The sequence below is a fragment of the Cyanobacteria bacterium GSL.Bin1 genome (assembly GCA_009909085.1).
Lineage (GTDB): Bacteria > Cyanobacteriota > Cyanobacteriia > Cyanobacteriales > Rubidibacteraceae > Halothece.
On sequence record JAAANX010000063.1, the window covers coordinates 1 to 56,740 of the forward strand.

59 protein-coding genes and 1 riboswitch (1 of these 60 cut by a window edge) are annotated in these 56,740 nt (G+C 44.4%); of the genes, 34 read left to right on the forward strand and 25 right to left on the reverse strand.

What is annotated here, in order from left to right; all coding sequences use genetic code 11:
* The first annotated feature begins 29 nt into the window (after positions 1–29).
* Complete coding sequence (locus GVY04_07190; protein NBD15924.1) at positions 30–200, forward strand: hypothetical protein; 171 nt, start codon at positions 30–32, stop codon at positions 198–200.
* An 84-nt stretch (positions 201–284) separates the two neighbouring features.
* Here the strand turns inward: GVY04_07190 and GVY04_07195 are convergent, their stop codons facing one another.
* A complete protein-coding gene (locus GVY04_07195; protein NBD15925.1) occupies positions 285–1,028 on the reverse strand; it encodes a hypothetical protein in 744 nt (247 codons plus the stop codon).
* A 387-nt stretch (positions 1,029–1,415) separates the two neighbouring features.
* On the opposite strand from GVY04_07195, the gene GVY04_07200 reads away from it, so the two are divergent.
* The 6 genes from GVY04_07200 to GVY04_07225 all read left to right on the forward strand — a co-directional run bounded on the left by GVY04_07200 (position 1,416) and on the right by GVY04_07225 (position 7,291).
* Complete coding sequence (locus GVY04_07200) at positions 1,416–3,683, forward strand: RNB domain-containing ribonuclease (protein NBD15926.1); 2,268 nt, start codon at positions 1,416–1,418, stop codon at positions 3,681–3,683.
* A gap of 237 nt (positions 3,684–3,920) precedes the next feature.
* On the forward strand, positions 3,921–4,331 hold the full coding sequence (locus tag GVY04_07205; protein ID NBD15927.1) for a TerB family tellurite resistance protein: 411 nt from the start codon (positions 3,921–3,923) through the stop codon (positions 4,329–4,331).
* Positions 4,332–4,363: 32 nt separating this feature from the next.
* Complete coding sequence (locus GVY04_07210) at positions 4,364–5,692, forward strand: four-carbon acid sugar kinase family protein (GenBank protein ID NBD15928.1); 1,329 nt, start codon at positions 4,364–4,366, stop codon at positions 5,690–5,692.
* Positions 5,685–6,023: a DUF4870 domain-containing protein gene (locus GVY04_07215; protein ID NBD15929.1), complete on the forward strand. Its 339-nt coding sequence runs from the start codon at positions 5,685–5,687 to the stop codon at positions 6,021–6,023. Before GVY04_07210 ends, GVY04_07215 begins: the two co-directional genes overlap by 8 nt.
* 20 nt (positions 6,024–6,043) lie before the next feature.
* Complete coding sequence (locus tag GVY04_07220; GenBank protein NBD15930.1) at positions 6,044–6,523, forward strand: Uma2 family endonuclease; 480 nt, start codon at positions 6,044–6,046, stop codon at positions 6,521–6,523.
* 234 nt (positions 6,524–6,757) lie between these two features.
* Positions 6,758–7,291: an NINE protein gene (locus GVY04_07225; GenBank protein NBD15931.1), complete on the forward strand. Its 534-nt coding sequence runs from the start codon at positions 6,758–6,760 to the stop codon at positions 7,289–7,291.
* A 61-nt stretch (positions 7,292–7,352) separates the two neighbouring features.
* On the opposite strand, the gene GVY04_07230 is transcribed toward GVY04_07225, so the two are convergent.
* Positions 7,353–7,559, reverse strand: coding sequence for a high light inducible protein (locus GVY04_07230; GenBank protein ID NBD15932.1), 207 nt, complete (start codon positions 7,557–7,559; stop codon positions 7,353–7,355).
* An 88-nt stretch (positions 7,560–7,647) separates the two neighbouring features.
* Here GVY04_07230 and GVY04_07235 point away from each other — a divergent pair, with 88 nt between their 5' ends.
* A complete protein-coding gene (locus GVY04_07235; GenBank protein NBD15933.1) occupies positions 7,648–8,733 on the forward strand; it encodes a dipeptide epimerase in 1,086 nt (361 codons plus the stop codon).
* Positions 8,690–9,745: a DUF1611 domain-containing protein gene (locus tag GVY04_07240; GenBank protein NBD15934.1), complete on the forward strand. Its 1,056-nt coding sequence runs from the start codon at positions 8,690–8,692 to the stop codon at positions 9,743–9,745. Before GVY04_07235 ends, GVY04_07240 begins: the two co-directional genes overlap by 44 nt.
* Before the next feature lie 20 nt (positions 9,746–9,765).
* Here the strand turns inward: GVY04_07240 and GVY04_07245 are convergent, their stop codons facing one another.
* Together GVY04_07245 and GVY04_07250 are read right to left on the reverse strand one after the other, a co-directional pair.
* Positions 9,766–10,233, reverse strand: a complete 468-nt coding sequence (locus GVY04_07245; protein NBD15935.1) for a hypothetical protein — start codon at positions 10,231–10,233, stop codon at positions 9,766–9,768.
* Between the two features lie 21 nt (positions 10,234–10,254).
* Positions 10,255–10,734: a hypothetical protein gene (locus GVY04_07250; protein NBD15936.1), complete on the reverse strand. Its 480-nt coding sequence runs from the start codon at positions 10,732–10,734 to the stop codon at positions 10,255–10,257.
* Positions 10,735–10,778: 44 nt separating this feature from the next.
* Between GVY04_07250 and GVY04_07255 the strand changes: the two genes are divergently transcribed.
* Both GVY04_07255 and clpP read left to right on the forward strand, forming a co-directional pair.
* Complete coding sequence (locus GVY04_07255; GenBank protein ID NBD15937.1) at positions 10,779–13,100, forward strand: DUF4129 domain-containing protein; 2,322 nt, start codon at positions 10,779–10,781, stop codon at positions 13,098–13,100.
* Positions 13,101–13,222: 122 nt separating this feature from the next.
* Complete coding sequence (gene clpP, locus GVY04_07260) at positions 13,223–13,822, forward strand: ATP-dependent Clp endopeptidase proteolytic subunit ClpP (protein NBD15938.1); 600 nt, start codon at positions 13,223–13,225, stop codon at positions 13,820–13,822.
* Positions 13,823–13,953: 131 nt separating this feature from the next.
* On the opposite strand, the gene GVY04_07265 is transcribed toward clpP, so the two are convergent.
* From GVY04_07265 to GVY04_07275, 3 genes are read right to left on the reverse strand one after another with little or no spacing between them, the layout of a single operon-like run.
* Positions 13,954–14,649, reverse strand: coding sequence for an ATP-binding cassette domain-containing protein (locus GVY04_07265; protein NBD15939.1), 696 nt, complete (start codon positions 14,647–14,649; stop codon positions 13,954–13,956).
* 2 nt (positions 14,650–14,651) lie between these two features.
* The gene (locus GVY04_07270; GenBank protein NBD15940.1) at positions 14,652–15,836 is read right to left on the reverse strand and encodes an FtsX-like permease family protein; all 1,185 of its coding nucleotides are present in this window, start codon (positions 15,834–15,836) and stop codon (positions 14,652–14,654) included.
* Positions 15,837–15,844: 8 nt separating this feature from the next.
* Positions 15,845–17,038, reverse strand: a complete 1,194-nt coding sequence (locus GVY04_07275) for an HlyD family efflux transporter periplasmic adaptor subunit (GenBank protein NBD15941.1) — start codon at positions 17,036–17,038, stop codon at positions 15,845–15,847.
* 210 nt (positions 17,039–17,248) lie between these two features.
* Between GVY04_07275 and GVY04_07280 the strand changes: the two genes are divergently transcribed.
* From GVY04_07280 to pap, 4 genes are all read left to right on the forward strand, one after another.
* Positions 17,249–17,785: a pentapeptide repeat-containing protein gene (locus tag GVY04_07280; protein ID NBD15942.1), complete on the forward strand. Its 537-nt coding sequence runs from the start codon at positions 17,249–17,251 to the stop codon at positions 17,783–17,785.
* A gap of 45 nt (positions 17,786–17,830) precedes the next feature.
* Positions 17,831–18,460, forward strand: coding sequence for a pentapeptide repeat-containing protein (locus GVY04_07285; GenBank protein ID NBD15943.1), 630 nt, complete (start codon positions 17,831–17,833; stop codon positions 18,458–18,460).
* Between the two features lie 147 nt (positions 18,461–18,607).
* Positions 18,608–19,759: a glutamate--cysteine ligase gene (gene gshA / locus GVY04_07290; GenBank protein ID NBD15944.1), complete on the forward strand. Its 1,152-nt coding sequence runs from the start codon at positions 18,608–18,610 to the stop codon at positions 19,757–19,759.
* Positions 19,759–21,234 carry a polyphosphate:AMP phosphotransferase gene (pap, locus tag GVY04_07295; protein NBD15945.1) on the forward strand — a complete coding sequence of 492 codons (1,476 nt, stop codon included), beginning with the start codon at positions 19,759–19,761 and terminating at the stop codon, positions 21,232–21,234. Before gshA ends, pap begins: the two co-directional genes overlap by 1 nt.
* Before the next feature lie 172 nt (positions 21,235–21,406).
* On the opposite strand, the gene GVY04_07300 is transcribed toward pap, so the two are convergent.
* Positions 21,407–21,775: a DUF948 domain-containing protein gene (locus GVY04_07300; protein ID NBD15946.1), complete on the reverse strand. Its 369-nt coding sequence runs from the start codon at positions 21,773–21,775 to the stop codon at positions 21,407–21,409.
* Between the two features lie 62 nt (positions 21,776–21,837).
* Positions 21,838–22,098, reverse strand: coding sequence for a hypothetical protein (locus GVY04_07305; GenBank protein NBD15947.1), 261 nt, complete (start codon positions 22,096–22,098; stop codon positions 21,838–21,840).
* An 84-nt stretch (positions 22,099–22,182) separates the two neighbouring features.
* Here GVY04_07305 and GVY04_07310 point away from each other — a divergent pair, with 84 nt between their 5' ends.
* The 8 genes from GVY04_07310 (at position 22,183) to GVY04_07345 (ending at position 30,926) form a co-directional block, all read left to right on the forward strand.
* Entirely contained in the window at positions 22,183–22,920 is a 738-nt protein-coding gene (locus GVY04_07310) for a phosphoribosylaminoimidazolesuccinocarboxamide synthase (protein ID NBD15948.1), read from the forward strand.
* A 366-nt stretch (positions 22,921–23,286) separates the two neighbouring features.
* Positions 23,287–25,242, forward strand: a complete 1,956-nt coding sequence (locus GVY04_07315) for a BamA/TamA family outer membrane protein (GenBank protein ID NBD15949.1) — start codon at positions 23,287–23,289, stop codon at positions 25,240–25,242.
* 53 nt (positions 25,243–25,295) lie between these two features.
* The gene (locus tag GVY04_07320) at positions 25,296–26,132 is read left to right on the forward strand and encodes a UDP-3-O-acyl-N-acetylglucosamine deacetylase (GenBank protein NBD15950.1); all 837 of its coding nucleotides are present in this window, start codon (positions 25,296–25,298) and stop codon (positions 26,130–26,132) included.
* Positions 26,133–26,360: 228 nt separating this feature from the next.
* Positions 26,361–26,870 carry a 3-hydroxyacyl-ACP dehydratase FabZ gene (gene fabZ / locus GVY04_07325; protein ID NBD15951.1) on the forward strand — a complete coding sequence of 170 codons (510 nt, stop codon included), beginning with the start codon at positions 26,361–26,363 and terminating at the stop codon, positions 26,868–26,870.
* Between the two features lie 11 nt (positions 26,871–26,881).
* Positions 26,882–27,679, forward strand: coding sequence for an acyl-ACP--UDP-N-acetylglucosamine O-acyltransferase (gene lpxA / locus GVY04_07330; GenBank protein NBD15952.1), 798 nt, complete (start codon positions 26,882–26,884; stop codon positions 27,677–27,679).
* Positions 27,680–27,690: 11 nt separating this feature from the next.
* The gene (lpxB, locus tag GVY04_07335) at positions 27,691–28,851 is read left to right on the forward strand and encodes a lipid-A-disaccharide synthase (protein ID NBD15953.1); all 1,161 of its coding nucleotides are present in this window, start codon (positions 27,691–27,693) and stop codon (positions 28,849–28,851) included.
* Between the two features lie 141 nt (positions 28,852–28,992).
* Complete coding sequence (locus tag GVY04_07340; GenBank protein ID NBD15954.1) at positions 28,993–29,991, forward strand: SIS domain-containing protein; 999 nt, start codon at positions 28,993–28,995, stop codon at positions 29,989–29,991.
* Between the two features lie 245 nt (positions 29,992–30,236).
* The gene (locus GVY04_07345; GenBank protein NBD15955.1) at positions 30,237–30,926 is read left to right on the forward strand and encodes a 2-C-methyl-D-erythritol 4-phosphate cytidylyltransferase; all 690 of its coding nucleotides are present in this window, start codon (positions 30,237–30,239) and stop codon (positions 30,924–30,926) included.
* A gap of 38 nt (positions 30,927–30,964) precedes the next feature.
* Here GVY04_07345 and thiC read toward each other — a convergent pair whose 3' ends face one another.
* The 4 genes from thiC to GVY04_07365 form a co-directional block, all read right to left on the reverse strand.
* The gene (gene thiC, locus GVY04_07350; GenBank protein ID NBD15956.1) at positions 30,965–32,341 is read right to left on the reverse strand and encodes a phosphomethylpyrimidine synthase; all 1,377 of its coding nucleotides are present in this window, start codon (positions 32,339–32,341) and stop codon (positions 30,965–30,967) included.
* Between the two features lie 9 nt (positions 32,342–32,350).
* A riboswitch (TPP riboswitch) is annotated at positions 32,351–32,449 on the reverse strand.
* Between the two features lie 49 nt (positions 32,450–32,498).
* A complete protein-coding gene (locus GVY04_07355) occupies positions 32,499–32,639 on the reverse strand; it encodes a hypothetical protein (protein NBD15957.1) in 141 nt (46 codons plus the stop codon).
* A gap of 222 nt (positions 32,640–32,861) precedes the next feature.
* The gene (locus GVY04_07360; protein NBD15958.1) at positions 32,862–33,986 is read right to left on the reverse strand and encodes a quinone-dependent dihydroorotate dehydrogenase; all 1,125 of its coding nucleotides are present in this window, start codon (positions 33,984–33,986) and stop codon (positions 32,862–32,864) included.
* A 63-nt stretch (positions 33,987–34,049) separates the two neighbouring features.
* On the reverse strand, positions 34,050–34,895 hold the full coding sequence (locus GVY04_07365; GenBank protein NBD15959.1) for a M28 family peptidase: 846 nt from the start codon (positions 34,893–34,895) through the stop codon (positions 34,050–34,052).
* 295 nt (positions 34,896–35,190) lie between these two features.
* On the opposite strand from GVY04_07365, the gene GVY04_07370 reads away from it, so the two are divergent.
* Together GVY04_07370 and sodN are read left to right on the forward strand one after the other, a co-directional pair.
* Positions 35,191–35,490: a 2Fe-2S iron-sulfur cluster binding domain-containing protein gene (locus GVY04_07370; protein ID NBD15960.1), complete on the forward strand. Its 300-nt coding sequence runs from the start codon at positions 35,191–35,193 to the stop codon at positions 35,488–35,490.
* Positions 35,491–35,808: 318 nt separating this feature from the next.
* Positions 35,809–36,279 carry a superoxide dismutase, Ni gene (sodN, locus tag GVY04_07375; GenBank protein ID NBD15961.1) on the forward strand — a complete coding sequence of 157 codons (471 nt, stop codon included), beginning with the start codon at positions 35,809–35,811 and terminating at the stop codon, positions 36,277–36,279.
* A gap of 105 nt (positions 36,280–36,384) precedes the next feature.
* Here sodN and GVY04_07380 read toward each other — a convergent pair whose 3' ends face one another.
* On the reverse strand, positions 36,385–37,275 hold the full coding sequence (locus GVY04_07380; protein ID NBD15962.1) for an alpha/beta fold hydrolase: 891 nt from the start codon (positions 37,273–37,275) through the stop codon (positions 36,385–36,387).
* Between the two features lie 39 nt (positions 37,276–37,314).
* Positions 37,315–37,815 carry a hypothetical protein gene (locus GVY04_07385; GenBank protein NBD15963.1) on the reverse strand — a complete coding sequence of 167 codons (501 nt, stop codon included), beginning with the start codon at positions 37,813–37,815 and terminating at the stop codon, positions 37,315–37,317.
* A gap of 127 nt (positions 37,816–37,942) precedes the next feature.
* Between GVY04_07385 and GVY04_07390 the strand changes: the two genes are divergently transcribed.
* On the forward strand, positions 37,943–38,404 hold the full coding sequence (locus tag GVY04_07390) for a D-tyrosyl-tRNA(Tyr) deacylase (GenBank protein NBD15964.1): 462 nt from the start codon (positions 37,943–37,945) through the stop codon (positions 38,402–38,404).
* 4 nt (positions 38,405–38,408) lie between these two features.
* Here GVY04_07390 and GVY04_07395 read toward each other — a convergent pair whose 3' ends face one another.
* Both GVY04_07395 and GVY04_07400 read right to left on the reverse strand, forming a co-directional pair.
* Complete coding sequence (locus tag GVY04_07395) at positions 38,409–39,839, reverse strand: sodium:glutamate symporter (protein ID NBD15965.1); 1,431 nt, start codon at positions 39,837–39,839, stop codon at positions 38,409–38,411.
* Positions 39,840–40,098: 259 nt separating this feature from the next.
* Positions 40,099–40,551 carry an MOSC domain-containing protein gene (locus tag GVY04_07400; GenBank protein ID NBD15966.1) on the reverse strand — a complete coding sequence of 151 codons (453 nt, stop codon included), beginning with the start codon at positions 40,549–40,551 and terminating at the stop codon, positions 40,099–40,101.
* Between the two features lie 68 nt (positions 40,552–40,619).
* Here GVY04_07400 and GVY04_07405 point away from each other — a divergent pair, with 68 nt between their 5' ends.
* Positions 40,620–41,552 carry a DUF4434 domain-containing protein gene (locus tag GVY04_07405; GenBank protein NBD15967.1) on the forward strand — a complete coding sequence of 311 codons (933 nt, stop codon included), beginning with the start codon at positions 40,620–40,622 and terminating at the stop codon, positions 41,550–41,552.
* A 204-nt stretch (positions 41,553–41,756) separates the two neighbouring features.
* A complete protein-coding gene (locus GVY04_07410; protein ID NBD15968.1) occupies positions 41,757–42,569 on the forward strand; it encodes a TPM domain-containing protein in 813 nt (270 codons plus the stop codon).
* On the opposite strand, the gene GVY04_07415 is transcribed toward GVY04_07410, so the two are convergent.
* Positions 42,566–43,465 carry an alpha/beta fold hydrolase gene (locus GVY04_07415; GenBank protein NBD15969.1) on the reverse strand — a complete coding sequence of 300 codons (900 nt, stop codon included), beginning with the start codon at positions 43,463–43,465 and terminating at the stop codon, positions 42,566–42,568. The genes GVY04_07410 and GVY04_07415 overlap by 4 nt on opposite strands.
* Before the next feature lie 293 nt (positions 43,466–43,758).
* Here GVY04_07415 and GVY04_07420 point away from each other — a divergent pair, with 293 nt between their 5' ends.
* Positions 43,759–43,959: a hypothetical protein gene (locus tag GVY04_07420; GenBank protein NBD15970.1), complete on the forward strand. Its 201-nt coding sequence runs from the start codon at positions 43,759–43,761 to the stop codon at positions 43,957–43,959.
* Between the two features lie 45 nt (positions 43,960–44,004).
* Here the strand turns inward: GVY04_07420 and crtD are convergent, their stop codons facing one another.
* Positions 44,005–45,531 (reverse strand): C-3',4' desaturase CrtD, encoded by a 1,527-nt coding sequence (crtD, locus tag GVY04_07425; GenBank protein NBD15971.1) that lies wholly within the window; start codon positions 45,529–45,531, stop codon positions 44,005–44,007.
* 263 nt (positions 45,532–45,794) lie between these two features.
* On the opposite strand from crtD, the gene GVY04_07430 reads away from it, so the two are divergent.
* The 4 genes from GVY04_07430 to GVY04_07445 all read left to right on the forward strand — a co-directional run bounded on the left by GVY04_07430 (position 45,795) and on the right by GVY04_07445 (position 49,919).
* Entirely contained in the window at positions 45,795–46,343 is a 549-nt protein-coding gene (locus GVY04_07430; GenBank protein ID NBD15972.1) for a peptidoglycan DD-metalloendopeptidase family protein, read from the forward strand.
* Between the two features lie 178 nt (positions 46,344–46,521).
* Positions 46,522–47,949: a 15-cis-phytoene desaturase gene (gene pds, locus GVY04_07435; protein ID NBD15973.1), complete on the forward strand. Its 1,428-nt coding sequence runs from the start codon at positions 46,522–46,524 to the stop codon at positions 47,947–47,949.
* A gap of 74 nt (positions 47,950–48,023) precedes the next feature.
* Positions 48,024–48,953, forward strand: a complete 930-nt coding sequence (locus GVY04_07440; GenBank protein NBD15974.1) for a squalene/phytoene synthase family protein — start codon at positions 48,024–48,026, stop codon at positions 48,951–48,953.
* Between the two features lie 168 nt (positions 48,954–49,121).
* Entirely contained in the window at positions 49,122–49,919 is a 798-nt protein-coding gene (locus GVY04_07445; protein ID NBD15975.1) for a GIY-YIG nuclease family protein, read from the forward strand.
* 119 nt (positions 49,920–50,038) lie between these two features.
* Here GVY04_07445 and GVY04_07450 read toward each other — a convergent pair whose 3' ends face one another.
* Positions 50,039–51,673, reverse strand: a complete 1,635-nt coding sequence (locus GVY04_07450; GenBank protein NBD15976.1) for a mechanosensitive ion channel — start codon at positions 51,671–51,673, stop codon at positions 50,039–50,041.
* Positions 51,674–51,792: 119 nt separating this feature from the next.
* Here GVY04_07450 and GVY04_07455 point away from each other — a divergent pair, with 119 nt between their 5' ends.
* Positions 51,793–53,067 (forward strand): adenosylhomocysteinase, encoded by a 1,275-nt coding sequence (locus tag GVY04_07455; GenBank protein ID NBD15977.1) that lies wholly within the window; start codon positions 51,793–51,795, stop codon positions 53,065–53,067.
* Between the two features lie 141 nt (positions 53,068–53,208).
* On the opposite strand, the gene ftnA is transcribed toward GVY04_07455, so the two are convergent.
* The 5 genes from ftnA to nuoH form a co-directional block, all read right to left on the reverse strand.
* Positions 53,209–53,760: a non-heme ferritin gene (ftnA, locus tag GVY04_07460; protein NBD15978.1), complete on the reverse strand. Its 552-nt coding sequence runs from the start codon at positions 53,758–53,760 to the stop codon at positions 53,209–53,211.
* 129 nt (positions 53,761–53,889) lie between these two features.
* Positions 53,890–54,201, reverse strand: coding sequence for an NADH-quinone oxidoreductase subunit NuoK (nuoK, locus tag GVY04_07465; protein NBD15979.1), 312 nt, complete (start codon positions 54,199–54,201; stop codon positions 53,890–53,892).
* Positions 54,202–54,221: 20 nt separating this feature from the next.
* Complete coding sequence (locus tag GVY04_07470) at positions 54,222–54,839, reverse strand: NADH-quinone oxidoreductase subunit J (GenBank protein NBD15980.1); 618 nt, start codon at positions 54,837–54,839, stop codon at positions 54,222–54,224.
* A 190-nt stretch (positions 54,840–55,029) separates the two neighbouring features.
* Positions 55,030–55,662 (reverse strand): NAD(P)H-quinone oxidoreductase subunit I, encoded by a 633-nt coding sequence (gene ndhI / locus GVY04_07475; protein NBD15981.1) that lies wholly within the window; start codon positions 55,660–55,662, stop codon positions 55,030–55,032.
* A gap of 51 nt (positions 55,663–55,713) precedes the next feature.
* Positions 55,714–56,740, reverse strand: the 3' portion of a protein-coding gene (gene nuoH / locus GVY04_07480; protein ID NBD15982.1) for an NADH-quinone oxidoreductase subunit NuoH. Its footprint extends 92 nt past the window's final position; only the last 1,027 of its 1,119 coding nucleotides appear in the window; its start codon lies beyond the right edge, outside the window; it ends in the stop codon at positions 55,714–55,716.

Consider the following 56,740-nt stretch of genomic DNA (forward strand, 5'->3'; position numbering starts at 1 on the left):
AACCAATTTTCCGCTCTCAAGAGGGGAAAGTGAGTTATGTGAATTTGCGCACCAGTAGCTTTGCTGATGATAATTATCAAACCCTTGTCGAAGAGATTCGCGGGGGAGAGAGTCGCCGAACGCTCCGCGAAGAGGGGTTCTCAGGAGATGGTTGGGCTACTGGTGATGGGGTTGCCTTCCCCTTGTATGTTGGTTTGTGAGTTGGTGCCCTCTAGGCATCTACTTGCTCACAACTTGGCATTATTGATTTTGACTGGAATTGAGCTTGAGTTAATTCAAGTTACCTATTCACTTTCTGGAGTGGGGGTAGGTTGTTTTTCCAGATATTGCAGAAATTCTAATAACTCTGCTTCTGAAAGAAGAGAGCGCGATCGCTTACCATAGGTTTCTTCTAAGAATTTTCGCCCCTGTTCACTCGTCCAGTTCAGTCGCCGCAATTCGACATTAGTGCGAGCAATAACATCAGAGTTATCCATGATTGCTTCTTCCCTGAGATGACTCGCCTCCTTCTCTCCTTGAGTTGAGACGGCCTCGATCTGATTCGCTTCAGAATCAGTGGTCTCGGTTTTCACATCTGTTTTTGTCATTGGGCTAGAAGCAGAATCTTCTGATGAGGAAACGCTAGCTTGATTGCTGATATTAGCAAAACCGTTGGAAGCAGCAGCAGCACTCGGAGAAGACAGTGCTTTTTCTTCCTGGATTTTCACAGTTGAGGTTAAGGTTTCGGTTGCAGAGGAGTTAGAGTGTTTGCTCTGAGGAGGTGTTAGAGTGGCTGGTTGTTGATTTTCCTTGCGAGAGGGAACATGAGGGGATGGTGTTGGAGAGAGGGAAATATTTAAAACAGCTAAAGCGCGAGTACGAGCCTTATCTTCTGCTTGTTCTACCGTCTCGGCTGCAGCGAGTCCTGTGGCGAGAGTCAGCCCCTCACTTTGTACACTAGCGCGAACAATGTATTTTCCGTGGTCAATTTGGATTAATTCGCTAATAAGACTTCCTTGAGGAAAATGAGTGCGAAATTGCTCAAACATAGTTATTTTTAGTGATTCATTACTCGTAATTGCTGCTTAGTCTTAGGGCAATTTGAAGGCAATTCCGAAAGTTTTATGATCAGATTCATTTCGGAATAAAGTCAAAAACCAGATAGAATGGATGGAAGATAGCACTACTTCTGTAGTTTAATCGTTATTGAGCGAATATGCTATTAAAAGCAAAGCTAATTGATGCGCTCCGAAGACATCAGCAATTATGTGCCTTGCTTTCTTCTTAACGTTTACTATAGTTGCTGGATCGTTTTAATGAATAACAAACAGCAGTAGTGTTTTTGTCGAGTACGATAGCAACTTCATGTTTGCTGTCTCTCGATGTAGAAGTCTGCACATTCTGCGTAAGTGAACCTAAAAAGATACTGATATCAGATGGAATTTTCAATCGCTACAATCCTCTCTCATTTAAGTGATAATAAATTGGTCGCACCAAAAGTTCTCGAGAAAAAGCTTAATCTTCAAGACGAACAAAGTCTCGAACAATTACAAGTTGCTCTAGATGCGCTTGAACGCATCGGCGTTATTGTCAAAGAAAGGGGAAAATATCGCCGTCCGCCCCAAGAAGATGTTGTGGAAGCCAAACTTCGCTGTTCGAGTAAAGGCTTTTGTTTTGCCATTCAAGATCAAGAAGGAACGGATGATATTTATGTCCGCGAATCTCATTTGGGCAGCGCTTGGAATGGCGATCGCGTTTTAGTGAAAGTGATTAAAGAAGCCAGTCGTCGTCGTTCTCCGGAAGGAGAAGTGCAAGTGATTCTCGATCGCGCTAATCCCTCCTTACTGGCACAAGTGCGACAAGCTGAGGATGACGACAAACCAGAGTATCATGCTGTTCCTTTAGATGATCGGCTGCTGTTTGAACTCAATCTCAGTCCTGATGGTGCTGACTTAAAAGAAGCGGTGGATCATTTGGTGCATGTGGAAGTATTACGTTACCCTCTCGGTGATCATCCGCCAATTGGTCGCGTGACAAAAGTACTCGGCAGTGACGCGGAAGAAGCAGCGGATACCGATATTGTCTGCTGTAAACACGATTTACCCAGAACCTTCTCTCAACACGCTTTAGCCGAAGCCGCAGCCTTAACTCCTAGTTTCGATCAAAAAATATTAGAAAAGAGACAAGATTATCGGGATTTACTCACTATTTCCCTTGCAGAAACCCCACCCGCCAATGAAAACTCCCCCTTTGTGGAAAACGCCCTTACCTTAGACAAAACCAATAGCGGAAATTGGCGTTTAGGGATCCATATTGCCGATGTTGCCCATTATGTGGCTTCCGATTCAGCGTTGGATAATGCAGCCAAGCAACGAGGAACAGCGGTATTTTTACGAGATCTAGTCATCCCCCTCTTCCCCAAAGAGGTGCAACAATGTGCGTCCTTGATTCCTGGAGAAGATCGCCTGGCGGTCAGTGTGATGTTAATGATTGACCAAATGGGCGAGATTCAAGATTTTTCCATTGACGAAAGTGTGATTCGTGTGGATCAACACTTTAGCTACCAAGAAGCGCAATCGCTGTTAGGAGAGAATCAAGACGTTGCGCCAGACCAGAAACCAGCAGTGGCACTGCTTAATGAACTCTTTTTTACCCTCAGTCCGCTGGTGAAAGCCCAACGGTTACAACGGGGTAGCTTTGATATTGAACTCCCCGAAGCCCAGGGTGGATTTCAAGATGAAGGGCGTTTAGGGGCAGTAGTTGTGGATTCTTCCCTACCGGTGCGTTCTTTGCTGACGGAGTTAATGATTCTGCCGGGACAAGTGGTGGGACGTCATTTACAAGCCCTTGGTGTGCCTGGAATCTATCGCATTCAACAGATTTCTGATTACACCGAAATTGAAGACTTGATGAAGTTGGGCAATAACTTGGAATTAGAACTAGAACTGGAAAATGAGGATGAGTTGCGTCCCCAAGATTACCAGAATTTCAGTCGCCAAATTTCTAAGTCGAGTGCCGATCGCGTTTTGATGTTTTTCCTGAAATCAACGCTGAAATTAGCCAAATATAGCACTAAACCTGGTGAACACTTTGGCTTAGCCGAAAATACGGCTTACAGTCCCTGTATTTCTCCCGGACAGCGCTATGCTGATTTGTGGGTCCAACGCATCTTAAAGGCGGTCTTTAATCAGGGGCGCGATCGCCGCCATAGTCGCGCCAAAGAGGGGGTCGATCTCCACAGCAGTAGCAGTCATGGCAAGATCAACTGGAATGTGCTTCCACCCCCAATGGCAACGGAGTATGAAGAACAAATTGCCAGCTTCATCCACCATCTTAACGAACGAGACAAAATGGTGGAAGACGCGGAAAATGACCTGAAAGGGCTGAAAAAAGCTGAGAAAATGAAAGAACGCACAGGAGAAGTTTTTTCAGGCTTAATTACTGGTGTTCAATCCTATGGCTTCTTTGTAGAAATTGAAGACCTACTGGTAGAAGGACTCGTTCATGTCAGTTCCCTCAAAGATGATTGGTATGAATATCGAGCCCGCCATGCCTGTTTAGTCGGTCGTAAAAACCGCATTGCCTACCGTTTGGGGTCGCGCGTGAAAGTCCAAGTCAAGAGTGTTGATTACTATCGTCAGCAAATTGACTTAGTAACGGTTTCTGGGGCAACACCTGCCACCGATGAAGACTTTGATAATTAATTTCAGTCTTTTATAGAAGAAAGGGGGAATTGGGGAAACTTGGACAAATCAAGGGGGCTAATTCCCCCTTGCCCATTAGGTAAAGAAGCGATTGATGGGATTAGTTGTATATCCAGCGCTGATTAGCCTTGGCAGCTCAAGCAAAACAGTTTGTAAAGCAAATTTCCTTCTCTAAGGACTAACTCCGTTAAAATCAGGGAGGATAACACAGTTTGGTCTTAACCAAAATTCATCACCATGAAACCAGAACTGAATGCTTCCAAACATTTGTTGAAAATTTTAATTGGCGCCGCTTGGATTGATGGCAAATTTCAACCGGAAGAACGTCAATATCTGATCAAAACCGCAGAAAAACATCAATTAGCCAATGATCCCGAAATTCGTGCTTTACTTTATGAACTGAAAACGGTGCAGCCAGAAGAATGTTATCGTTGGTTAGAAGAATATTTTGGCGGTTCTCCCAGTCAACAACAATATGAAGATTTAATCGAAGCCATCAGCGGATTGATTTATAGTGATGGCGAAATGGCAAGTGAAGAAGCAAAACTGCTGACGCAAGTTCAGCAATATGACCCAGCCAACATCTCTTCCTTGGATAAAGTGTTAAAAACTGTGCAAAAACTTTATCAGCGTTATGTAACAAGTTAGTCTGGTAATGGTATTGCCATGAACAAGAAACCATGACCACGCAATCAAAAATTATTGTCCTTGATGATGATCCGACGGGTTCTCAAACTGTACATAGCTGTTTATTACTGATGCAGTGGGATGAGGAAACGCTGCGCTTGGGATTGCAAGATGAAGTTTCCATTTTCTTTGTCCTAACGAATACTCGCGCTTTATCTCCGGAAAACGCTGCGCAACGAACGCGAGAAGTATGTCACAATCTCAAACGTGCCTTAGCAGCAGAAAATATTACTGACTTTTTAGTGGTCAGTCGGTCTGACTCTACTCTTCGGGGACATTATCCCCTCGAAACCGATGTCATTGCTGAAGAATTAGGTCCCTTTGATGCCCACTTTCTCACCCCTGCTTTTTTTGAAGGGGGACGCATTACTCGAGATAGCATTCACTACATTGTTTCTGAGGAGGGAGAAACGCCGGTTCATGAAACGGAATTTGCAAAGGACTCCGTTTTTGGCTACTCCCACAGCTATCTTCCGGACTATGTTGAGGAAAAAACCAATGGCAAGATTCAATCGGAACAAGTAGAACGGTTTACCCTAGCTGATATTCGCCAAGGATCAAATAAAGAGCGCTTGTTGCAACTGAAAAATAATCAATGTGTTGCGGTAGATGCAGAAAAGCAAAGCGATTTAGATCAATTTGCCTCTGATGTCCTGGCTGCAACCCACACTGGAAAACGCTTCTTATTCCGGAGTGCCGCCAGTTTATTAACTTCTCTGGCACAACTGGGTCAACAACCCATTCCTGCCGAAGAAATGGGAAAATATGATGCAACGCCCAAGCCGGGAGTTGTACTCGTCGGTTCTCATGTTCAGAAATCAACCGCTCAACTTTATGCCCTTTTAGAAGAACCAACTGTGAGGGGGATCGAAGTTGATGTCCGGCGTTTACGAGATTCTCCTCAAACCAGAGATGACCAATTAACCGAAACTTTGCATGAAATTAAAGCGACTCATGAACAAAATCAAACCCCGGTTATTTATACCAGTCGCGAAGAATTACAATTCAATAATACTCAAGAGCGTCTCGACTTTGGGGTGAAAGTTTCTTCTTTTTTGATGGATATTGTGCGGCGACTTCCTCGCAATATTAGCTTTCTCATTAGTAAAGGGGGAATCACCTCCAATGATGTTCTCAGTGATGGTTTAAATCTACAATCAGCACGACTCCTCGGACAAATTCTGCCGGGTTGTTCGTTGGTTCGGACGCCGCAAAGCCATCCCCAATTTCCTCAACTGCCCGTCGTATTATTCCCCGGAAATGTGGGAGATAATCAAGGTCTTGTTACTGTTTACCGTCGTTTAAATAAGCATTATGGCTGAAGATATTGATCAGCGCAAACTTCTTTCTGCACTCGCTCATGGCTCGATTTTTTTTAGTGCCTTAGTGGTTGCCATTGGAATTCCAATTGTGATTCTTTTTGTCTCAGATGATGAGGTGACTAAAGAAAATGCTAGAGAAGCTCTCAATTTTCATATTAATCTTTGGATCTATGGCGTAATCTTTGGTATTTTGACACTTTTATTAATTGGATGGCTGTTATTAGGGATTTTGGGTATTGTTAGTATTGTTATGCCAATTATTGGCATCCTGCAAGTGCTCACAAATCCTTATAAAGCTTATCGTTATCCTTTTATTTTTCGACTGCTTTAGTTTGAAAAAAGGAGAATCCCATGAAATGGCAAGAAGTAATAGAACATCCCAGCTTACAAGATTTGCCATTTAAAATCGAGCTGAATGAATATGGCAAAATTGAAATGAGTCCCGCGTCTAATCGTCAGGGCAGGCTACAAGTTCAACTCAGTTTTTTATTCAGAGAACAAAATCAACAAGGAGAAATTTACCTAGAATGTTCAATTGATACGAGAAAAGGCGTAAAAGTAGCTGATATTGCTTGGAGTTCTCCAGAATTTTTTGCAGAATATGGAGAAGTGACGCCTCTACCCGTTGCCCCAGAAATTTGTGTAGAAATTATTTCTCCCTCTAATTCTCAAAGAGAAATGTCAGAAAAAATTGACCTTTATTTAGCGAAAGGGGCAAACGAAGTTTGGCTGTGTGATGATGAAGGAAATTTGACAATTTATGCCCCTCAAGGAAGAATCGAAGCGTCTCGTCTTTTCCCAAACTTCCCCAATAATATTCTAAAAAAGTAACTTGAATAACGCTCATTGAGGCAATAAAGTCAACTATGCTTCACCGTTCGGGTTCATCAGGCAAAGCTGGCACTACGCTAAGATGAAAATAAGGCAGAGTGACTCTAATTGCAGTTCTCCACCAATTAAGCTGTTTTAAGATTAAAATTTAAGTCTCCTCAGACAGCATTTGAGACAGGGTAATAACTCGCCAAATCCGAAAACTTAGACTGGAAACCTTGGGAGTGGAAAGAAATGTCCGGTAAAATTGTCCCCCAAAGAAGTTATCCGACAGCGTATGCTTTGTGGTGTTTTTGCTTTTTATCCGTTTGTGGAATTCACCGCTTATACGCCAGACGATACTTTTCGGGATTTTTCTATTTGATCACGCTGGGTTTTTTTGGGATTGGTCAATTTATTGACTTGTTTTTAATTCCTGGCATGATTGATGAAGAAAATTTGAAAATTAAAGCCCTTTACGGTTATCAACCCAACCAAGCAAGTTTTTACCAAACCCCAGAAAGTATTGTTGTTAATTTACCAAAAAGTGAAACGCCTCAAGCGAACTTAGAAGGGAAAACCAAGAAGCCACTAGCGGAAAAAGATATTGATCGCGCTATTTTAAGAACTTGTAAGGAATATGCGGGGGCAACCTTGGCGGAAATTTTTCTGGAAGTTGATGAGGAATATGAAAAAATTGAAGCTCGTGTTGAATATTTAATGCGAAAGAATTTGCTGGCGATTGATAATCGCTCGGATGATGGTGCGGTGATTTACAAAATTAGTTGAAGGCAAAAGTGGTGTTAGTTGTGCCAACACCACTGTTTTTCAATTAATAATAGAAAATTGACTAAAATTGACCGAATAGTCCATGTCCGGTCGCAATTTCTAGAATGAGTAAAGAGACAAAACCAATCATCGCTAAGCGACCGTTGAGGCGTTCGGCATAAGCGGTAAAACCAGCGCGGGATTCTTCCTGCACATAAATATCAGGTTCTACGGCAAAGTTGTTCATCTTACCCTGATCATCAACAATAGAGCCTTTTCCTGTAGTCATTAATTTAATCCTTATTTCTAATACAGCTTACTAGATAGTGTAACTAAAAAATTAACTTTTGTAAAGATATATAACAAAAAATTTATAAATGAAGCTGACTGCCGATCCCTTTACCGTCCAAAAACGCTTCCCTTTAACCATTTCCCGAGGGACAACGACCGCAACAACTAATTTGTGGGTCAGAGTTGAAGATGAAGGCATCGCCGGTTGGGGAGAAGCGGTTCCCTTTTCCATTGGCGGTGGCGTGGGACAACCAACTGAGGGCTTACAGGAACAATTACAAGCGGTTATTCCCCAATTAGAACAACTGACTCCGTTAGCGCGATCGCGCATTCAATCTCAACTCAAAACTGCTAACATTTCTTCGGCACTCCGTGCTGCCATTGACGTTGCCTGTTATGACTGGCTGGGGAAACGCACTGGACTTCCCGTTTGGCAAATTTTAGGACTGGATTTAAGTGAAACGGTCCCGATTTCGGTCACGATCGGAATTAGTTCTCCAGAAGATGGGAAAAAACGGTTAGAAAACTGGCAAAGCCTCACGGGGGGAAAACGAATTAAAGTTAAATTGGGTAGCCCACAGGGGTTAGCAGCGGATCAAATGCTATTCCAAACCCTACAGCAAAATGCACCGGATGCAGAATTTACCATTGATGCTAATGGCGGATGGAGTTTAGAAGATGCCATTACCATGAGTCACTGGTTAGCCAACTATAATGTGGCTTATATTGAACAACCCTTGCCGGTAGCAGCAGATGAAAAACTGCCAATGTTGTCAGAGAACTCGCCGTTACCGATTTTTGCTGATGAAAGTTGCTTCACCAGTCAAGATATTCCCCGACTGGCTGCCTTAAGGATTCACGGCATTAACATTAAACTGATGAAAGCCGGTAGCCTGACCGAAGTCTTAAAAATGGTTTACACCGCTCAAGCTTGTGGGTTACAAGTAATGTACGGGTGTTACTCCGACAGCGCGATCGCGAATACAGCAATGGCTCATCTGGGCAGTCTCGCTGACTATCTCGACTTGGATAGTCATCTCAACCTTAAAGACGATCCGTTTCGCGGGGCAGTGTTAAACAATGGATATTTACAACCCAACGCTTCACCAGGACTGGGACTCACTTATCATGCAGTTAACAGCACAACATCGGGTGGCAATTTTACTCCATGAAGGCATTCGTGGGGAACATGGTAAAACTGGCTTAACCTTTTTACGATATAGCGAAGCCGCGATCGCGGCAGTGATTGATCAGCAATGTGTCGGGGAATCTTTAGCCCGTCTCAGAGGAATTGAGCGCGATGTTCCCATTGTAGAAAATGTCACCGCTGCCCTTGCCTATCATCCTGATGTTTTACTGATTGGCATTGCCCCTTCTGGTGGGCAACTCCCTCCCGCTTGGCAAGAGGAAATTAAACAAGCGGTGCAAGCAGGTTTATCTGTGGTTAATGGGCTGCATACGCCAATCCGTTCGCTTTTTGCTGAGGACAATTTAATTTTACAATCGGGTCAATGGTTGTGGGATGTGCGGGAAGAACCCACCGGCTTAGGAATTGCTAGTGGTAAAGCGCAATTTTTGTCTTGTCAAAGAATCCTCACTGTCGGAACCGATATGTCCATTGGTAAGATGTCCACCAGTTTGGAACTGGTAAAAATCGCTCAACAACGAGGGTATCGTGCTAAATTTTTAGCAACGGGACAAGGAGGCATGATGTTGAGTGGCAGTGGCATCCCCTTAGATGCGATTCGGGTTGATTTTGCTGCAGGTGCTGTGGAAAAACTAGTCTTAGCCGCAGGAGATACCGATTATGATTTCTTATTTGTGGAAGGGCAAGGGTCACTGCTTCATCCGGGTTCAACTGCTGTCTTACCGCTCTTACGCGGAAGTCAGCCCACAGACTTAATTTTAGTCCATCGTGCTGGACAAACTGAAATTAGAAACTTTCCCGATCTCAAAATTCCTCCTCTCTCAGAGATTATTGAATTGTATGAGAAACTTGCCAGTGGGGTTGGCATCTTTGGGGAAGTTAAGGTCAGTGGAATTGCTTTAAATACATTTCACCTTGATGATGAGAGTGCAAAACAGGAAATAGAACGGGTCACCCAAGAAACCGGTTTACCCTGCAATGATGTGATTCGTTTTTCTGGAGAAAACTTATTTTCCAGTTTAGTTGCCTCTTCCTAGAAAGATATGACACCTCAAGTTTAAGTGCGGAGGCGTTGTCGGATCACCGCTTGTAAATACATCACCACTGGAAATTGATAGTATTCAGTGATCAGCCACAGTAAAATTCCCAGATGAGTGAGTAATGTCAGAAGCGTCCAGGCTGTCGGTAACCAAGCCAGAGGGGTTCCGGGAACAGGTGGAAAAAGATAAGCCCCCGTGCCCACAATGAGAGGAGGAAGCACAAGAAACAGAACGGCTGCAATCGCGTATTCCCAACCGATCTCAATTCCTTTTCGTTGCGGACTACTCCACCGTTTTCCATTCCAATACCAACTTAAAGGAATTTCGCTATCCATCATTTTTAATAACTGTTGAGAAAAATCAGCTTGAAACAAATGCTGACAAAATTGACAGGAAAAGGTATCTTCCATCATGGGAAGAGCGCTGACTTCACCAGAACGACAAACTGGACAAGGATAAGTTTCATTGATATTGAATCGTTTCATACTGAACTCTAAATAAAGAAATTAAGCAAAATTGGCTGGGGGTTGTTCGGTTTTAGCTTTTAGTTGTTGGAGTTTTTCTCGAATTGATTGTTGTAGTTTTTCTTTCGGAATCTCAGTTCCATTGTCGTAATTGCCTGAGTGATCAAAAAAGATCACGCTATCGACTTGGTCAAAGGCTAATAGTTCAAAGAGGATGTGCGTGATGGGAACAGGTAGCGCCATCAATTCAGGATCGTCACTATGCTGAGCAAAGGTTCTCGCATCTTCAAGGGTGGGGAAGCCATAAATAACCCGTTTCGTTAAATTTTGATCTTGCCGATGACGGAGTGTTGTTACTTGCCAATTTTCTTTTGTGTTTTGCAAGATATAATAATCGTGATGTTGGAGCTGTTGGGCAATGACTTTTAAAATGGGCGCGATCGCGTACTCCATCACTTTCGGCATTCCCCGTTCCGTTGGGGCTTCTGCAATCAATTGTTCCAATTGTTGATCAATATTCATTGGTTTTGATGATTCCTTAACTCCGATTAATCTCTATTGCTATCATGTCCACTTCTTCTCGCAAAACGCAGGAGCAATTTTCTCTTTTTCAGCCCATTCGAGAACAGTTAAAAGCACCCCCTTCAACGCCACCTGAAGAATCGATTGCGCTCAGAATTTTGGTCCAACTTTTAGTTGCCATTGGGATTATTGCGACTGATCTAGCAGCACAAACCAGTTTTAGCCTGTGGACAATTCCCATTAGTTTTGTCGGTGGCTTTTGGAGTTGGCAACAACGACACAAGGGTAACCTCGCGATTAAATTTCTGATCGCGATCGGAATGTTATTTGCCCTTGCCTCTTTCTTCCGCAACTTAATTGGCAGTCTCAATGATACCCGTCTCGTTTTAGCAGAACTCCTCATTCAATTACAAGTTTTACACAGTTTTGATGTACCCCGTCGTAAAGATTTAGGTTACTCGATGGTGATCGGGTTAATTTTGTTGGGGGTAGCCGGAACCCTCTCCCAAACCTTAGCCTTTGCCCCACTGTTGGTCATTTTCTTGATCATCGGTTTACCCGTTTTGATCCTTGATTACCGATCGCGCTTAGGATTAGCTTTATCGGCAATTCAAGAGTCAACCAGCGTTGCTTCAAGACAGCAACTGTTTTCTCCCTCTGTTCTTCCCGTACGCCGCTTAGGCGTCTTCTTCCTACTGACCATTAGTTTTGGCTTACTGATTTTTGCATTGATGCCTCGGTTTCCAAGTTATCAAATTCAAACTTTTCCTGTCAGTGGTCCAGAAAGTTTGGAAAATCAAGGCTTTGATAATAATGACCGTCAAATTACGAATCCAGGATACGTGCAAGAAGGTGCAGGGGACAACGATGGAAAAGGGGTCGGCAGCGGAACCAGTCCGGTGGAAGGTCCGGGAGATGTCGATGACCAGTTTTACTATGGGTTTAGCAATCAAATTAATCAGAACTTACGGGGTGAATTAACGCCCAAAGTTGTGATGCGGTTACGATCCCAAGCCAATGGTTGGATTAAAGTGCTTGCGTTTGATCGCTACACAGGACAAGGCTGGAAAATTGAAAAAGAAGAGCCCACCATTGATGTGAGACGTCCTCCTTGGTCGTATCGCTTTCGCTTAAACGAACCAGCAACTGCAGCAGAAACGGAAGAGATTGTCCAAACTTACACGATTGTTTCTGACTTACCCAATTTAATCCCCGCTTTGCCCATGGCGGAAGATGTTTATTTTCCTACGCGAGAAATTGCCACCGATCCCCATGGTGCGATTCAATCCCCCATCCCTCTAGAGGAAGGACTGACGTATACGGTCATTTCTGAAGTTCGTTATCGCGATCGCGCTCAATTACGAACGGCTAGCACGAATTATCCCGACTCGATCCAAGAAACTTATCTGCAAGTTCCGCCGGCGATCCAAGCCAAAGTCCGTCAGCAAGCCGAAGCCCTTCTCGCCAAATCTTCAAAACCGCTCGACTCCACTTATGAAAAAGTGCTCTTTCTGGCACAAGCAGTGAAACAAACCTATCGTCTGCAACCGAATATTCCCTTCTTAAGCGACGAACAAGATTTAGTCGAAGCCTTTTTATTCGATTGGGAAGGGGGATATCCGGATCATTTTTCCACCACCCTAACAATCATGTTACGCTCTTTAGGGATTCCGGCTCGTCTTGCCACTGGGTTTAGTACCGGTCGTTTTAATCCTTTCACGGGACTCTATTTGATTCGCAATACCGATGCCTTTGCCCTAACAGAAGTCTATTTCCCCGACTATGGCTGGTTTCAGTTCGATCCAATCCCTGGACATGAATTGATTCCTCCTTCCATTGAAGAGTCACAAACGTTTACAGTTTTACGTCAAATTTGGAATTGGATTGCCGGTTGGCTACCGTCTCCGGTTACAGGTGTTTTTAACTATCTTTGGAATGTTGTCATTGGCAGTGTAATTGGGATTATTACCCGCTTGTGGCGATTGTTTTCTCAAGGTTGGGGCGGACTTTTCGCGGGTTTAAGCAGTCTTGTTGCCGTGACGTTTGCCGGTTGGTTAAGTTGGCAACAATTTCAACGTTGGCGATATCAGCGATGGCTGGCACAATTGCCGCCAGTAGAAGGACTTTATCAGCAGATGTTGAAACTATTGGCACAGGAAGGAACAGCCAAACAACCGGCGCAAACCCCCTTTGAATATTTAGCAACAGTCGATACTAGCTTAGAAGCCCCCCAAGCGGAAGTGGTGAGAGAAATTTCTGAAGCCTATGTCTCTTGGCGATATGGTAATTATTCAGCGAATCTAGATTATTTAAAGGATGGATTACGACGCTTGAAACGCAGCTATCAACGGCGGCAAAAAAGGTAAATCATTGGTCATTAGTCGTTAGTCCTTAGTCATTGGTAATAAAATGAAGGCGAAAATGACCCAGATTGAATTTCGTTACAATTAAGTCACCGAAGATAATCACCAACTTAAGAACTGAATCTATGATCCCTACCGTCATTGAAACCTCGGGTCGCGGAGAACGCGCCTTTGATATCTACTCTCGTTTACTGCGGGAGAGAATCGTCTTTTTGGGACAACAGGTTGATGATGAAATTGCGAACCTGATTGTGGCACAAATGCTTTACTTAGAAGCAGAAGACCCAGAAAAAGATATTTATCTCTATATCAATTCTCCCGGCGGGTCGGTCAGTGCAGGACTCGGGATTTTTGATACCATGAACCAAATCCGTCCTGATGTCTCAACGATTTGCTTAGGACTCGCTGCCAGTATGGGCGCATTTCTCCTCAGTGCGGGAGAAAAAGGAAAGCGTCTCAGTCTTCCTCACTCTAGAATTATGATTCACCAACCCTTAGGGGGAGCGCAAGGTCAAGCCACAGATATTGAAATTCAAGCAAAAGAAATTCTTTATCTTAAACAGCAGTTGAACCACTACCTAGCCGAACATACCGGTCAACCTTTAGACCGCATTGCAGAAGACACAGAGCGCGATTTCTTTATGTCACCTCACGAATCAATGGAATACGGTTTAATTGATCGGGTAATTGAACGCCGCCCTTCTGCCAGTAACCCACCGGCTTAGGCAATCAATTAACCGTTTCACAGAAAGCGACGGGGGAAGCTTCCCCCTTCCAAGGAGAGGGAGCAAAAGTTACCCCGCCGCTTTAATTTTGGTAAAAATCAGGAATCCCCAAGAGTTTAAGAGTGGATCAGTTAATTTACCAAAGCGGTATCTCTTGCCAGACGACCATCTTCCATGTGAATGATCCGATCGGCAATGTCAAGGATGCGGTTATCGTGAGTGACCAGTAAGATCGTACAGTTTTGCTCTTTCGCCAGTTGCTCCATAATTTCAACCACATCGCGACCGGATTTGCTATCTAAGGCAGCAGTCGGTTCATCAGCGAGGAGGAGACGCGGTTGACTAACGAGGGCGCGCGCGATCGCGACCCGTTGTTTTTGTCCGCCCGACAATTTATTGGGATAGTAATCGACTCGTTCCCCCATGCCGACGGCTTCGAGGATGCCAATCGCTTGCTCTCTCCGTTCAGCGAGAGGAATCTCCGGGTGAAGGCGCAGGGACATCCCCACATTTTGTTGAGCGGTGAGACAGGCTAATAGGTTATGGGCTTGAAAGATAAACCCAATTTGACGACGAATCTGTACCAGTTCCTTTTTACGCGCGCCAAATAATTCTTGTCCCAAAACTTGCACTTTGCCAGACTGAATGGAGCGTAAGCCAGCAATAAGGGTTAAGAGCGTGGTCTTGCCGCTACCAGACGGTCCGGTTAGAATTACGATCTCGCCTGGGAAGATATCTAAATCGAGATCAAATAAGACCGGTTTGCGTAACTCTCCCTTGCCAAAGGCATGGTTCAGATCACGAATCGAGACAATAGGTTGCATCATTGCTAAAACACATCTGCTGGGTCAGCAGATTGGAGTTTGCGCATCGCGATCGCGGCAGAGAGTAAACACATAACCAGGGTTACCGTAAAAACTTGTACCGCGACCCCGAACTTCATTGCCAGAGGAATGCGGGTCAGACTACCCAATAAGCCATACATTCCCACGGAAACTCCAAATCCAGGTAAAAAGCCCAATAACGCCAGCAAGATGCCCTCCTGAAACACAACAAGTAATAAGCGTCGGTCGGAATAGCCCATTGCTTTTAAGGTGGCGTATTCTGCAAGATGGTCATTGACATCGGAATAAAGCACTTGATTAACGATGACCACCCCAACCACAAACCCCATCACTGCACCAAAATTAAAAATGGTTCCAGCGGGATGCTCTGAAGACCAAAAGGCAATCTCATAATCGATATACTCCTCCCGAGTCATCACTTGTACTTCTGCTGGGAGTCTTGCCCGCAGGTGGTCTAAAACTTGCTGAGGATTTGCCTCTGGCTCTAAACTCAACACGCCAACGGTAACGCCATCTAAACTATCTGCACCAAAAAGGCGGAGATAATTCCAATCACTAGTGATGAGGTGTCCTTTGAGAAAAAAGCTACTGCCCAAAGTAAACAGTCCTCCTACCTTCACGCGCCGCCCTGAAACTTCCGTTATAATCGTTTCCCCCTTGCTAAAGGTTTCTGAGACGGGTCCAGTTGTGGGTTGGGATTGACGGTCAAAAAGGACAATATTGGGTAGTTTGATAGTTTCGAGTTGTTGATTCATTTCCGGTAAATCAAGAACGGGTTGCACGGGGTTAAAGGCAATCACTGCCACTTCTGTCACTTCCTTATTCCAAGGGTTAATCCAATACGCCCAAGAGTAATAAAGCGGACTGGCACTAGCAACACCGTCTACAGCATCGGCTTGATATAAATAATGTCGGGAAAAGGTCTGGCCATTCCCTAAAAAATCAGCCCGGTTACTAATGATGACTAAATCTCCTTCCAGGTTGCGATGAATCAAGGTTGCGCCATCATAAAGAAGATTTTTAAAGCCCAGTTGCATGAAAATCAAAATATCGGCAAAGGCAATGCCAGAGAGGGCAACCAAGAGGCGAACTTTTTGATGGCTCAGTTGTGCCCATCCTAAGGGCGGTTCATGAACCCAACGGCGCAAGAAACCCGGAACAGAAAACATGGTTCACCTCACTCGTTTTCAACATCAATCGTGATGCGGACTTGTAAATTGGTCAAACCGGCCACTTTCTCGTTATCTTCTGGGTCAATGCGCACTTCCACTTCCACCACTCGCGCATCTTGATCGGCAGCCGGATCGGCATCAATCACGTCTTGCTTCTTAATCTGCCTCCCCACCTGATCCACTGTCCCGTGAATTTCTCCCGTAAAGCCTCCATATTCACTAACAATGGTCACCCGTTGTCCCGGCTGTACCAAGTTAACATCGGTTTCGTACACTTCCGCGATCGCGTACATTTGGTTGGTCTGTCCTAACTCGACAATCCCTTCACTGGTATTGACTTGCTCACCGACACGGGTATTAATCTTCAAAATTTGTCCGGCAATGGGCACTCGGACATAGAAATCTTCTAATTCTGATTCAATCCGTTTCACTTGCGCGATCGCGTGGGCAAGTTCTGCTTGGGCTTCTTCCCGATCCACCGGACGCACTTCTTTTAGCGTTTTCAATAACGCTTCCTCTTGTCGAATCCGTTCTTGCAACGTTAAGCGGGTGGTTTCTAAATGCGCTTGCGCTTCTTGCAACGCAGCCTGAGTGGTCTCAAAGGTTTCACGGCGATCATCACGGGCAGCTGTATCCACTGCCCCTTCTTGATGCAGCATCTGATATCGTTGATAGTTTTGTTTGGCATTGCGTAACTCCGCTTGAACGCTGGCAATCTCGGCTTCTCGCTCCCGGGTTTCGGTGCGAAGTTGTGCCTTCAGTTGGTTAATCACAGCTTCTTGCGCTGCAATCTCAGCCAGTTTCGCCTCCCCTGCTTCCACTTGCGCGAGTCTAGCTTGATAAATCTTCACGTTCTGCTGGGCTTGGGCTAACTCAGCCTGCTTTTGATCCAACCCCTGCAAGATCGCAATCATTTGTCCAGCTTCTACCCACTCGCCTTCTTCAACTTTGAGTTGGTTGACGCGACTATCTTGGGCATTTGCCACCGAAAGTTTAATGACTTCTCCTTGGGGTTCGATCCGACCAAGAGCCGTCACAGTTTGGGGAGCACTCACCACAGTTGTTGTTTCCGGCGACGGATCATTCCCTTGAATTTGGGACACAATGAGATAAGTTCCGACAGAACCCATGAATAAGGCAATGGCCGTTCCCATGAGCCAAGGACGAGTTAAAGACTTGGGATGAAGGAAATTAATCATAGAAGCCAACCCTCTCCGTTACGCTGGTGTTGACTTTGTTTACAACTGAAATAATCTACTTTGATTCTAGGTTAGAGTAAAGGTAATTCAGAACGCTGCTTATCAAGTCTTATCACTTGCTTAAAATCCGCTCAATCTTCTACTTCTCCACTCTCATTTCAAGGACAAGACCTTGCAAAAAGTAGCAATCTAACGACAGAGGTCAGGCGTATGGAACGCGAGGATCTACTACGACGTTATGCTCAGGGCAAAAGAGACTTTAGTAAAGTCAATCTCAGTGGTGTGAATTTAGCCCACACCAAATTAAGTGGCAGCAACTTCATCCGAGCGAATTTACAAGGAGTAAATTTGCAAGGGGCTAATTTGAGTGGGGCTTTTTTAGTCATGGCAGATTTGAGCCAAGCTGATTTGCAAGGTGCAATTTTGATTGTTGCTAACTTAAGTGGAGCTAACTTACAAGACGCGAATTTAGCCCAAGCCAATCTCGGCGAAGCCGTTTTAACGGGAACACTGATGACAAACGTTAATTTTTCAGGGGCGAGCCTCCAAGGATCCCTCCTTGCTGGAGCTAATTTAGGGCAAGCTAACCTGCAAAACGCAGATTTGCGCGGAGCCAATCTTTATGGCGCTGACTTACAAGGAGCCGATCTCAGGGAAGCCAATCTCAGGCGCACCAATTTACGAGAAGCTAATCTTAACGGAGCAATCTTACCCGAAGGTCAGCTTCAGGGGGCAAAAATGAGTTGATTCGAGATCCTAAATTTTGAGAGTATTATATTTCAGTTAAAGCGAATGAACAGCAACGACCTACTCCAGCAATACAGTGCCGGTGAGCGCAATTTCCAAAATATTGACCTCACAGGCATTAATCTCTATCGAGTTGATCTTCCTAATATTATTTTGAAAGGAGCAAACTTGGTGGGAGCTAACCTCAGTGGTGCTAATCTCGCCAACGCCGATCTCAGTGAAGCGAACCTGATTGGTGCCAATCTCAGCGGGGCTGACTTAAGGGCAGCCAACTTAAGCAGTGCCGAGTCAATTGGGGCAAACTTTAGCGGCGTAAGAGCGAGCGAAGCTAACTTGGCAGGGATTCGCTCAAATGGGGCTAATCTCAGCGGTGCCAATTTGAGGAGAGTCAATTTTAGAGCAGGAATCTTAAGTGGGGCTAACTTTTCGGGTGCCATCCTCAGTGAAGCTCAATTTCAAAACACCAATTTAGCTGGGGCGAATTTAAGCCGTGCGAGTTTGGTCGCAGCAGATTTGAGCAATGGGAACTTGAGCAGCGCTAATCTAGTGGGTGCTAATTTAGAGGAAGCTAATTTGTATCATGCTCTTCTCATCGATGCCAATTTGAAAGGAACCAATTTACAAGGAGTCGATATCACTCAAGCCGATTCTACTCTTAAAAATATGGTGGTTTGAATCCTTTATTTTCATCGTTGGTGCCAGGTCAAATTCTAGTAACCATTTCAATGTAACTAGAGATAGCAAATCGCCTCAGCTTGCTCAGAAAGCCTACGAGTTAAAACGTTAAGATAGAGTCTGAGTTCCAGTGAGCGAGGAAAAATTGTGCTACTCTGCAAAGGCTTTGAAGTTGAAATGTACACGGGCAGACCGGATGGAACCATTGTCGGTCTTTCAGATCGGATTGTAAGAGATTTACAGGGATTTGTCCGTGAACCAGACACTCGGAATGTCGAATATACAACGGCTCCTTTGTGCTGTTATGATCGGCTCTTATGTGCCTTAGTGCGTCCCCGGGTGCAGTTACGCCACTATCTAAAAAAACAGGGAGATTATACACTGATTCCCGGTAGCACTTTAGCATTAGGCGGCAGCGATCGCTTTTATCGCTCGGATCCACAAAATCCTTACCATGAGTATATTGAAAAGACTTATGGGACGAAAGTGGTTACGGCAAGCATTCACATTAATGTTGGGTTTGAAGACACCGAAAAACTGATGCAGGCTTGTCGCCTGATTCGCTTGGAAGCTCCTTTGTACCTAGCACTCAGTGCTTCTTCGCCCTTTCTGGATGGTCAACCCACAGGGTATCACTCCACGCGTTGGGCAGTGTTTCCGCAAACCCCTGCTTATGTGCCTTTATTTGAAGATCATGCGCATCATATCCGTTGGGTGAATCAACAGTTGGATCAGGGAACGATGCAAAACGTTCGTCACCTCTGGTTATCGGTGCGCCCGAATGGGGAACACCGTCCCTATAACCTGAATCGATTGGAGTTACGGATTTGTGATTTGATCGTTGATCCGATCGCGCTACTCTCGGTGACGGCGCTTCTGGAAGCCCGTTTAACCCAGATGTTACTGACGCCAGATTTAGATCCCTTGCAGCAAAGTCAGCTACCCGCCCAGAGTCGGGCTGAAGATTTAGTGGCGATCGCGTATGAAAATGAACAAGCAGTTGCCCGTAAAAGCTTAGCTGCCGAAGTTCGCCACTGGCAAGATGGACGACCGATCATTGTCGAAGATTGGATCAAAGAGATTTATCGCCAAGTGCATCCCATCGCCAAAGCCAAAGGATTTAGCTGTTTCCTCTCGCCGGTTCAGAAAATTTTACGGGACGGGAATACCGCTCAACAATGGTTACGAGAGTACGAAAAAGGCACTAGTGTCACTGATATTGTCACTGAAGGCATCCGTAAAATGGCACACGAAGAAGCCGAATTAGAAGATAAAATTTGTCAACCCCTTGCTGTCTAATGTTAAATCGACTGGATTTATCTCTCTCTTTAGATCGCGCTGAGTATCGGGAGAAAATGGATTCTCTCATGTACCAGCTGCGATCGCTGCATACTAAATGCTGGCAACAGCGCCTAACTCTCATTATTGTTTTGGAAGGTTGGGCAGCAGCCGGGAAAGGAACGATGGTAAAAAAACTCGCCACCTGTATGGATCCGCGCGGCTTTGCCCTCCACCCGATTGTTGCACCAACACCAGAAGAAGAAAAATATCCCTTTTTGTGGCGCTTTTGGCAATGCTTACCGGCACAAGGGAACGTTGCACTGTTCTACCACAGCTGGTACACCCATGTTTTGGAAGACCGCTTACTGCAAAAAGTTCCGCCAGAACAGGTTTATCCGCGCCTCGAAGCGATTAATGGCTTTGAAAGAGAACTAAAGCGCGATCGCGTGGGAATTGCAAAGTTTTGGATTCATCTCAGCAAAAAAGAACTGAAAAAACGTCTGAAAAAATACGCTAACGATCCCCTTGACGCCTGGCGCGTCCGCCCGGAAGATTGGCAGCAACACAAATACTATAAAGAATATACTGCGCTGGCAGAAGAGATGATCAGCCACACCAATACCAATTGGGTGCCTTGGACGCTCATTGCTGGAGACTGTAAACGCTGGGCGCGTGTGCAATTGCTCAGCCACATTGTGGATCAATTGGCTTTATTATTAGAACATCAATCCGTTACCCTTCCCCTTTCCCTTCCCGAAATTATTCCAGCCACAGAAACTCCTCATTATCTCTCCGCAGTTGATCTCACTCGGAGTTTAGCGAAGAAAAAATATAAAAAGCAACTGAAGCACCAACAAATTGAACTGCGAAAATTACAGCGCAGTATTTATGAAAATAAGCTTCCCGTGTTACTCCTGTTTGAAGGATGGGATGCTGCCGGTAAAGGCGGGGCAATTAAACGCTTAACTGAAGTCCTCGATCCGCGCAGTTATCAGGTGCATCCCTTTGCTGCCCCCACAGACGAAGAAAAAGCCCATCATTACCTCTGGCGATTTTGGCGAAAACTGCCTCCTGCGGGAACCATTGGCATTTTTGATCGCAGTTGGTATGGACGAGTTTTAGTGGAACGAGTAGAAGGCTTTGCCAGTGAAATCGAATGGCAGCAGGCTTATGATGAAATCAACGAATTTGAAACCCAGTTAGTCAATCGAGGCTATATCTTGCTCAAGTTTTGGTTACAGATTGACCCTGATGAACAATTAAAACGCTTTCAGAAACGCCAAGTTGATCCGTTTAAGCAACACAAAATTACCGCTGAAGACTGGCGCAATCGAGAAAAATGGGATTTGTACGAAGTGGCAGTCAATCAAATGATTGCCCACACAGAAACCGCAGCACCCTGGACAATCATTCCGGCTAACGATAAATATTATGCACGAGTAAAAGTAATTGAAACCTTAACCAATGCCATTGAAGAGAAACTGATTTCCTAAACTTCACAATAATCTCTAATGAAGTGATTGGTGAATTTTCACTTAGACTCATTTTACCGCCAGATTGCGCTCTTGGTTTCCCTTTTTTTTATGGGCTAGGATTAGTCTAACCAGCCACTTAAAACCCCTTGCTTGTCCGACCAAAACCCACCATTTAAAAACTAATGGACGACTACTCTGTACCGCGCCAAGTTTTCCAAGCTACTTTTACCCCAGTAATCACCCCTCGGGTTTGCTTTCTCACGCCTTGGGCTTGATTTTTAGCCGTTATCACACCGCGATCAAGCTGTTTAGCGACTTGGGAGGCGCTTTTTACCCCTGTATTCACTTCATTAGTCAGTTCCGTCACTTCTTCGCCTGTGAGACGAATGGCTTCTAAGGTTGACGGGAGTTCTTTTTCTAACGTATCAAACAATTTTTCTGCACTGCGAGCGACTCGCGCTAGTTCCAGAAAAGCAGGAAATGCCGCAACAAGCACAGCAGTCAGACTAATCGCAACGAGAAACAGGGACAACGCTAGCCACAATATCGGATCGCTCATGCTCTATTTTCGATTATCGTTGCATTGTACGACTAAAAAGTGATGTTATAGTAGGGAATCCATCAACCATCAGAATCATCAGGAGTTTCATCCATTCCTAATCCTTGACGAGAGGATTTTAATCCTTTCCATAAGTCCTTAATTTGGTGATAAGCTTCTTCGGAGCTGATTTTACCATTGGTTTCTAAATTACAGATGTAGTTTATCTTCTGAGCAAACTCCTGTAAATTCGCGTTAAAGACAATATTTTTGGGGTAGGCTTTCCCCCGATAGGAATAATGGGGGTAAAGAAATTCATCTTTGCTCGGGTTAGATTCTGGCATACTATTAACGATTCCTCAGATATATTGTAACGATTCCTTAAATCTACTGACAGTTTACTTCTAACAATAAAATAAATTTCCCAAATGGAAAAGCTATACGAAGGAAAAGCAAAAATCATCTATCCAACAGATGACCCACAAATTTTATTAACGCACTTCAAAGACGATGCAACGGCATTTAATGCCCAAAAAAAAGGGACGATCGCGCAAAAAGGCCAAATCAATTGTCGCATTAGCGCGGCCTTATTTACTCTCCTTGAACAGCAGGGAATTGCCACTCACTATATTGATCAAATTGCGCCGAACCAAATGCGGGTCAAAGCCGTGACCATTTTGCCTTTAGAAGTCGTTGTGCGTAACATTGCTGCCGGAAGTTTGTGCCGACAAACGGGATTGGAAGAAGGAACAATTTTACCCTTTCCCTTAGTCGAATTCTATTACAAAAAAGACGAGTTAGGCGACCCCTTACTCACGCGCGATCGCGTTTTAATCTTGAACCTTGCGAGTCTCAATCAATTGGAACAGTTGCAAAGCAAAGCCCTCGCGATTAATACTCACCTAAAAACTTTTTTTGGCAATTGTCAGATTACCCTAGTGGACTTCAAATTAGAATTTGGTTTGGATGCTAATCAAAACTTACTTCTGGCTGATGAAATCAGTCCGGATACCTGCCGGCTTTGGGATCAAGCCCAAACCGATGATCCCGAAGCCCGGGTTATGGACAAAGATCGCTTTCGGAAAGATTTAGGCAGTGTCGAAACTGCTTATCAGGAGGTGCAAAAGCGAATATTGTCACAAATTCAATTGACAAATAGCGAATAAAAAATAACTAATATTGCAAGTAGTCAATAACAAATTTGGTGTGTGGACGTGTTAAAAAATTTCAAAATCTCTCGCCTTTACCCTGTGGTGGCAACAGCCTTTCTTTTCTCTGTCATTTACTCACAGGAGACCGTTGTTGCTCAAACAGCCACAGAGGCAGAATCGGAAACTCTTGAGCCAGAAGATAATTTAGATCCTTCTCCGGACACGCCGACTGCCCCAGAGGAGTCACCCGTCACGGAACCGGAGGATTTCGCCCCAGAAGATAATTTAGACCCTTCTCTAGAAATGCCGACTGCCCCAGAGGAGTCACCCGTCATGGAACCGGAGGATTTCGCCCCCGAAGACGCGGATCCTTCTCTAGAAATGCCGACTGCCCCAGAAGAAGCGCCTGTGACCGAACCGGAGGATTTCGCCCCCGAAGACAATGTGGATCCCTCTCCGGAAACTCCTTCTTCCCCAGAGGAGTCACCCGTCACGGAACCGGAGGACTTCGCGCCAGAAGGTGTTGACCCTTCTCCTGAAGCTCCTTCTTCTCAACAAGAAGAACCGCAAGTCCTGATTGTGGAAGTCGATGTGGAAGGCGTAGAAGGACGCTTAGCAGATATCATCTTTGAAACCACGAATGTGCAACCGGGGCGCTTGACCACGCGATCGCAGCTACAAGAAGATGTCAATGCCCTTTTTGCAACCGGTTTCTTCCGCAATGTGAGAGTGGTTCCCGAAGATACCCCCTTGGGAGTAAAGATCACATTTATTGTTGAACCGAATCCAGTTTTAGAAGAGGTACAAGTAAGCACGGTTCCGGAAGATGCAGAAACGCGAGTCCTACCGGAGTCGGTCGTTAATGACATTTTCAGTGAACAGTACGGAGAGATTCTGAACCTGCAAGAACTCCAACGGAATATTGAAGAACTGAATCAGTGGTATCAAGACAACGGTTATGATTTAGCACAAGTGGTCGGTTCTCCGGAAATTTCTCCTGATGGCGTAGTCACCTTAAACGTTGCGGAAGGGGTCATTGAAAAAATTCAGGTCACAACTTTTGATGAAGATGGCAACGAAATTGAAGGACGAACCCGCGATTTTATTGTCACCCGAGAAGTCGAATTATCCCAAGGAGATGTGTTTGAACGGGAAACGGCTCGCGCTGACTTAGAACGCATTTTTGGCTTAGGTATTTTTGAGGATGCTAGTCTCTCCTTTACGCCCGGTGATGATCCCCGGAAAGTGGTTTTGAATTTTGAAGTTGTGGAAGGGAATACCGGTTCGATTGGGGCTGGTGCAGGGATCAGTTCTGACAGTGGTCTGTTTGGAACCGTGAGCTACCAAGAACAAAATTTAGGTGGAAATAATCAAAAGTTATCTGCGGAAGTCCAAGCAGGTGGACGAACACTCCTGTTTAATACCCGTTTTGTTGATCCGTGGATTGCAGGTGATCCCAATCGCACATCCTACGCTGTTGATTTGTTCCGTCGCCGTTCTCGTTCTGTGATTTTTGACGGCGGAGAAATTGACATTGATTTACCTAATGGGGATAATCCCCGAGTAGTGAGAACCGGAGGCGGGGTTACTTTTAGCCGCCCCCTTGCGCCCGATCCGTTTACTCGTCCAGATTGGACGCTTTCGGCAGGATTGGAATATAACCGCGTCCAAATCAAAGATGCTGATGGTGAAATTTCTCCAGAAGACGAGTTCGGCAATCAACTGGCGTTTGATGACAGTGGCGAAGATGACCTCTTTTTGCTGGAATTGGATGCGGTGCGCGATCGTCGCAACAATCCCCGTCAACCGACTGATGGCTCTGTCTTACGCTTTGGGGTGGATCAATCTGTTCCCTTGGGTTCGGGCAATATTCTGTTTAATCGGGTGCGAGGCAGTTATAGTTATTTTATTCCCGTAGACATCACCAACTTTTCAGAAGAGGGGGGAGAAACTCTTGCCTTTAATTTGCAAGCGGGAACTGTCTTTGGCGATTTACCGCCTTATGAAGCCTTCTCCCTGGGGGGAACAAATTCGGTGCGAGGCTATGACTTTGGCGATGTCGGTGCGGGACGCAGCTTTGTGCAAGCTACAGCCGAATACCGTTTTCCCATTTTTGCTATTGTTGGCGGTGCCCTTTTTGTGGATGTGGGAAGTGATTTAGGAACCGGCGACGATGTCCCTGGAGAACCGGCAGAAGTGCGCGATAAACCTGGAAGTGGTTTTGGTTACGGTCTTGGGGTGCGGGTGCAATCACCATTAGGACCGATTCGGATTGATTTTGGACTTAATGACGAGGGAGACAGTCGGATTCATTTCGGTATTGGGGAACGCTTTTAGGTCAGTCACTCGTGACTAATGACCAATGACCAATGACTAATGACTAATGACTAATGACAAACCAACAAACGATCGCGCAATCTTTTACGCTAACAGGGGTCGGGCTACACTCAGGGCAAACTGTCACGGTAGCCGTTCAACCTGCAGCAGCAGATGAAGGGCGCTACTTTGTCCGCACTGATTTAGCAGAACAACCGATCATTCCAGCAACCGTGATGGCAGTCAGTCAAACTCAAATGTCAACGGAATTAGCCAAGGGAGAAGCGACGGTACGCACAGTGGAACACTTATTATCGGCACTAGTGGGTCAGGGGATTGATAATGCCAGAATTGAAGTAGATGGTCCCGAATTGCCTTTACTAGATGGCTCAGCACAAGAGTGGGTCGCCGCACTCCAACAAGTAGAGCGAGTGAGTTGTCAAGTGCCTCAAAAATCAGCAATTCAAGTGACTCGTCCGATTTGTGTGCAAGAGGAAGACGCCGTCGTTGCTGCTTTCCCAGCAACGACCACTCGCCTCAGTTATGGCATTGATTTTCCCGTGCCCGTAATTGGTCAGCAATGGTACAGTTGGGAAGCACAACAAGAAGCCTATCAAAGCGCGATCGCGCCGGCAAGAACGTTTGTCCTCGCTGAGCAAATAGATGCCTTGCGCCAAGCCGGACTGATTAAAGGAGGCAGTTTAGACAATGCCTTAGTTTGTAATCAAGAGGGTTGGTTAAATCCGCCTTTACGCTTTGCAAATGAACCCGTTCGTCATAAACTGTTAGATTTAGTGGGTGATTTAAGCCTCCTGGGAACGCTTCCCCAAGCCCATATCGTGGCCTATAAAGCCAGTCATCGTTTACATATTCGTCTGGCAAAGCTCATCACCGAACATCACAATGAATAGCTCATTGTTTATGCTGGGTAACTGCTGACGAATAAATGAAATGACCCCCTAACCCCTTAAAATTAACTTAAAAAGTGCGTTATTCTGAGGGCGCTAGTTCTGGGTTGCTTCACCATATTACTTGTCTCAATCCGGATTTTCTCAGAAATTAGACGTTCTCCTGGCAAAGCGTCACACTGGCGCCAAAACCATTTCACCCGTAAATCTAAATTTTTGTAAACACGACTTATGTCTTCAGTAACTTCCGAACCCACTCATCTCGCATCTACTTCTGATAACGCTTCCAATTCTGCCTCAGAAGTAGAGAAAACTGTTTATACGGTTGAGGAAATTCAAAAGCTACTGCCTCACCGCTATCCGTTTGCACTGGTTGACCGCATTATTGATTATGTTCCTGGTGAAAGTGCGGTCGGACTGAAAAATGTGACGTTCAACGAACCTCATTTTCAAGGACATATTCCCAATCGTCCCATTATGCCTGGTGTTTTAATCGTCGAAGCCATGGCACAAGTGGGGGGAGTCGTGTTGACTCAACTTCCCAGTGTCGAAGGCAGTTTTTTCGCGTTTGCTGGGATTGATAAAATCCGCTTCCGTCGTCCCGTTGTCCCTGGCGACCAACTCATCATGAGTGTTGAGTTATTATCTTTCAAGCGAGGGTTTGGCAAAATGCAAGGACGCGCGACGGTTGATAACCAAGTGGCTGCCGAAGGAGTCATGCTGTTTTCCTTGTTCGAGTAAGGAGAGGTTTTGTGGGTACATCATTAATTCATCCCACTGCTGTGATTTCTGATCGAGCCGAGATCGCCCCAAACGTCCAAATTGGGGCTTATGCAGTCATTGGAGACAACGTCAAAATTGGTTCTCAGACTACCATTGGTTCTCATGTCGTGATTGAAGGACCCACAGAAATTGGAGCCAATAACCGTATTTTTCCTGGGGCGGTCATTGGCTTAGAACCCCAAGATTTGAAATATCAAGGGGCAAACAGTTGGGTGAAAATTGGCGATGATAATCTCATCCGCGAGTATGTCACGATTAACCGGGCGACTGATGAAGGAGAAATTACAGAAATTGGCAATCATACTTTACTCATGGCTTGTGTTCATGTGGCTCATAATTGTGTCATCGGGAATGAAGTTGTCATTGCCAATAATGTCGCCCTCGCCGGTCATGTTCACATTGAGGAAAAAGCAACCATTGGTGGGGTATTAGGAATCCATCAATTTGTTCACATCGGTAAATTGGCAATGATAGGAGGAATGAGTCGGATTGATCGCGATGTTCCTCCCTATACCTTAGTTGCAGGCAATCCTGCCCGGGTACGCTCCCTGAATTTGATTGGTCTGAAACGACGCGGTTACACTGGCGAAGACATTGCCCAACTCAAAAAAGCGTTTCGTCTGTTATATCGTTCCAGTTATCGCTTAGAAGAAGCGTTAGTGCAACTCGAATGTCTCTCTGATTCAGAAGCTCTACAACATTTATATCACTTTGTCAAAGCGTCTCGGAGTAGTAACCGTCGCGGGTTAACGCCTCAAGGAGGATAGGGCAAACGGTTATGCCAAAGGTATTTATTAGCACGGGAGAAGTCTCTGGTGATTTACAAGGGGCGTTGTTAGTGGAAGCCCTTTATCGGCAAGCCAAGACTAAACAATTGCCATTAGAGGTGGTTGCCTTAGGAGGAGGACGCATGGCAAGCGCCGGGGCAACTTTATTGGGGAATACAACCAATATTGGCTCAGTGGGGATTTTAGAATCGCTGCCGTTTGTGCTGCCAACGCTTAAGGTACAACGACGTGCCAAGCAGTTTTTGCGAGAGTCGTCGCCAGATGTTTTAGTTTTAATTGATTATATGGGTCCTAATCTTGCCATTGGCAATTATGTCCGGAAACATCTCCCCCAGTTGCCGATTGTTTATTATATTGCTCCGCAAGCCTGGGTTTGGTCCCCCTTTCCTCAGGATGCCAAGGCAATTGCCAACGTTAGTGATCGCTTACTGGCCGTTTTTCCAGAGGAGGCTCGATTTTTTGCCGCAAAAGGAGTAAAGGTTACTTGGGTGGGACATCCCTTGTTAGATCGAATGGCAAATGCCCCAACTCGGTCTCAAGCGCGACAAAAACTCGATTTTGAGGAAGAAGAAACCCTTATTACTCTGATTCCGGCGTCTCGTCAGCAAGAAATTCAGTATTTGTTACCGGTAATTTTAGAAGCAGCAGTAGCTCTACAGGAAAAATTACCCCATGTCAAGTTTTTATTGCCGCTTTCTAATCCCGAATTTTTGAGTACGATTCAAGCCGCACTTGCACGCTATCAGTTGGCAGTGGAAGTGATTGTAGAAGATACGCTCAGCGCGATCGCGGCAGCTGATTTAGCCATTGCCAAGTCCGGAACCGTCAATTTAGAACTAGCGCTACTCAATGTTCCACAAGTGGTTTTGTATCGCGTAAATCCACTAACAATGTGGTTAGGACGACGCTTTTTAAACTTTTCCGTCCCGTTTATTTCTCCCACTAATTTAGTGGTTAACGAACCGATTGTTCCTGAATTATTGCAAGAAGAAGCAACGGCTTCTCGGGTGGTTACAGAAGCGATCGCGTTACTAAGCGAACCTTCAAAACGAGAGAGCATGCGAGAGGGATATCAGCGGGTGCGAGAGGGATTAGGAGAAGTGGGGGTGCGCGATCGCGCTGCCCAAAAAATTCTGTCGCTTTTGATGTGATGACAAAGTCTTAGATAGGTGGAAGGAAATGGGAAAAATGGTAGCTAAAATGCTTACAGTATAATAATTTTAGCGATTTGAGGGACATTTGCAGAGGATTAGAAATCAGCAGGGGTATACTTTGTAAACAAGGAGGTTTTCGTGTTCACACTTGCTAAGGAAATCGCTCGTCAAGCGAATGAAGTCAATCGATTATCTCACTCGGTTCACACGGTCAAACTTTCGCTACAGCATCCCATCCGATTAGTGGGAATCGGTACATCCTTGCACGCCTGTCGGATCGCCGAGTGGTGGTTTTGCACGTTCAGTAGTGATTCCTGCGATGTGCGTGCTGTAGAAGCTCATTACTTTGCCCTACATCATGCAATCGATTCGAGGATGCAACTTGTAGTGGTCAGTCATCGCGGTACGAAGCGGTTTACTAATGAAGCCTTACGTCGAGCGAAAGCAGTTGGGGCACGAACAATCGTTATTACTGCTGATTCAGAAGTCACTCCAGATTCTGATGAAGTCCTTCGCACTTGTTCACCAGATGCAGTATCAACCCATACTGTTTCCTACACATCCGCACTAGTCGTCCTTGGTCAACTCGTGTCAAACTCTCTTGGCAGCACTGGTGCTAGCCTATTAGATGACCTTCAGCATGTTGGGGAATCAATTAAACACACCCTTGCAGTTGATCTCCCGGCAATGATAATCGACTCTGTGTGTGAACATGAGCGTCTACTTATTGTTGGCTTTGGTACTGACGCAATTACAGCCGACGAAGCGGCGCTCAAACTGAAAGAAGGAACGTATAAGTGGGCTGAGAGTCTGACAACAGAATTCGCGTTACATGGACCTCCTGCCTCTTACGATAGCTCACTGTGTGCCCTAATCATTCAACCCAATATCAACGATGGTGGACGGACTGAAACGTTATGTCATCTAATGCGACAGCTTGGTACTGACTGTTGGACGATTGGAAATAATGGTGATATCAAGATTCCGAATGTAGCGAGTTCTGTGAAGCCGTTGGTCGATATCATACCATTACAGCGAATTGTGAACCAAGTGGCCGAACAAGTGGGGTCAAATCCCGACACAATTCGTACAGATAGAGAGCCGTGGAAGTCCGCCATGCTTGGGTTTCAGTTGTAAAACGTAGTGTATAAACCTTGAAGTATTTTATTAATCCATGCAGTCACAGAATACACCTCCCGTTTAGTGAGGCACCTGCTGTGTAGAAGAGGGCACTGACAAACTTTCCTCAGTACAAAAGGTTTCGTGGCGCGATCGCGTCATTATCAATAGCCAGTCTAGGTATCAAGGTGTTGAACTAATGAGCGGTCTTAGTGTTTGTGATATAGTGAAGGACACTCTCAGAGATCAAAGAGGAGTCTTGAATGCACCTATTAATCCCTGCTGCAGGACGGGGACAACGAATGGGCAGCGATCGCAATAAGTTATTATTACCTTTACTGGGAAAACCCTTGCTGGCGTGGACGATCTTGGCAGCAGAGGCTTCAACAGCAATTAAATGGATTGGGATTGTGGGTCAAGCTTTTGATTTTCCTGACTTTCAAGCCATTTTAGATGATTTAAATTTGGCAACGCCTGTGGTTTTTATTGAAGGCGGAAAAACGCGTCAAGAGTCAGTCTGTAATGGTTTGGATGCCCTCCCAGAAGGCGCAACGGAAGTGTTAATCCACGATGGGGCGAGATGTTTGGTAACGCGGGAATTATTTGACCGGTGTAGTGAAGCTCTCAGCACCTGTCAAGGATTAATTGCGGCAGTTCCCGTGAAAGATACAATTAAGGTTGTCGATGAAACGGGCTTTGTTAAAGATACCCCAGAGCGACGCCAAATGTGGGCCGCGCAAACGCCACAGGGGTTTCAAGTAGAATTGCTCAAGTCCTGTCATCGCAAAGGCAAAGTATTGGGTTGGCAAGTGACCGATGATGCTGCGCTATTTGAACGATGTCAACTCCCCGTGAAAATTGTGGAAGGAGAAGAAACGAATCTGAAGTTAACCACGAAATTCGATTTGCAGTTAGCTGAATTTATCTTACTTCAACGATCAGGTGAGGCGTAGGGGAGGGTAAACCCTTTTCCCCTACTTAGCAGCTCAACTTAGCTTTGGCTCACTGCTTCTTCTTTCGCCAAGAATTTTTCTAATTCGGTGAGTGCATCTGCATCGACTTTTGTCTGCATTGGGCAGAATTTCGGTCCACACATGGAGCAGAATTCAGCCGTTTTGTAAATATCAGCCGGTAAGGTTTCGTCATGGTATTCTCTGGCGCGATCAGGGTCTAAAGAGAGTTCAAATTGACGATTCCAGTCGAAATTATACCGGGCTTCGGAGAGTTGGTCATCGCGATCGCGCGCTCCTTGACGATGACGGGCCATATCTGCCGCGTGAGCCGCAATTTTATAAGCAATCAGCCCTTCCCGGACATCCTCAGCATTCGGCAACCCTAAATGCTCTTTTGGCGTCACATAGCACAGCATGGCAGTGCCATACCAACCGGCCATCGCAGCGCCAATTGCAGAGGTAATATGATCATAGCCTGGTGCAATATCGGTGACCAGAGGTCCTAACACATAGAACGGTGCTTCGCTGCACTCTTCCATCTGTTTTTTGACATTGTACTCAATTTGATCCATCGGTACGTGACCCGGACCTTCCACCATCACTTGTACATCATGTTCCCAAGCGCGGCGCGTGAGTTCTCCAAGGGTCTTCAATTCCGATAATTGCGCTTCATCCGTTGCATCATGAGTACAACCGGGACGGAGAGAATCCCCTAAACTAAAGGACACATCATATTTCTTGAAAATTTCAATGATGTCGTCGAAATGGGTATAGAGAGGATTTTGCTGATGATGGTGCAACATCCACTTGGCGATAATGCCGCCACCGCGAGAAACAATTCCCGTAATCCGATTTTTCACGAGAGGGAGATACTCAATCAGTAATCCGGCGTGAATCGTTTGGTAATCTACCCCTTGCTGGGCATGTTTTTCAATTACGTGCAGAAAATCATCAGCAGTGAGGTTCTCGATATTACCATGAACGCTTTCTAAGGTCTGGTACACGGGCACTGTGCCAATGGGAACGGATGACGCTTGAATAATGGCGCTACGAATTTCATCAAGGTTTCCCCCACCAGTCGATAAGTCCATCACTGTATCTGCACCATACTTAACAGCCAGTTTCAACTTATCCACTTCTTCCTCAATGTTAGAAGAGTTGGGAGAAGCGCCAATGTTGGCGTTCACTTTACATTTGGAGGCAATCCCAATTGCCATTGGTTCTAGATTCGGATGATTAATATTCGCCGGAATAATCATCCGTCCGCGAGCAACCTCATCCCGAATTAACTCTGGCGAGATATTTTCTCGCTGCGCGACATGGTGCATCTCTTCGGTAATTTTCCCTTGGCGGGCGTAGTGCATTTGACTAACATTACTTTGTCCCCGCCGTTGGGCGATCCATTCACTTCGCATATTGTATTTTTCCTTGAATCACAGCTTCCCTACGTCGGTGCTAGCCGATCTCAGGTTCTCGGGGTGTAATCTCAGCCTGTTTCAGCCCAGGCACCCCCAGCTTATTCGCAAATCCTAGCATACGTAGTTGCGCGATCGTTACCAATCTGTTAAAAATTTATGCTTGCTGTTTATTAAAATCTAAATCATCAAGGTCATCGTCTCGATTAAAAGTCAAGACACCAAAAGAGAGGGCAATGATGATCAGCAAGCCAAGAACAGAGAAAGCAATTAAAGAATTGACAAAATTCTGAAACATAATCACAAAACATAGATAAAAACATAAGATCATTATAAAATATGACTTAAATCATTTTAATGATTGATTAATTTGTGTAAACAAAGTGATATAAAATCAGGACATTTCCCTGATGTCTTAATCGCCTTTTCTGGCTCACATTTTCACCTGTAGCAAGGGCGTCATTGAAAATCGTGTTTTTCGGTTCCGTATGCCATACAACGAGAGTTGGATTCGTAAACTTTACCGATTATTTATTCCGACTGCTGCTGATAAAGTGTCGAGTTGATGTTCGTTGAGTTTTTCGATTAGACCAGTCAGGACGTTCCGCACCATCATTGGTCCTTCATAAATCCACCCTGTGTACACCTGTAATAAACTTGCGCCAGCGGTAATTTTTTCCCAAGCATCATGAGCGGTGAAGATTCCTCCAACCCCCATAATTGGAAGTTGACCTTCAGTTTCTCGATAAATAAAGCGGATAATTTCTGTGGCGCGATCGCGCAAAGGTTTGCCACTAATCCCGCCCGCTTCCTCACTTACCGGATTACCAGTTTTCGCTAAAACTTTGGTTTTCAATCCTTCTCGGGCAATCGTCGTGTTGGTAGCAATAATCCCAGCTAATTGATATTGAGTAGCAATGGTCAGCACTTCTCGAATCGCCTCCCAGGTTAAATCCGGTGCGATTTTCACTAAAATCGGTTTTTGGTTGGGATTATTGGCTTGGATGGCTTCTAGGATTAAACTGAGTTGAGAACTATCTTGCAGCGATCGCAGTCCGGGTGTATTCGGAGAACTGACATTCACCACGAAATAATCCCCCCATTCTTGTAATCGTAAAAAACTGGTTAAATAGTCCTGAGCTGCTTCTTCTAACGGGGTTACTTTTGATTTCCCGAGATTAATTCCCCAAGGGAGTTGCCGCTCTCTTTTGCCCTGTTTGGCTAAGCACTGAGCCAGGGCTTCACTCCCTTCATTATTAAATCCCATACGGTTTAAGGCAGCTTCATCTTTCAGTAACCGAAACAAACGGGGAGGTGGATTTCCCGGTTGGGGATGTTCCGTCACTGTTCCCAACTCAACATAACCAAACCCAAAATAATTCCAAATACTCGCAGCAACCCCATTTTTATCAAAGCCCGCCGCTAAACCTAAGGGGTTGGGAAACGTCATGCCCCACAAAGTTTGGGCAAGTCTTTTTTCTGAGTAACAACATTGGGCAGAGAGTTGTTGCAAAATCAAATGTGCTAGCCATTGATCTTGATTTTTTTCTAACCATTGCAAAAGATTCATACTGTGGTTATGTAACCACTCCGGATCAGCTTTTAAACCAGAAAATAAAAGCGGACGAACCAACTGCTTATACATTATCCTTGCTTAATTTTTATGATCTAAATTCAACTCAAAAATCATCGTTCGATCTTAAACTTTTCACTGAGAAAAGGCTTTCAATCCAGCGATTAATCCTTCACAAACACCAGTTAAAAAATTCAAATCCAAAGTTTCAATGGTATCAGTCGGTTGATGGTAATGGGGATTCCGTAAAAAAGAGGTATCTGTGACCATTATTGCTTTATAACCTTGATCCCAAAACGGAGAATGATCACTTAACCGTGTTTCCGGAATCATCGTTCCTGAGAACGGAACGGATAACCACTCACTCGGTGTTCCACTATGGCGCATTTGACGGGTGAAAAATCGGGTTTCCTGAGTTGTTCCTAAATTTCCAATAAAAGCAATAAAGTTACCTGCGTTGGGATAAAACTTTTCTAGGAAAGGCGGATAACGCTGAGAATTCGCTTCTTGACAACAGTAACCTAGCATTTCTAAAGAAAACATGAGACGAATTTTTTCATTTTTCTGCTTTAATTCTTGGGCATAGATTTCACTGCCCACCATCCCATATTCTTCTAAATCAAACGCAATAAATCTGAGGGGAATTGAAAGTGAATTTTCTGCAAATTCTCGTATTAATTCTAATAAAACAGCAACCCCCGTCGCATTATCATCAGCCCCTGGCGTTCCCGGAACACCATCATAGTGGGCGGCTAATAAAATTGGAGGTTGTTGGGTTCGTTGTGTCGCTGGAAAATTCAGAATGTAATTATGATGGGTTTCCCCTTCAAAAGTAAAATCATGGGTTTCTAGCCTACCCCATTTTTGAAATTGCTCACTAATATATTGTTGAACATAAAAGTGTCCGCCGCTACTGAAATAAGGATGCCGATCGCGCACGATTTGTTCTAAATGTTCATGCAGTCGCGCTTTTAAACTCATTTATCTGAATTAAATATAATTATAACTAATCCTAATCTAAGAGCATTCTAACGATAGATTTAGCGATTGACCAAATGTTGTAAAGCAGACCACACAATTTATTGACAACTTATAGCTATTTTCTACCTGTGGACAGTTTCCCGAAAACAGTATATAAGTTTTTCTTATTTAAGAAAAGATTAATTCTCTCATTTCTAATGCTCCCTGTACAAAGAGACATTATCTCTTAGTATCAGTAATGAGGCGATTTGAAATTTCAGCCAAATTATTGCTGTTATAAAGGAGAAACTAAAAAATGGCAAGTTACAAAGTAACCTTAATTAACGAAGAAATGGGACTCAATGAAACCATTGAAGTTCCTGATGATGAGTACATCCTCGACGTTGCCGAAGAAGAAGGGATTGATCTGCCCTATTCTTGCCGTGCTGGTGCTTGCTCCACCTGTGCCGGTAAGCTCAAAGAAGGAGAAATTGATCAATCAGACCAGTCCTTCTTAGACGATGACCAAATTGAAGCAGGCTACGTTCTCACTTGTGTTGCTTATCCTGCTTCCGACTGCACAATCATTACTCACCAAGAAGAAGAACTCTACTAAGTTCAAAATAGTTCGTTTCGCCTAAAAACGGAACTAAACTCCCCTGCATGAACGAGTGTGGGGGAAATTATTATGGCTGTATCTTTTTATAACTAGCTAACTATTGGGTCATCAGGTTGGAATTTTCGATCTATGTCGAGAGATAGGAATTGAGCAGAATTTTTACATCCCCCCTAGGAGGATGGGTCTTTCTTGTTTTATGATGGGGGTAAATGCCTAAAAACTAGCAAATTCAATTGATTACGCTTTCAAAACGCGTTTGATCACTTGAAGCTTGCGTTGATAGACCGATTAGAAAACCTATCAGTCATTAAAACTATGTTGAAGCAAATTACTACAACTTTCAAAAGTTTATTCCCAGCAGAAGCAGTCCATGCCCACTGCGATGGTCCCTGTGGCGTCTATGATCCCTCTTCGGCTCGGGTTGCTGCAGAAGCTGTCCTCTCAATGACGAAAAAGCTCATTGATTTAGAGCCCGAAAACAACAGTAAAGAAGCGCAAATTGCTTATCAAAATACCTTCTCTCGTTTCGTACAGATTAAAGAAGAGCAGGCGCAAATTGCCAAAGAAGAACTCTTAATTCTCTGGACTGACTACTTCAAAGAAAAGCATTTACAACAATATCCTGATCTCCACACCACCTTCTGGAAAGCAGCAAAACTTTGCTCTGCTTGCAAAATGGAAGTTAACTTACAACATGCACAAGAATTAATGGATACTGTGCAAAAAATTCACAATATGTTCTGGCAAAGCAAAGAACGGGATATTCCTTGGTATCAAGCTAGCTAACTCAATTCGTTTAATCTTACTCTCACCGAGTTCTTGCTTCGTTTCGTAAGTAAAGGGCTCGGTTTTTTTTACTGACACCAAACGATGATGATTTAACGAAACACTTCAACCACAAAGGGTGTAATAGGAAAGTAAACTGGTGACAACCGGCGGATTTTCAAGGTGGGGTAAAACTCCGGTTTGGGGAATGACATGAAACCCTTTAATCATATTCGGACTTAAATCAGCCAAGCGCTTGCCTTGTAAAGAACGACTAAAACGCGATTGCGCGCCCCACAGTAAAACAGTTGGTGTATTTAAATTGGGCATATATTCGGCTAAATCAAAGCAGATGTCTCCTCTTAAAGAAGCGAGTGCCGCATATTCTGCATCAGGTTTCACGGCAGAAGCGAGATAGGCAGCAACAATTTCTTCGTTCAGACGAGATGGATTGGCAAACAAAAATTGTTCTAAAAAGTTTCGTACCGCCCATTCATTGGCAGCACCAACCATATAAATTAAGGAATCTAACCCCGGTAAACTCACCAGTTGTGAAGAGAGTTGTTGTCGATAATCTTCACTAAAATCGCGATAACCAGAGGGAGAAACTAAAAATAAACCCCGGAATAATTGGGGTTGTTCGATCGCTAAGCGAATAGTTAAGGCAGCGGTTAAAGAAGAAGCAATGACCCACGCAGGGGGATTAGCGACTTGTTCTAAAAGGGTGCGGATAATATTAAGGTAGTCTTCGGGGGAGTAGCGAATTTGAGGATGATGAGAGTCTCCCCAACCGATCAGATCAGGGGCGATGACTTGATGGGTGGTGGCAAAACTCGGATAAACTTGCGACCATTCATAAGCAGACGATCCCCCGCCTAAACTATGCAAAAAGACCAGAGAATTGGGTTGAACAAAGTTTTGGGGATAAAAACCCGGATCGGGGACAGAATAAACCATCTGTCCTAATTTGGTGTTGAGAGTGCGCTGCTGAAAACCAACAGGCTGATACTGTCGCATATTGCCGATACTAACTGAGACAAGGCTGACATCATCAGTTTAGCGCGAGCCGAGTTGTTGCCGTAAATGAGAGAGTTTTTCTCGCACCGATTCATGGCTATATTCATCGTCAGGGTGAGGGGCTTGACCCGGCTTTTGGAAATAGGGACGTTCTTTATACATTTGTCCCCATTGCAAATCCGCTTGTCGTACCATTTCATAGAAAAGTTCTTGGTTTTTCAAGATTTTATCGATGATTTTGGCTAAGCCCGTCAGAGGAGATTCTAAGTGCTGACTGACAACAGAATCGGATTTGATCCACCGCTTTAATACAGCTTGTAAAGCGCCAGAAGAGTCGGATAGATTGTGATCAATGAAAAGATTAATTTCTGTGGTCACTTGCACCAGTTTGGGAACGGGAGATTCTCCTTTGAGAAAGTTTCCTCCTTCGCGCGCGATCGCGCTGGCGAGAGAGTATCGTTGTTCTGATAAAATTTCTTTTTGGATATTATTCTCGCGCTCTCGTTTTTGCTTGTCGTTATGATTTTCTGAGGCGTTCATAAGCTAAGATTAAAACCCAAAGATTCACTCTTGATTTCTTATTATGACATTTTGCGAGAGAACAAGGAGCAGATGCTTCCCGGTGTTATCTAACTGAAAAAGAAGTTTATTCACTAGCTAAAATCACATGCGAGTTATTCTTCAGCGAGTGCAATCCTCAAAAGTTGCAGTGGATGGCGAAATGATTGGTGCCATTGGACGGGGCTTAAATTTACTGGTGGGAATTGCACCCTCTGATACAGAAACTGAAGTGGATTGGATGGTGCGCAAGTGTCTTGATTTAAGAGTATTTCCAAAAGAAAAAGGCGAGTCAGGTTGGCACTATTCCGTGCAAGATATCCAGGGAGAAATTTTAGTGGTCAGCCAATTTACCTTGTATGGAGACTGTCGCAAAGGACGTCGTCCTTCGTTTAGTGATTCTGCCGGTCCAGAAACAGCAGAATTTTTCTATAACCTTTTTGTTAGTAAACTCAAGGAAAGTGGTTTACACATTGCCACCGGAAAATTTGGAGCCAATATGCAAGTCAGTATTGAAAATGAGGGTCCGGTAACACTCTTATTGGAACGAGAAAATTCAACCGATAGTTAGTGAATTACATTAAAGTCCGGGGCTTGACATGGAAATTAAATAAGCCAAATGTAATCCAAAAGGCTAAAACTCCTCCTGTTAAAATTAAGACCGGCGTTGCGCCTAATTGAAACACTAAAATAGGAGCCGCTGCGGTAAAGAAACCACCCCCCATAATTGGTTCAAATAATAGTTGTTTGTAGGCAAAACTTTCTAAAGCTTCTGTTTCATTACCCGGATCAACCATTTGTAGCAATAATAATCCCGTTGCTGTCACTCCCATTGATTGTCCGATATCGCCAAGTCCACGCTCGAACCAATGGGTAGGAAGAATCCGAGGGGCAAAGAAGAGAAAGGCAAAAATATTCCAAGTAATACCAGCAACAGACAAGATTAAGAAGGGAATTAAATTTGTGCCAAGAACCGTCAGCGAAATTGACGCGATCGCGCTAAAGATAACAGCATCTAATGAAACGCCAGCAATATTTTTCTGTAGGGGTCTCAGGATTAAACTATCTAAACCAAGACGTTCCATCGTAATTTGAACAATTAATCCTCCAATTAATGCCATGGGAAATAAAGGAACATAGTTCATAATTTCAATTTCCATTTTTCCCCAAGTTAAGGCTTCTAACTCTTTTAAAACTTCTAAAATGAGCCAGCCTAAGGTTACCGCGATCGCGACAAATCCCAGATTAATGGATAACGGATCAATTAAAAGGTTTTTCTCTAAATGTTTATATTTCGTTTGTAATTGTTGTTCATCAAAATTTGAGGTGTTAGCACTCTGATCAAACGACAAACTTGTTTTGTGTCCGGAACTCAAATGACCGTTGCGGCGTCCCCAATTAATTAAAATTGTCCCGGTAACAACCCCGGAAATTAAGCCCACTGTTGCTAACCCTAAAGCAATTTCTCCTCCTTCTTCAAAACCAAAATCAGCTAACACACCTGCCATCCCAGCAGCAGTCCCATGTCCTCCTTCAAATGCCATTTCAATCAGCGCCCCTGCAATCGGGTTCATGTGAAATACAGGAGTGAGAATGAGTAACGTAATAGCTAAGCCAACCACATATTGTCCCCAAGCTAAAATCTGAGAAAATGCAACTTGCGGGGCAACTTTTTGCCAAATTTCTTTGGGACTCGGAATCGTTTCTCCTAAAAAAAGGGTTGCAAAAACCAGATTAATAAAAACACTGGGTGCTTGTGCCCAAACTGTCGCAATATTTTCTGGAAAAATGCCTTGATTGGCTAAGAAACTTGAAGCAGGAACCAGATTGCCCAAGCCTTCTTTTCCCAGTAATAAAGCCAGTCCTCCGGCGAGGATCGATTCCGGTAAATAAAGTAAGTCAAAAAGTTTAATTTTCTGCTTTAAAAATCGTCCAATGAGGAGGAATAGCCCTAAAACGATAAATGCGGCAAAAACATCTCCTAATTCAAAGCCAGTGGTGTTCAATTGACTATGATCCTTCCTATTTCTGAACTACGACAAACGATAATCCCTACGTGAATTTCGTAGAGTAGAGACAGGTTACAGTGTGGGAGCTTTTGGATGACTCAGTAGTAGCGATTATTACATTTCAAAGATGCAAACCTTCAATCAAGCGTTGAATCTCACCTAAGACAGAGAAGAGTTTCCTCTTTTTTTCTGTTTTTAGTGATTCATTATTTAATAAAAAAGCTTAAAGTCACCAGTTTATTTTATTAAGATCACTTTAATAATTCGCGTAACTTTGCCACCTCACCCGATCTCCAATCCGTACCTTGCCCCCAATGAGCACTTGACCACACGCCCCACCCCGCCAATGATGATAAAGTGCTCTTTTTAATCCCGGCTGTATTTCGTCCATCCGTTCACAGGGTTTAGCTTCAGTAAAAATTTGAATTCGACATTCACCCAACTGTAAGATTCGTTTGCGACTGTTGGCTAACTCCAGACCCCGCACCAGGAAGTTTGCCCGTCGCGCTGCCGGATCGATATTGACACCTAGTTCCATCATCACCGTTTCCCAAACTTCAGCATCAATAACAGTAACTTGTCGCCGCCCACCTTGATCGGCATTTCCAACTAATCCCCGTTGTGCCACCATTTCTGCTGCTGCCACAGCATCCATGGGACCCCGCTTAAAGCGTTTGATCCAAATCGCTTCAATTCGTCCTGCTGCCATGTTTTGACCTTCCTCATCAAACCAACTAAACTAAATCCTCAGCCCCTCTCAGAACATAATGCAGAATGATGAAACCAGCAATTACTGGCACTTTTCTTGATGAAATTACCCATGATATTCCATCTCAAAATTGGCGCGATCGCGCTTGGGAAGAAGATTTTGCTGCCATGCAACGGGTCGGGATTGATACAGTGATCTTAATCCGTGGCGGTTATAAAGAACAAGTCACTTTTGCTTCCCAGGTTTTACAAAATCAAGTGGGGATTCTTCCGGTCTATACCGACTTAGTGGAGTTATTTCTCACCCTTGCCCAACGCTATGGCATGACGTTTTATTTTGGGACTTATGACTCAGGGACGTATTGGCTTAATGGCGATTATCGAACAGAAACTGATATTAATAAAGCTTTCTGTGAAGAGTTCATTCAACGATACGGTCATCATTCTTCATTTGGCGGCTGGTACATCAGTCATGAAATTAATACTTACAATGAAGGGATGATGCACGTGTATGAAGACCTTTCTCGTCACCTCAAGCAACTGCGAGATGTGCCAATTCTAATCTCACCCTACATTAAAGGGATTAAACAATTTGGTCATCGGGCAATCTCTCTGGATGAACATACCCGGGAATGGGAATCGGTGTTTGCACGGTTACAGGGTATTGTCGATATTGTGGCGTTTCAAGATGGGAATGTGGCCTATCAAGATTTACCGGAGTATCTGCAAGCAAACCGTAAACTTGCCAGTAAATATGGCTTAACCTCATGGAGTAACGTGGAAAGCTTTGACCGTGATGTGGCATGGAAGTTTCCTCCACTCGATTTTCGTAAACTGCGCTATAAAATTGAACAAGCAGAAGCGGCAGCAATGGATAAACTGGTTACTTTTGAGTTTTCTCATTTTATGAGTCCGAATTCAATTTACCCCGCCGCACGCAATTTGCACCAGCAGTACTGGGAATGGATTTACGGTAGAGGGGGTGAGGAGGTGACAAGGTGACAAGGTGAATCTTGTTATTGCCTGTTCCCTAACGACCTAATGACTAAGGACTAATGACCAGAATACCTATCTTAGGTTAGAAAAAGTTATGGTTTCCCTGTAACTTTTTCATTACTATCCTTAAAATAAAGTAAACAAGTGTAAAGTTTTTGGACTTGTTCGTAATTATTTAACAAAATGTCGAAATTAAGCAGATATATAAAAATGTCTAATCCTTTCTTCCGTCGCTTCCTTATCCTCGTGATCAGCTGTTGTTTTGGTTTAACGGCATGGTTAGCGCAACCCTTAGCAGCGCAAGCCTATGATGACCCCTCTTTATTGCCGCAAGAAGAAACACCGATTATTGATTTAGCGAATTTTCTACCAAAGCTACAGGAAGAATCGTTAATCGAGGAAATTGAGGATTTTGAAGCGGAAACAGGTTGGAAGCTACGTATTCTAACGCAATATGACCAAACCCCTGGTCGTGCGGTTAAAAACTATTGGGGATTGAATGACCAAAGCGTCTTACTGGTTGCAGATGCTCGTGGAGGGAATCTGCTAGCGTTTAACGTCGGAGATGATGTTTATGATGTTTTGCCTCGTACCTTTTGGGTAGAACTGCAAACCCGTTTCGGAAATATGTACTATGTGCGAGAAAATGGTGAAAATAACGCGATCGCGCAGTCGTTAGATACCGTGAAAGGATGTCTAGCCAAAGGCGGTTGTAGCGTCGTTCCCGGCTTACCGAGAGAACAATGGATTCTCACCCTCATCACTTCTGTTGTCGGTGGTGTCGTTTTCGGTTTAGCTGCCCGTCCGCGCAAAGAAGACCAAGTGATTGCTTGGCAATGGGCCTTAATTTTCTCACCCCTCTGGGGCATCCTCTTCATTGCCTTCGGCATTGGACCCGTTGTCACTCGGACTGCTGACTGGTTACCGCTGCTGCGGAATGTCCTCGGCTTTATGTTGGGCGCGTTAGTCGTGTATTTAACCCCAATTATCAGCGAATCTGCCCGATCCGAAGGGAAAACTTAAAGTAAGCCTTTTGAGCGATCAAAATAGTTTTCCACACTGGCAACTTCTAATCTGAAAAAATTTCGCACTTTTTCTAAATAGTGAGGTGCATCTTCTAGCATCGGGAAATGAGCTGTTTTGGGTAACTCAAAATACTCAATACAATCAGGATTTAAACTGGCTGCTTTCAGGGCTAAGCGGGTAGGAATAATAATATCTTTTTCCCCTGCCACCAGTAGCGTTGGCACCGAAATTTTGGCAAAAGCTTCAGGCATTACCGTTGCAGCGTGTTTACTCACGGCAGTGTATATGGTGCCTGCTGCTGCGGCTTCATCAGCTAAAACATAATCTTCTAAAAATGCTTTTCTTTCTTCTGCTGGAATGGGACGATGGAGAAATCTTGCCATGAACAACCGATCCATAGTCGGAATTTTGGATAACCAATCAAAACGCAGTTTGACGACATAAGTGCCAGCGAGATGGAAGAGATTAAAAGTAATGGGATTGTAAGTAAAAATGCCACTACAGGTTAAAATTGCCCGCTTCACTTTTTCGGGATAACGCGCGATAAAGAGCGTTGCTAGAGATGCTCCCATCGAATGAGCGTTGATATAAACTTGGTCTAAATTTAATTGGTCTAAGAGTAAAGCTAAATCTTCAGCATATTCCTCCATATCAAAAGAGAGTGGGCTTTTTTCCGGTAAGCGAGAACGCCCAAAGCCTCTGATGTCATAGAGTAAACAGTCAAACTGATCGCTGAGTGCAGTGGCTGTACTTTTCCAATAGCGCCCTGAACCGCCCCAACCGTGTATAAAAACGAGTACTGGTTTCTTTTCGTTCTGATGAGGCTGACACACCCATTCATAATAATGGTCAACCCCACGAATGTTAATCACCATACACTTTGCTAATTGCATTCATAATCGTGAACACAGTATAGCAAAGGCTCTCTGTTAAGCAGAACTCAGGGTGCGATTGGCTCTACCATTGCCCAAAGGCGCGATCGCGTCCTCCTAAGAAAAACCATGCCTCAGCAACCTGATGCCAAAATCACTGCACTATTTTTATCAGCAAGACAAAGATGACTTCGGAGAAATCAACTCGATCTTCTGTCTCCTTCTTTCCAACAAATTGTGACGATTTTAAGAAATTGTAACTTTAGATACAGAAAAAAACTAAGATTAAAGTAAGGAGTTAGGGAGGTTTCATCATGTCTGTTCAACAAAAAGCTCGCGCTCTGATGAGTCGTCACCACTGCTTAATTCGTAACCGCGAACAATCCATGTTGCTCAGGGCAGTGGGAGAAATTGGCTTAGAAGCTGACGTTACTCGCTATCACAGCCAAGTTCAAGGGATGACACCCAATCGCTTTAGCCAAAGTTATGATCGGAGCCCGACAGCAATGAGCTAAGCAGATCTCTTTTAGCAGAGCAAAGGTGATTTTAAGTCAGCTCAATCACCGCTGCTTTGCCTCAATTTGGCGGACTGTTGTCAATGCCGAATAGCTCACACCAGCCGTACCTTCTCCCGGATGTGTACAGTCGCCTACTAACCAGAGATTTTCCACAGGTGTCCGATTGGCAAACCCAAACGGACCAAAGGTTGAGATTCGTTGTCCTAATCCTCCCACATATCCCGCTTCCCGAGCAGTGAAACGCGCAAATGTTCTCGGAGTTGCCGCTTCTTGGTGAATCATTGTTTCTGGGGTAAGGTGAAAATATTGACTAAGACGTTGGATCGCTGTTTCAACATAATCTTGCTTCAATGCCTCGTACTCCTCAGCAGTCGCAGTCCACCATTGAGTAACATCTGTAAAGGAAGAGGCAGTAAGAGTTGCTTTACCTTCTGGTGCCCGTCTATCTCCGGGCTGACTGACGGAAACAAATAAGGAATTTTTCTCGCCGATCGCGCCCTGGTAATTATAGAGAAACTGAAGATGAGGCGGACAATTTTGGGGAATAGCACGCCGATCTACACCTAAGTAAAGCACAAACGCACCATTAGCAGCCGGTAAGTTTTCCACTCGTCTTTGATACCCTCGTAAAAAAAGGTCAGAGGCACCAAACGAATTATCAGGGTCGGCTAATAACTTTAATAAATTCTGTACAGTCACATTTGCTACTACAACATCTGCTTCTTCTCGCCACACTGCCCCGGTTCGATCATTGCAAACCGTTACGCCAGTCATTTTTCCTTGTTGACAATGAACCCTTGTTACAGAATGGCGGAGTCGTATTTTACCGCCTTGTTTTCTTAATCCTTTCACTAAGCGCGTACTTAAAACCTGCATACTCCCTTGTAAATGCCATAACCCTTGCGGAGCCTGGGAAACGCCTAATGCAGTTGCCGCATACAATAAAGCGGTTTCATCTGCATTCACTTGGGAATAGAGCTTTAATTGCAGATCTAGAAACGTCCGTAATCGCTTGTCATCATATAGCCCCAAAACACGCAACAGATTGCCAACGGTCAGTACCGTAAACGGCAGCGTTATCAAAGTATCGGGACGGACTGCAGAAAGGAGTTGCCAAAAATCCCAGAGGTTACGAGGGGGAAGGACAGGCTCCCGTGCTTGAAAGCGCCAACTGGCTGCAAATAAAATTTCCATCAGTCGCCAAAATCGTTCGCTCCTTGGAAATTGCCGTCTTCGCTCTTCGCGCCATTGGGTCGGGTTGCGCCAAATATTAATGGGAGTGGTTTCGCCAGGAAGGTAAACGGCACAGGCTGGATCGCAAGGGGTTGCTGGAGGAACCTCAATCCCTAATTCTGTAAAGATTTGTTCATGAATTCCCCCTTTTTCTAAGCCGGCGACTTGGGTGGCACCGACATCAAATGTCAAACCATGACGTTGAAATGTAGAAGCACATCCTCCGGCAACATACGCCTGATCATAGACAGTGACAGAATAACCGCGTTTAGCTAGTAACGCTCCTGTAGTTAGTCCACCAATTCCTGCACCGATAACAACGACTGAGTTTGACATGGCAATGATGAGAAAAGACTGTTTCTATTGTAAACTTTTGTATCTTTATTCCGAAATAGAACAAATTACACTAAAATTATGTTGACAAAATCACGAAAAAATGCAAATTTATGAGCATATTTTTTAGCGATTGAAAGGTGTGGGGTATCGTGAAAAATTATGCAAGTGTGAATCAAAGCGGATTCAATCGAACGAACCAGCCGTTTTGGCAACAACCCCTAAGATTAAAATCACTATTATTAGGGATAACCGGGTTGAGTGCGATGGGGCTCTTTGCCGTCCTCACCCAATTGTCTGTCAATGCTCAAAATATTGCTCGCAATACACAACAAACAGGACAATGGCTCAATGCATCCTTCCCCGTTGAAAACTTTCAAACCTATACTTCTCCTTTTGGCTATCGCCAATCCCCAATAACGGGAAAAACACAGTTTCATCGTGGACTGGACTTAGCCGCACCAATGGGCAGTTACATCCGCAACTGGTGGGGTGGGAAAATTACTCAACTCTCTGATCATACGGCTTGCGGAACAATGGTTGTTATTCAATCAGGACAGTGGGAACATATCTATTGCCATCTCAAAGGTCGGGTGCAGAAAACAAGTGCCGGTTTAGTCTTGATTGATCGAGAAGGGGGAATTCGTTTAAGACAAGGTCAACAAGTTGCTACAGGAACTCGGATTGGGCGCGTGGGAATGACCGGACGCACCACTGGACCCCATTTGCATTGGGGCTTAAAGTATGCAGGAGAATATATCGATCCCGGCTTAGTATTACGGCAAATGTATCAAGAACAAGCCGCTGTGCAGTAATCAGAACCCTCATCATTTTCTTTGATGTGACGAATGACTGTCAACTGACTTTCAACGCTGATTTCTCATTTCAAGACTGGGTTCGCGATCGCGCAACCCCTATCCCTACTTATACAAGCTAAAATGTAACGAAATGCAAAGTATAATGAGAACGGAAACTTAAGTCAGTCAAACAACCATGCGGGTCATAATTGCAGGAGCAGGGTTAGCAGGGCTTTCCTGCGCCAAATATCTAGTTGATGCGGGACACACTCCCATCGTCCTCGAACGTCGTGATGTTTTAGGCGGCAAAGTTGCCGCTTGGAAAGATGAAGAGGGGGACTGGTATGAAACTGGTTTGCACATCTTTTTTGGGGCATATCCCAACATGTTGCAACTATTTAAAGAACTTGACATTGAAGATCGCTTGCAATGGAAAGAACACACAATGATTTTCAATCGTCCTGAAAAACCGGGAACTTACTCCCGTTTCGATTTCCCCAATCTCCCTGCACCCATTAATGGTGTTGTTGCAATTTTGAGAAACAACGATATGCTCTCTTGGCCTGAAAAAATCCGCTTTGGCATTGGCTTAATTCCTGCCATGTTGCGCGGACAAGGGTATGTAGAAGCCATGGATCGCTACACCTGGTCGGAGTGGATGGAACGGCAGAATATGCCCAAACGGGTAGAAAAAGAAGTCTTTATTGCCATGTCCAAGGCATTAAACTTTATTAACCCCAACGAAATTTCAGCCACGATTCTTCTGACCGCTCTCAATCGCTTCTTGCAAGAAAAAAATGGCTCCAAGATGGCGTTTTTAGATGGCTCACCCACGGAACGTTTATGTCAACCGATGGTTGATTATATTACCGAACGGGGTGGGGAAGTGCGCCTTAATGCTCCGTTAAAAGAGATTTTACTCAATGAAGACAACAGCGTGCGCGGATATCTCATGCGCGGTTTAAATGGCGCAGAAGATGAAGTACTGAGTGCGGATGCTTACGTCTCTGCAATGCCCGTTGATCCGTTCAAGTTGATGTTACCCCAACCTTGGAAACAAATGGACTTCTTCAAGCAATTAGATGGCTTAGAAGGGGTTCCTGTCATCAACTTGCACCTGTGGTTTGATCGCAAACTAACCGATATCGATCACCTCTTATTTTCTCGTTCAGACTTACTCAGTGTTTACGCCGATATGAGCAATGCCTGTCGTGGTTATGAAAATCGCGATCGCTCGATGCTAGAGTTAGTGCTTGCCCCTGCTAAAGACTGGATTGGCAAATCTGACGCCGAAATTGTCGCCGCCACCATGGAAGAGTTAAAACAACTGTTCCCCAAATATTTCACCGGTGAAGATCGCGCTCAGTTGTTAAAATCTCATGTGGTGAAAACCCCACAGTCTGTTTATAAAGCCACAGCTGGAAGACAAGCCCATCGCCCCTCCCAAGAAACACCGATTTCCAATTTCTATCTCACCGGTGATTACACCATGCAAAAATATTTAGCAAGCATGGAAGGGGCAGTATTATCCGGAAAATTAACGGCTCAAGCGATTGCCAAAACAGAATCTCCTGTAAGTTCTGTGGAAAAATCGGAGAAAAAGGCCGTTTCTGTGGCAAAATGATTTTCTGTGTTCCAATGTATCGATTAATGGGACAATTTTCGTGTCTTAAAGTGAACCCTATTAGCCTGCGGTGAATGCTGCAACTGCCTAACCCAGAACAGACTTGTTCCCACCCCTCCGTCGAATCCGCTTATGAGTTCTGCCGTCAAGTGACAGCGGAATACTCGAAGACGTTCTATCTCGGTACGCTTCTCATGCCCAAGGAGAAGCGCAAAGCAATTTGGGCCATTTACGTCTGGTGTCGGCGTACTGACCAACTGGTCGATGGCCCCGAAGCCGAGTTTACCACGCTCGATACCCTCGATCAGTGGGAAGAAACCTTAGAATCGATTTTTGCCGGTTATCCTGTGGAAAACCCGGATGTGGCCCTCGTAGATACCTTAGAGCGTTTTCCCTTAGATATTCAGCCCTTCCGAGATATGATTGCCGGCCAACGGATGGATTTAAAGCGCGATCGGTATGAAACCTTTGATGAGCTCTATCTTTACTGTTATCGCGTTGCCGGCACGGTCGGCTTGATGTCGAATGCGGTGTTAGGGGTGGAACCAGAGAAGGGAACGCCTCCTTGGCGAAAACAAGAACCGACTCATATTCCCACGGAAGAAGCTGTCGCACTCGGTATTGCTAACCAGCTCACTAATATTTTGAGAGATGTGGGGGAAGATGCGGAACGTGGACGCATTTATCTCCCCTTAGAAGATTTAAGACGCTTTAATTATTGTGAGGAAGATCTCTTGCAAGGGGTAATCAATGAAAATTGGCGACAATTAATGCAATTTCAAATTGAACGGGCACGAGGATTTTATACACAAGCTGAGAAGGGAATTTGTGATCTCAGCCGAGATTCGCGATGGCCCGTTTGGACAGCATTAATGCTTTATCAGGGAATTTTAGATGTTATAGAACGGAACCAGTATGATGTATTTAATCAACGGGCGTATGTTCCGAAAGGCAAGAAATTTCTCTATTTACCTATTGCTTGGTTAAGAGCACAAGTGCTTTAATAATTGGGAGGGAATCTGGAAGAAAGGGAGATTAACAATGACCAGTGACTATTTAACCGAGAGAGGATGAGAGGGCGACAAGGAGTTCAAGCACATCTTTATTCCCTACTCCTGATTGCCTGTTGGCTAAAGAACAAAGCATGAATAACCAATCACCCTATTGGAAAGATGATCAATTGGAAAACACTACCCACACAGCGGGGAATTTATCAGATCACCACTGGTAGTGTCAGTTACGTTGGCTTATCAGACAATATTCAACTCCGCGTCAAGCAACATTTAGAAAGTTCTTCCTGTCGTTCTCGTATTATCCTCGATACCAAGAAAGCAAAAATTCAGATCTTGGAATTACTCCCCAATAGTGATGATAAGACGCTTGCCTTGCGAGAGTGGTATTGGTTTTCCAAACTCAAGCGGAAAGGGCACATTATGGTCAATGACCCGAAAACGTTGGGCAAAACTAAAAGCGGGCAGTTTTTTCCCTCTCAAGACGCGATCGCGCAAACCAATTCACCCTTTTCTTTTGGCTGTGGTGTCAAGCTAGCAGGAATAACAACAGTCGTTATCGGATTTTTCTGCGCTGGCTTTTTAGCAGCAGGAAATATGATTCAACATCGGGTCTCGAATCAACCAGATCCCCCAACCGAGAAGTCCTCACAAACCAACTCAGCCTCTCAGCGTCCCAGTCAGCAGGAAAAACAGGAAGGGACGAATCGTAACATCTCTGCCGAGTTAGAACCCTTAAGTGCTTGTATTACTCCTTTACAACGCGGCAGTGCCAAAGAAGCCATACAACTCTTACAACGTCAGTTACAGCAACTCGGCTATTACGAAGGAGAACAGGATGGCATGTATGGTCCGGGAACGGAAGGGGCTGTCGCAGAATTTCAACGGGATCACAATTTAGGGGTAGATGGTATTGTCGGTTGTCAGACCCAAGTTGCGATTAATCAGGCATTACGTTAATTGTTAGTTAGGGGTGACAACCTGGGTCGGATTGAGACTGGGGTTAGGTTTTCGGGATTCGGGGATCATGACGTCATCTATTATGGGCAAGCAGTAACTTTTCAAGATTGGACTTTCCTTTAATCATTTCCCTTTTTTTCTGAGGGGTCACTATTCTGAGAAATCCATATTTTTTGATGCGGCAGGGAAAGATCAATACCGGCTTGATCAAAGGCAATTTTAAGCCGACGACGATATTCTCGGGCAATGGGCCACTGTTGTAAAGGTTTGGTTTTAATCCACACGCGAATAATGACTCCTTGGTAACTAAACTCATCAACACCAAGCAGAGTTGGTGTTTCTAAAATATCTTTTTGCCAATGGCGATCGCGCATCATACTATCGCTAATCTCTTCAATAATTCGGATCGCTTTTTCCACATCAGCCTGATAAGCAATGGGGATCTTTAAATCCACTTGTGACCAATTACTCGTGTAGTTTGTCACGGTCCGAATTTCACTATTAGGAATTGTAATTAAACGCCCTTCTGTATCTCGCAGTTGAGTAATTCTTAAATTGATTGCTTCAACAAAGCCGGTTGCATCAGCAATACCAACCACATCTCCCACTGCATATTGATCTTCAAGAATAATAAAAAAGCCGTTAATGGCATCTCGAATTAAGTTTTGAGACGCAAAAGAAATGGCAACCCCAATTAAGCCAGCACCTGCCAGTAAGGGGGCAATATTCACCCCAACGATAGACAAACCAATGAGAATACCAACGATTATCCAAGTCACAACCATCACACTTTTAGCAACGCTAGAAATTGTAGAAATCCGAAGTTGTAAACGGAGATTTGCTTCTGGGGTTAGTAAGTAATTATTGGCGAGAGCCGCATTAAATTTATCAATTAAAATAAAGGAAAAACGGATCAAAAAATAAGTGATTAATCCTGCTACAAATAAACGGAAGGGAACGCGGAAAATATTAATAATATAAACTTGGAGAAATCGTGTGTAAGGAAATAAACCAACCAAATAAAGCGTTCCTCCGACCCAAATGGTAACCCGGATAATTTTTGTGAGACGATATTTGATTTCTGCAATTTGTTGACGTTGATTTTGTGTCAGTTTCGTGGAAATTGCTTGTTGGGAGTTACTATCAAGACCAGCACGAATAGCAGTTTTTTGTTGATGAAATCGCTTTTCTAAATAAAAGAGTGCAATTGTCAATACAAACAAAAGTAATAGCGCGATCGCGCCTTTTTGGGCTTGAGCGATTAAAAATTCCTCTTCTCGTTCTTGTCGTGCTTGTCGTAGCGCATTTTCAATTTCCCGAACCATTTCCTCTGCCCGGTGCTGAATGCTCATTGATTTCAGCGCTGCATCTTGACTGGTTACACTCAGCAAGCGGGTATTCCATTTATCCACACTCACATAAATATCAACCAGTTGTCCTGCGGGTTCCTGGTACACATTTATGTCTGCAGACGGATTTTTTAAGTAGTAGCGAGTAATGTTAGCGAGTCGTTGCTCAATTTCCTCAATGCGAGTTGATAAAGTCGATTCACTACCTGCCAACTCGACCAGACAGCGTCCGTCTAAACGGATACATTTTGAAGTAACTTTATCGGTTGACGGAGAAAAAAGATTAGGCGAATTTCCGGAAAAATTGGGCAGAGAAGGGAATTGTGCTTTTACAGAACCAGTAAGCGGCACGATAACGACCAAAATCGCTATCAAGCACGCTAACCAAACGTATTTTTGCTTCATAGACTGTAAGGAAGTAGAACTTGATCTCAGGTTTAACTATCCCAAAAATTTTGACATCTGATCAATATGCAGTAACCTAGTAGAGATCGCAATGTAAAAATCAAGACTCGTAACGTTCAATGACTGCAACACAAGTAAAGCACGAAGTAAAAGACCTGAGTTATGCAACTCTAGGAAAACAACGGATTGAATGGGCAGGCCGTGAAATGCCTGTACTAAGACAAATTCGCGACCAGTTTGCCAAAGATAAGCCGTTAGAAGGCATTCGCATGGTTGCTTGCTGTCACGTCACGACCGAGACAGCTAACCTCGCGATCGCGCTGAAAGCCGGCGGGGCAGATGCCGTTTTAATTGCCAGTAACCCGCTTTCGACTCAAGACGACACCGCAGCGAGTTTAGTTGCTGACTACGGCATTCCTGTTTTTGCTATCAAAGGTGAAGACAACGAAACGTATAACCGTCACATCAATATCGCCCTCGATCATCGCCCGAATATCATCATCGACGACGGTAGTGATGTCACTGCAGCGTTAATTCAAAATCGCAAAGACCAAATCAAAGAAATCATCGGTACAACTGAAGAAACCACGACAGGCATTAACCGCCTCCGCGCGATGTACAACGATGGGGTACTCACTTTCCCCGCGATGAATGTTAACGATGCGGATACCAAGCACTTCTTCGATAACCGCTATGGTACCGGACAATCCACCATTGATGGGATTATCCGTGCCACCAATGTTCTCCTCGCTGGTAAAACCGTCGTGGTTGGCGGTTATGGCTGGTGTTCCAAAGGGGTCGCAATGCGAGCTGCTGGTATGGGGGCAAACGTTGTTGTGACTGAAGTTGATCACATCCGTGCTCTAGAAGCAGCAATGGATGGCTTCCGAGTGATGCCCATGAATGAAGCGGCGAAAATTGGTGATGTTATTGTCACCTTAACCGGTAACAAGCACGTAGTTGCAGGTCATCACTTTGATGTCATGAAAGATGGCGCGATTGTCTGCAATGCGGGTCACTTTGATATTGAGCTTGACCTGAAATCTCTCCGTCAGAAAGCTAGCGAAGTTAAAGAAGTTCGTCCGTTCACTGAACAGTACATTCTGCCGAATGGTAAGTCTGTGATTGTTTTAGGGGAAGGTCGTCTCATTAACTTAGCGTCTGCAGAAGGTCACCCTAGTGCAGTAATGGATATGAGCTTTGCCAACCAAGCGAAAGCATCTGAATATCTTGCGCTCAACCAAGGCAAACTAGAGCCTGGGATCCACTCCATTCCGCGGGAAGTTGACCGCGAAATCGCTCGCCTCAAACTCAAAGCAATGGGCGTTCAAATTGATGACCTCAGCCAAGAGCAAATCAAATATATGAACTCCTGGACTGAAGGAACCGACTAATTAGCCTCTGGCTAGCTTGGTTTAATTTTGCCCCGATCGCGCGATCGGGGTTTTTTCCATTCTCGGTGACATTAAAAAACAAGGGAATTGCTCCCTTGTTCTACCTAGCGAATTGTTGTGACTATTTTCAACTCAAAGCCATTAAACGGCTCCCGCTTCACTACTTTGCGGGGTTGTCAAGGCAGTAGATTCTTGTGTTTTTTGAGTTAACATTTGTCCGATTTCTTGATCAATAAAAAAGATTCCTTGCCCTTGTGTACCAATCATTTCAATTTTATCAAGAATACTCTTAAATAAAAATTCTTCTTGATGTTGCTCAGCAACATACCACTGTAAAAACTGAAGCGTTGCATAATCCTTGTCAGTAGAAGCCTGATGCACTAACTCATTAATTTTTTGAGTCACTAACTGTTCATGGTGAAAGGTTTGTTCAAAGACATCTTTGATCGATTCAAACTGGGTGGGAGGTGCATCAATTTGCCCTAAAATAGCTAAGCCTCCTGTTTCATTAACATAAGCTAAGAGTTTCTGCATATGCATTCTTTCTTCATTAGCATGTTCATTGAGAAAGGCAGCACAACCATCTAATCCCTTAAATGCACACCAAGAACTCATTTGTAAATATAAGTTAGAGGAATACATTTCCCAGTTAATTTGTTTATTTAGGGCATCTGTCATGGATTGAGATAACATAATTAAGTCCTCTAATTAAATACAGTGGGGGAATTGAAACGAAAGTGATACTCGATGATAAAAGTAGCCTCTGATTTCCTTAAGCAAAAAGGTGGGTTAATTTTAATCTGATGCAAGCGGAGAAAACTGTTACCACTTCAATAAATTAAATCGTTCCATATCAACGGTGTTGCGATTCCGATAAATAGCCAGAATAATCGCCAACCCGACTGCTGATTCTGCGGCAGCAACAATAATTACAAATACAGAAAAAACTTGCCCTTTAATATCAACAGGATCGATAAAACTCGAAAAGCCAATTAAGTTTAAGTTAACTGCATTTAGTAATAATTCGATTGACATTAAAACCCGAACAACGTTCCGACTGGTGACGAGACCATAAATGCCTATACAAAATAAACCAGCAGCAAGAATTAAATAATATTCTAATTGTAATTCCATGATTACTCCCTTCTTTTAAGTTAATTTTCAGATTGATCTTGTCCTACCGAGATCAGTTCTCGGGGACGTTCTTGAAGTTGATAAGCTTCCGTTTGGGCTAAATCGGCTTGTTTTTCTTCTGGAATTAAATCACGGCGGGCAAGAATAATTGCCCCAACCATCGTAATTAATAACAAAACAGAAGCTAACTCAAAGGGTAAGAGGTAATCACTAAAGAAATGCTTACCAATTTTAATAATCGAGCCATCGGTAACGACACCAGCGCGATCGGCAATTGACCAGGGAGTGGAAATTGCCATCGTTCCTAGTAGGGCAAATAAACCAATACAAACCAAAGCAGTTGCTCCAGTTCGGATCCAACTGCGACTCATGGCAGGAAAGGTTTCTTTTTTGTTGACCAACATAATGGCAAACAAAATTAAAACATTCACTGCACCGACATAAACTAAGACTTGAGAGGCGGCAACAAATTCAGCATTGAGTAATAAATACAGTCCTGAAATACTAATAAAAACGCCTCCTAATAAAAAGGCGGAATAGACAATATTTCTCAGAAGAACGACTCCAAGTGCAGCCGCAAACATCATCGTTGCTAAAACGAGAAATGAGACAAATTGAACGCCTTGTGCTAGATCCACGATTACTTTCCTTAATTCTCTACATGATTGGCAATGGATTCAGAGATGACGCCTTCTGTAACCGCGGAGTGCGGTGTCCCTTTCCTGTCGGCACAGAAGGCGCGTACTCTCATCCTAAGTGAGGGATGACACCAGAATTGGATGCCAGGTCGCTTTTCTATCCCAGGGAATCTTCGACTGGAACGGTTAGTTAATTTTTACTGGCTTCTTCTTCCTGATTGTCTTCTTCTTGCTGATTTTGCAGTTCCTCAAGAATATCTTGGGGATAACGACCGGCTCTTAGCGAGCCTTCTGGTAAATCATGGGGATCGGTAACCCCTTTCGGCAGATAACCAAACTCTCTAAGAGGAGTCACCATTGGATCTTGAGTAACTTTATAAGGAATGCGTCCCATGGCAACGTTATCATAATTTAGCTCGTGACGATCAAAGCTCGCCAGTTCATAATCTTCCGTCATGGAAATGCAGTTAGTGGGACAATATTCCACACAATTGCCACAGAAAATGCAAACACCGAAGTCAATGCTATAGTGTTTGAGTTTCTTCTGTTTTTTCTTACCAACTTTTTCAAACTCCCAATCGACAACAGGGAGATTAATCGGACAAACTCGTACACAGACTTCGCAGGAAATACATTTATCAAATTCAAAGTGAATGCGACCGCGATACCGTTCAGACGGAATCACTTTTTCGTAAGGATATTGAACGGTAACGGGACGACGTCGGAGGTGATCAAAGGTTACAGATAGCCCTTGACCAATATATTTAGCCGATTGCCAAGACGTTTTTGCGTAGTCGCCAACTTGTTGGAGAATTTTAAACATAAGTTTTGTTGTTGTTGCTTCAAAAAATATTGGCAGAAAGTGACAAAGCAGTTAGCCGCCAAAGAAAGCAGGAAAAGCAAGTTTTAGTCCTGCTGTCAGGAGTAAGTTAACGAGTGATACCGGAAGGAGGAATTTCCAGCCTAGATCAAGGAGTTGGTCAATGCGAACCCGGGGCACTGTCCACCGTAATAAGATAGCAATAAATACCAAGAAGTACGCTTTAACCAACGTCATCGTAATTCCTAAAGAAGCGGTTAAAACTTGCAACCAAGGGGTATCTTGACTGACGCCAAACCAATTTGCCAGTTGACTCAGCGGCACCGGGAATTCCCAACCGCCTAAATAGAGAATGGCAACTAAGACTGCGGAGAGGACAAGGTTCACGTAAGACCCGAGATAAAATAGAGCAAATTTCATGCCCGAGTATTCGGTTTGGTAACCGGCAACTAACTCTTCTTCAGCTTCGGGTAAGTCAAAGGGCAAACGCTCACATTCAGCAAGGGCAGCGATCCAGAAAATGATAAATCCTAAGGGCTGTCGCCAAACATTCCAGCCTAAGATACCGTAACCGGCTTGTTGTTCCACAATGTCAATCGTGCTTAGACTATTGGACATCATCACGATCGCGAGCACCGACAGAGCAAGAGGAATTTCGTAACTAATGGATTGCGCTGCCGCTCTCAGTCCACCAATCAGGGAGTATTTATTGTTGGAGGCATAACCTGCCATCAGCAAGCCAATCGGGGCAATACTAGAAAGGGCAATCCAGAGAAAAATACCCATTCCCACATCCGTGATGATGAGATTCTGGCCAAAAGGAACAATCAGATAGGAGAGAAAGACGGGAATCACCACTAAAACCGGACCCAAAGTAAAGAGCAAGGGATCCGACTTAGCGGGCGTGATGTCTTCTTTAAAGACGAGTTTAATGCCATCAGCGACCGGTTGCAGGACTCCCAAAGGTCCGGCATACTCGGGACCAATGCGTTGTTGGGCGGCTGCAGAAATTTTCCGTTCTAGCCAAACGGTAACCAGCACACCCACTGTCGCAGCAATGATCATTAAAAACATCGGTAAG

What these genes read in the sequence shown, in the direction of transcription:
- GVY04_07195 (NBD15925.1), bottom strand. Translation starts at nt 1,028, where the DNA reads ATGTTTGAGCAATTTCGCACTCATTTTCCTCAAGGAAGTCTTATTAGC.
- GVY04_07200 (NBD15926.1), top strand. Translation starts at nt 1,416, where the DNA reads ATGGAATTTTCAATCGCTACAATCCTCTCTCATTTAAGTGATAATAAA.
- GVY04_07205 (NBD15927.1), top strand. Translation starts at nt 3,921, where the DNA reads ATGAAACCAGAACTGAATGCTTCCAAACATTTGTTGAAAATTTTAATT.
- GVY04_07210 (NBD15928.1), top strand. Translation starts at nt 4,364, where the DNA reads ATGACCACGCAATCAAAAATTATTGTCCTTGATGATGATCCGACGGGT.
- GVY04_07215 (NBD15929.1), top strand. Translation starts at nt 5,685, where the DNA reads ATGGCTGAAGATATTGATCAGCGCAAACTTCTTTCTGCACTCGCTCAT.
- GVY04_07220 (NBD15930.1), top strand. Translation starts at nt 6,044, where the DNA reads ATGAAATGGCAAGAAGTAATAGAACATCCCAGCTTACAAGATTTGCCA.
- GVY04_07225 (NBD15931.1), top strand. Translation starts at nt 6,758, where the DNA reads ATGTCCGGTAAAATTGTCCCCCAAAGAAGTTATCCGACAGCGTATGCT.
- GVY04_07230 (NBD15932.1), bottom strand. Translation starts at nt 7,559, where the DNA reads ATGACTACAGGAAAAGGCTCTATTGTTGATGATCAGGGTAAGATGAAC.
- GVY04_07235 (NBD15933.1), top strand. Translation starts at nt 7,648, where the DNA reads ATGAAGCTGACTGCCGATCCCTTTACCGTCCAAAAACGCTTCCCTTTA.
- GVY04_07240 (NBD15934.1), top strand. Translation starts at nt 8,690, where the DNA reads ATGCAGTTAACAGCACAACATCGGGTGGCAATTTTACTCCATGAAGGC.
- GVY04_07245 (NBD15935.1), bottom strand. Translation starts at nt 10,233, where the DNA reads ATGAAACGATTCAATATCAATGAAACTTATCCTTGTCCAGTTTGTCGT.
- GVY04_07250 (NBD15936.1), bottom strand. Translation starts at nt 10,734, where the DNA reads ATGAATATTGATCAACAATTGGAACAATTGATTGCAGAAGCCCCAACG.
- GVY04_07255 (NBD15937.1), top strand. Translation starts at nt 10,779, where the DNA reads ATGTCCACTTCTTCTCGCAAAACGCAGGAGCAATTTTCTCTTTTTCAG.
- clpP (NBD15938.1), top strand. Translation starts at nt 13,223, where the DNA reads ATGATCCCTACCGTCATTGAAACCTCGGGTCGCGGAGAACGCGCCTTT.
- GVY04_07265 (NBD15939.1), bottom strand. Translation starts at nt 14,649, where the DNA reads ATGATGCAACCTATTGTCTCGATTCGTGATCTGAACCATGCCTTTGGC.
- GVY04_07270 (NBD15940.1), bottom strand. Translation starts at nt 15,836, where the DNA reads ATGTTTTCTGTTCCGGGTTTCTTGCGCCGTTGGGTTCATGAACCGCCC.
- GVY04_07275 (NBD15941.1), bottom strand. Translation starts at nt 17,038, where the DNA reads ATGATTAATTTCCTTCATCCCAAGTCTTTAACTCGTCCTTGGCTCATG.
- GVY04_07280 (NBD15942.1), top strand. Translation starts at nt 17,249, where the DNA reads ATGGAACGCGAGGATCTACTACGACGTTATGCTCAGGGCAAAAGAGAC.
- GVY04_07285 (NBD15943.1), top strand. Translation starts at nt 17,831, where the DNA reads ATGAACAGCAACGACCTACTCCAGCAATACAGTGCCGGTGAGCGCAAT.
- pap (NBD15945.1), top strand. Translation starts at nt 19,759, where the DNA reads ATGTTAAATCGACTGGATTTATCTCTCTCTTTAGATCGCGCTGAGTAT.
- GVY04_07300 (NBD15946.1), bottom strand. Translation starts at nt 21,775, where the DNA reads ATGAGCGATCCGATATTGTGGCTAGCGTTGTCCCTGTTTCTCGTTGCG.
- GVY04_07305 (NBD15947.1), bottom strand. Translation starts at nt 22,098, where the DNA reads ATGCCAGAATCTAACCCGAGCAAAGATGAATTTCTTTACCCCCATTAT.
- GVY04_07310 (NBD15948.1), top strand. Translation starts at nt 22,183, where the DNA reads ATGGAAAAGCTATACGAAGGAAAAGCAAAAATCATCTATCCAACAGAT.
- GVY04_07315 (NBD15949.1), top strand. Translation starts at nt 23,287, where the DNA reads ATGCCGACTGCCCCAGAAGAAGCGCCTGTGACCGAACCGGAGGATTTC.
- GVY04_07320 (NBD15950.1), top strand. Translation starts at nt 25,296, where the DNA reads ATGACAAACCAACAAACGATCGCGCAATCTTTTACGCTAACAGGGGTC.
- fabZ (NBD15951.1), top strand. Translation starts at nt 26,361, where the DNA reads ATGTCTTCAGTAACTTCCGAACCCACTCATCTCGCATCTACTTCTGAT.
- lpxB (NBD15953.1), top strand. Translation starts at nt 27,691, where the DNA reads ATGCCAAAGGTATTTATTAGCACGGGAGAAGTCTCTGGTGATTTACAA.
- GVY04_07345 (NBD15955.1), top strand. Translation starts at nt 30,237, where the DNA reads ATGCACCTATTAATCCCTGCTGCAGGACGGGGACAACGAATGGGCAGC.
- thiC (NBD15956.1), bottom strand. Translation starts at nt 32,341, where the DNA reads ATGCGAAGTGAATGGATCGCCCAACGGCGGGGACAAAGTAATGTTAGT.
- GVY04_07355 (NBD15957.1), bottom strand. Translation starts at nt 32,639, where the DNA reads ATGTTTCAGAATTTTGTCAATTCTTTAATTGCTTTCTCTGTTCTTGGC.
- GVY04_07360 (NBD15958.1), bottom strand. Translation starts at nt 33,986, where the DNA reads ATGTATAAGCAGTTGGTTCGTCCGCTTTTATTTTCTGGTTTAAAAGCT.
- GVY04_07365 (NBD15959.1), bottom strand. Translation starts at nt 34,895, where the DNA reads ATGAGTTTAAAAGCGCGACTGCATGAACATTTAGAACAAATCGTGCGC.
- GVY04_07370 (NBD15960.1), top strand. Translation starts at nt 35,191, where the DNA reads ATGGCAAGTTACAAAGTAACCTTAATTAACGAAGAAATGGGACTCAAT.
- sodN (NBD15961.1), top strand. Translation starts at nt 35,809, where the DNA reads ATGTTGAAGCAAATTACTACAACTTTCAAAAGTTTATTCCCAGCAGAA.
- GVY04_07380 (NBD15962.1), bottom strand. Translation starts at nt 37,275, where the DNA reads ATGCGACAGTATCAGCCTGTTGGTTTTCAGCAGCGCACTCTCAACACC.
- GVY04_07385 (NBD15963.1), bottom strand. Translation starts at nt 37,815, where the DNA reads ATGAACGCCTCAGAAAATCATAACGACAAGCAAAAACGAGAGCGCGAG.
- GVY04_07390 (NBD15964.1), top strand. Translation starts at nt 37,943, where the DNA reads ATGCGAGTTATTCTTCAGCGAGTGCAATCCTCAAAAGTTGCAGTGGAT.
- GVY04_07400 (NBD15966.1), bottom strand. Translation starts at nt 40,551, where the DNA reads ATGGCAGCAGGACGAATTGAAGCGATTTGGATCAAACGCTTTAAGCGG.
- GVY04_07405 (NBD15967.1), top strand. Translation starts at nt 40,620, where the DNA reads ATGAAACCAGCAATTACTGGCACTTTTCTTGATGAAATTACCCATGAT.
- GVY04_07410 (NBD15968.1), top strand. Translation starts at nt 41,757, where the DNA reads ATGTCTAATCCTTTCTTCCGTCGCTTCCTTATCCTCGTGATCAGCTGT.
- GVY04_07415 (NBD15969.1), bottom strand. Translation starts at nt 43,465, where the DNA reads ATGCAATTAGCAAAGTGTATGGTGATTAACATTCGTGGGGTTGACCAT.
- GVY04_07420 (NBD15970.1), top strand. Translation starts at nt 43,759, where the DNA reads ATGTCTGTTCAACAAAAAGCTCGCGCTCTGATGAGTCGTCACCACTGC.
- crtD (NBD15971.1), bottom strand. Translation starts at nt 45,531, where the DNA reads ATGTCAAACTCAGTCGTTGTTATCGGTGCAGGAATTGGTGGACTAACT.
- GVY04_07430 (NBD15972.1), top strand. Translation starts at nt 45,795, where the DNA reads ATGGGGCTCTTTGCCGTCCTCACCCAATTGTCTGTCAATGCTCAAAAT.
- pds (NBD15973.1), top strand. Translation starts at nt 46,522, where the DNA reads ATGCGGGTCATAATTGCAGGAGCAGGGTTAGCAGGGCTTTCCTGCGCC.
- GVY04_07440 (NBD15974.1), top strand. Translation starts at nt 48,024, where the DNA reads ATGCTGCAACTGCCTAACCCAGAACAGACTTGTTCCCACCCCTCCGTC.
- GVY04_07445 (NBD15975.1), top strand. Translation starts at nt 49,122, where the DNA reads ATGATCAATTGGAAAACACTACCCACACAGCGGGGAATTTATCAGATC.
- GVY04_07450 (NBD15976.1), bottom strand. Translation starts at nt 51,673, where the DNA reads ATGAAGCAAAAATACGTTTGGTTAGCGTGCTTGATAGCGATTTTGGTC.
- GVY04_07455 (NBD15977.1), top strand. Translation starts at nt 51,793, where the DNA reads ATGACTGCAACACAAGTAAAGCACGAAGTAAAAGACCTGAGTTATGCA.
- ftnA (NBD15978.1), bottom strand. Translation starts at nt 53,760, where the DNA reads ATGTTATCTCAATCCATGACAGATGCCCTAAATAAACAAATTAACTGG.
- nuoK (NBD15979.1), bottom strand. Translation starts at nt 54,201, where the DNA reads ATGGAATTACAATTAGAATATTATTTAATTCTTGCTGCTGGTTTATTT.
- ndhI (NBD15981.1), bottom strand. Translation starts at nt 55,662, where the DNA reads ATGTTTAAAATTCTCCAACAAGTTGGCGACTACGCAAAAACGTCTTGG.